We start from the raw sequence: 57,671 nt of genomic DNA on the forward strand, positions 1-57,671 counted from the left end.
GCTCACTTTGCACCGGAATTAGATGGTCACTTTAAACCAAAACAAGGTGGTCACTTTAAATTGTAATCAGGTGGTCAATATCACTGAGTTTTACATTATGGCACGAAAGAAGAAATTATTTTAGCCATAGATAATGTTGAATATTGGTTAATTCAGCAAAAACTTGGCAATGAAAATATGGTTTTAAGTCTGACTATAGATCCCGCAACCACGCCAGAAGGTTTTTTAACCGATGAATCAGACAGACAAATCGTTTTAATTCGTTGGGATGAAAACGAAAAAAAATGGGTTAATGAAGGCGGTGAAGTAGGAAATACAACAGTAAATGGCCAAAACATAAAATTTATAATGGCCGAAGTTAGTCAGTTTGGGAAATTTACTCTTGGTAAAATAAAAAAAGGAAATGGACCCAATCAGGATTTAATAATATATAATGCCCTTTCGCCAAACGGAGATGATAAAAATGAATTCTTTCATATTAAAGGAATTGATAATTATCCGGACAACGAAGTCGAAATCTACAATCGTTGGGGAATACGAGTCTACAGCACAAAATCATACAACGAAAACGACAATGTATTCAAAGGCTATTCCGAAGGACGTTCGACAATAAATCCAAACGAAAAATTACCCGACGGAACTTATTTTTATGTTTTAAGATATGTTAAAGAAAACAAGAATTATACGCAAACGGGGTATTTGTATATTTCAGAATAATTTTATTATCAAATTTTAAAACAGCTTTACAAACTAATTTAGATTGCATAAAAAAATTCTTCTCTAAAAGAAACAAACCGGTTCAACTCGCATTCTAGTCATACAAAACAAACACCTTAAGCAGAAATGTTTAAGGTTTTTTTATCGGAATTAGCTTTTTATTTTCTGATGATCTTTATTAAATTAGCATCTTTGCAGAATAAAGTAATTTGTAACATATGGATATAGTTAAATTTAAAATCACATCAAAAACGATAAAAGTAGAAGTACGCAATTCGAATAACTATGTTTTTAATTTTAATACTGCTTTAGAGATCGAAAAAGCAGACAGAGATGTTTTATTAAAACTATATAATGCATTAGATCTTCTTTTTAAGAAAGAAGCTCCCAGCGAAACAAAAAACTACATTTCACCAAACCAAACCAATATATTGGATCAAATTTCTGCTGCAGATAATATAGAACAGGAATAAAAATCATTTCGCATCTTTTATGCAGCTTTACGACATATTTTGCAGTCGGCGATAATCAGTTGGGGAAACTGAAGAATGCTTTTTGAAAAAACGCCCAAATGCTGAAACCGAATTAAATCTCAATCGGTACGCAATATCGCTAATATTAACTGACGGATTCCCTAACAGAACAACAGCTTCTTTTAATAAATAAGAATCAATAATTTCGTGAGGAGTTTTGTCTACGGCTTTCTTCACAATCTGAATCAAATATTTATTTGAGATGTGCAATTTCTGAGCATAATAATCAACTTTTTTGTGCTGACTTATGTTTTCCATAACCAAATTCAGAAACTGAAAATAAGTATTTCTCGGATTATTAGGAATTACAGCATTTTCTGATTGCTCTGTTTGCAAAAATTCAGCTGTTTCTAAAAGCAAATTAAATATTAAAGTCCGTATTATTTCATCTTTAAATTTGAGATCTAAATTAATTTTACCCTCAAGGTATTTCATTAGTTTAACTAATCTGTTAGACTCCTGTTCTTCAAGCTGAATTATTTCAAATAATCTGTCTTCAAAAAATAGCAGCTTTTCAATTGTAAATGGATCTGAGATATTTTTGAGAAGAAAGTCTTTTTCAAAAAAAAGCAGTTTCATTCTAAAATCTTCGCTTTTGTCTTGAAAAGAGATCTTTGTTGCTGGTTTTGCTGCTAATAAATTGAATTGTTTTATTTTATGTTGTTGTCCGTCAATTGAGACGGTAATTTGTCCTCGTGTGCAAATACATAGCGAATAATAATCCATCCTAAAGGATTTTTGAGGATATTCCAATTGCTTTTTGCCTGAAGAAACATAATAAGGCAAATTGCAGTCAACCTCAAAATTGGCTAATGTATCTCTTATTTTATCGTAAGTCTGATCCATTAAATAGTACTTAAATTGTCCTGAAAAACTATGGCATCTATAAAAATAAGCATTTTCAAAGTATAATGACCTATAACAATTGTTAATACAGCAAAGGCAAATAAAAAATGGAAACAAGACTTATGTCCTATTTCCATTTTTATCGAATTATCATTTTAAGTTTTTTTAATCTCTAATACTACTTATCCAACCTTTCAATTTATTTAATTGTTCGGTAAAAAACGATTCGTGTTCGTGCGTATCTTCGGCATTTTCGACAAGAAGATGTTCGTAATAGGTTCCTCTTAAAAACTTTCTCAAAAGTCCTTCACCTACAATTGGTTCATAATCATTTAAGGACTGAGCCGCTTTTAACAAATGACGAATATCATATTGTAACGGATTAATATCAGGAACCTGCTTATTCAGGTTTAGCAATTCGTAAACCGCAATTCGTGCAGTTCTAACAGAACTTTCCATTGTAAATACAATATCATTGTTCGTTTCTACAAACTGCCCAACCAAACCTAAATTTGTACAGCCTTGCGGAACAACTTGCGGGCGATCGCCTTTTGCTCTTGGCATAAACATCGACGTGATATAAGGCATAAAAGAACTACGGACAATTGTGTTCTCCACAATATTATCTAACTGATCAATAATTCCTAAATGATAAGCCAATTCGGCCAAAAGTTCATTTCCTGTACATTCCGGCATTGTTTTTTTGATATAATCTCCTTGTTTATCCATAAAAAGGGCATAAACCCAAATTACTAAAATATCATCTGGCTGATCTGGAAAATGCGGTTGTCTGTTACAAGTAAAACTCATCAACCAGCTTGAATCACTGATTGTTACAATTCCGCCTGTTGCCGTTTTCCCTGAATATGGATCATTTACACATAATTCTTTTACTTTATCAACAAAAGCTGAAGGCCTACAGGTCAATGTTGCTGACTCCCAAGAAGATTTTTCGATATTACCACAGAATTTTTCAGGTTTTCCAAAAACTGGTGATTTTGCAGCAAGATTTTTCCATAATTTCCAGCCGGCACTTTGTCCGCTGGTGCTGTTGTCTATACCAATTATTGGTGCAGTTTTATTGTCTCCATAAAAAGTATCTTCTGTCATTGAGCCTGTTGTGGCAATTACATAATTATCTTTTCCAACTGAAATTCTTTCTTCTTTACCATTTTTTTCGGTGATAATTGCTTCAACAACTTTACCTTCAGTATTACTGTGAATATCTAAATCTTTAACTAAAGTATTCAAATCGATTTGAACACCTTTGCTTTGAAGAAATTTTCTTAGAGGCGTAATAAAAGTGTCATATTGGTTGTATTTTGGAAATACTAAACACGAAAGATCTTTCATTCCGTCGATGGCGTGAAGAAATCTATGCATATATAATTTACATTCTAGTAAACTGTGCCAGTTTTCAAAAGCAAACATAGTTCGCCAAAAAAACCAAAAATTACTATCAAGAAACGATTTGCTGAAATAATCCTCAATTTTAAGATCATCTAATTCATCTTTCTTTTTGAGCAAAAGCTTAATGATAGCAAGCTGATCTTTTTTCTCCAATCCAAATTTGCTGAAATCTTTGATTTGCCCTTTATTATGAATTAATCTTGCTTTAGAATAATTTGGATCATTATCATTTACTAAACGATATTCATCTAAAACACTGTAAGGATCCGGCAATTCCAAAGCTGGAATATCCTGGAATATATCCCAAAGATTTTCATATGTCATATCCATTTCTCGCCCGCCACGAATAATGTATCCATCTTTGGCATTCCCGGCGCCATCTAATGATCCTCCATCAACATGCAACTGATCAAGAAAAATAATATTCTCGCCCGGAATATGAGCATCTCGAATAAAATAATACGCCGCAGCCATTCCTGCTATTCCGCTTCCTACAATATAAATCTTGCTGTCTTTAAACGACTTTGAAGGAATTCCTTTGTTTCGCTGATAATTTCCAATCTGGTCTGAAAAAGGCATTGTCTTTTCAGGTGTATTGATTTGAATCTCTTTACTGGAATCTGGTTGATGGCTCACGTGTCCATATTCTGAAGAACCATTTAATAATTTATCGAATTTAGAAGTGTCAGAACTCATAATTATTTGTTTTAGAATTACTCAAAGTTAAGATTACCAACAAAATAACATGCGTCCCTAAATTCATTAATACTATCCCGAATTTCCTTTTCCGTAAGAAAAACACATTCTCGGAACTATTTTGTTTAAGAAGTTCCAGATGAAAATAGAAAAGCCTAAAACATTTCTGCTTTAGGCTTTTCTATTTTGAAATGACTTTCTAAATCTTTTAATCAAATCTCTCTTTGTATTTTTTAAATAAAGTATTCATTACTAAAAGCACTACTCCAACTCCTAATAAAACTAATGCTCTAATTAAGAAATCGGCATTTGATAAATCGAAAAACATTAATCGAATGACACAAACTCCAACTAAAGAAAGCGAAACGTAACGGAAGTATTTTTCTTTTAAAATAATTCCGAGTATCAGCAAACCTAATGATTCTAAAATCCAGAAGAAAGTTAAGATTCCCTTGTCAAACGAAAGAAATAAGAACAATCCAATACTGAATGTGGCTGGGTAAATAATAATGCTATTTCTAAATTCAAAGTTTTCAATGTATTTGTAAACAATAAAAATATACAATGCCAATAAAGCAAATATGATTAAATAAACAAATTCGAATTTTGATTCGTAAAAATTGAAACTGATAAAGGCCAAATGAAAATTAGCCAGCAAATAATACACAATGCTGATTTCTTTTTTGTTTCCAATCTTTTTATAATACAGCACTAGGTTTACGATAGCCGTAGACGCCCAAAATACAGGAAGCCATTTGTGTTCTAATTGAGAGAACATTATAACGGAAAGCCAAATATTCAAAACAATTTGATAATCGATTTTCAGCGATTTTATAAACTCTTTTTTATGAATCAAGAAAACTAAACCGATCAATAAAACAATAGCTGAAAGCTGTAAAATCCAATCCAGCAACGTAAAACTATTCAGCGTTTTGATGCTGTAAAAGACAGAAGTCAGAAGAGATAAAAGCCCAATAATCAAAACCGATTCTGAAGCCAAATCTATTTTTCTGTACAAAATCAAACCAAAATTAAGAATTGCCAACAACATAAAAATTGGTGGTAAATACACTATCTCTAATTGAATAAACAATAAAGCAATTATCCATAAATTTTGATTAACAGGTAAAATTGTGCTGAACATTTTTCCCTCTTCTTTCGGGCTTTTTATTTGCAGATAACTGTAAGCGACAGAAAGCAAAATAGCAACTATTTGTGTTCCATAAAGTAGATTTTCACTAATGTTATTTGTTTTAAAAATTGCTAAATAAATACTTAAAAGTATAGAGCCTACCAACAACACAAAAGAGTAAATATTATAGCGTTTCATTTTCTCTACTCTTTGAAAGATCCAAAAAGTGATCACCGCTAAACCTCCTAAATAAACCGGAATATAATCTATTTGAATACAAGAAAACCCAAAAACTAAAGCATTAAAGAGAATAAATTCGGAATTCAGCGTATGGAAATTTCTCCAGCCAGAAATAATCTCATTTGATTTGTTTCTGATTTTATCTGCAAATAAAATATATGTTTCGATGATGGAAAGTCCAACAGCAATTAATCCAATTTCGGTATTATTTAAAAATTGGGTATTGTATAAAAAGAAGAAACTTCCGAATATCGAAAAAACAAGACAAAAAAGATACAACAAGACTTGATTGTCTACAGAAAGCGATTTTCGTTTAAACTGAATCCACAAAAATTCGTGATTTAGCAATGCAATTCCAAACAATCCAAAAATCTGAATAATATTATGATTGGCACCATATTTATATAAAATCGAAAGTAATAAAGCATTTATACCAATAATTCCAATAGTTTTTATCGTACGTTCATCTGTATAAAATAGTTTTACAAACCAGTTCGAAGTTATTACAGAAACAATTCCTAAAGCGTAAAGAATATCTACATTAGATTTAGATTCGGTGACTATCAATATTAATCCTGCAACAATACTTATGTTTAAAAAAATGAATCGGCCTAAATCAAAAGTATTGGTTTTAAATTTGAATTGTAAAAAACACCACAGTAAAGCCAAAAACAAAATCGGACAATAAAACGAAATTTCGATTGTATGATACCAGCTTATAAAAAAGAGTATTGAAAACAGAATGGAAAGAATTCCGTTTAAACTCAAATCTTTCTTGATAACAAAAAAATCAATTTCTAAAAACTCCTTTTTTACAGCACAAAAAACAGGAATTATTAACGTTATCAAAGTCATAACGATTAACGTGGCAAAAGTATTTGTAATCGTAATTTCTTGAAAAGATGGATTCGTGTTCATAGCAAAGAAACCTAAAACAAACAGGCCTAAAGCATGATTAATGCCTAGAAATATTTTATGCAATAAACTTTCCCCGCTTTTATAAACAATGAACAAACAAGTAACGACTAAAAAGTACAAACCGCAGGCAATAACATCAAAACCTACTTTCCAATCGTTAAGCATGATAATACTCAACGCAAAAAGTATAAACGAAACCATTCCGTCTAAATGATACAGCCAAAAAATCTTTTTCTTTCTGGCGAAAAGAGCCGCAAAAAGGCAAAGAATTCCCGCTGCGAACAATACGAATATTTTGATTTTACTTCCTGTTGAATGTAAAATCAATCCTAAAGCAAATAAAATCCAGTTCGTAAGATGCGTTATAAAAGCAATTCGGTCAAAACGAGTGTTGGCATAAATGCTTCGGTATTGCATGTACATACAGCTTACAGAAACCAAAATGATACCCAAAATGGCAAAAATATTTTGAGACGCACTTAAACTATGTGCACCTTGTGTAAACCAAATATCAAAAATGATAAAAGCCGAAATAACAATCAATAAATGATACTCCCATTTTTCTTTATAAGACAAAATAATTCCTGCTGTTGCAGTTAACGACGCCAACAAAAATGTGATTAACAACTTTTCCGGAATTACGCACAAAATCAAAATACTTAAAATTACGTGCAGTGATAAAAAAGTTTGCTGTCTTATGATATATCCAACATATAAATTGATTGCAATTCCAATTCCGATGAGTGAATAAGCGAGCGGAATGTTTTCTATAAAAGTTAGGGCAGGAATTTGCGAGGCACCAAAACATCCAAACAAAAACAAACTTGCTCCGGCACTGCGAAGCCAAAGCCCTGTTTTAAACCATTTTTCTTTTGTTTTCAAAAAGTAATAAGAACCAACTAAAACTCCAGCGTAAAGCCAAAGAATTAAAATCCTGAACATCGGCGAAACCTTCAAAGCTGTGTAAATGCTCAAATAACCAATTCCTAAAACCATTATGGCGGTTCCTAAAATTCCAGTCCAGTTTTCGATAAACTGTTGTTCCAGTTTTTTTATAAAAATTGAAAAAGCACTTTCTACATAAACTTCTTCTTCATAATGTTGAGGTTCTGGCTGTTTTTCTAATTCAAGAATTGGCTCTGTTTCAATATTGGCTATTGGCTCCGGAGTTTCATTAGCTTCAACAATTTTGTTTGCGTCATAAACATGAATTACTTGTGATTCCAAAGCAAGTTTTTCGAGAGCTTCTTCAGGAACGATATTTTCCTCATTTTGAATAACTTCCTCGACTTTATCGGCAAGAGGAATTACTGAAAGCGGAACCTCAACTATTGGTTCAGAAATTATTCCAACTTCATTAATTTTTTCGGGTAAAACTTCAGCAACAAAATTAGGTTGTGCTATCTGCGTTTTAATCTCTTTGATTTCATTTTTCAAAGAATTATAGTCGTCTCTGCTTTTTCTAAAAAGAGATTCAAGGTTTTCATTTTCTTCCTTTACTTTCGAAAGACTGTTAAATAAGACGACTACACATACAAATAAGGCAAATAGAATAAAGCTCTCCATAGTTTAAATTTCAGATTTCAAATGTAAGAATTTTAATATTTATTTTTTAAGCTAAATTATGATAGATTTATGAAACTAAGTGTCAAAAATGAAAATTACTCTTGAAATAAAATATTTTCACAGACTTCGATAATTATCAAAACAGAAAACATCATAATTGATGTAACATTTTTCAATAACAGCGTCAAACTTTAAAATTAAATTACAGTTCTTTGTAACTTATTACAATCACAATTTTAGATTCATCATTTTCTAAATTGCAATAATATTGAACTCATTGAGTTTAGATTAGTTAAAACTAGTCGCGATATTTTCGTTATGGACAATAAAAAGTTTATTTTAAGTTTAAAAAAAGGTAATGAAGACGCCTTCAAAGAGGTGTATTTCAATTATTATGATAAACTAATAAATATTGCCAGACGATTTTCTTCTTCGGTATTTACTCCTGAAGATTTTGTTCAGGAAACTTTCATAAGACTTTACAACAAACGCGAACTGCTTAATGAAGATGTTTTATTGGACAAACAATTGTTTACCATTTGCAAAAACATCATTCTCAATCATATTAACAGAGAAAACAAAATAATTCAGCTTGATCCTCAGGTTGACATGATACAGGAAGAAACAGATTCGTCAATTTTTGATGAAAGAAAAGAAAAATTACACACTTTCATCAATCAGCTTCCGGAACAACAGCAAAAAATATTCACTTTACACAAACTGGAAAACCTTAGCTATAAGGAGATTGCCGAAATAACGGATCTTTCTGAAAAGACTATCGCCAATCATATTTATCTCGCCAGTAAATTTATTCGAAAAAAAATCGAAAACCATTAGGAACTTTTCTGTTCTCGTTTGTTATATATAAAAAACCAGAACAGAAAATGCACATTGAAGCGTATAAAACTAATGTAAAAACAAAAAAAGACGCAAGTTTACTTGTTGCTCTTTTACAATTTGTTATATCCGATTGTATCATAAATTTCGATAAAAAAGGCCAGGAAAACATCTTAAAAATCGAAACTAACCGCGACATTAAAGAAATGGTTTATCGCGTTTGCAACAAGCAAGGTTTTCATTGTCAAATCATTTAACACGGAGAAATCATGGATAAAGAAAATTTTGACGAAGAATTCAAAAAATTATGGAATGAAACTCCAACTTCCTATTCCGAAAGCGAAAAAGAAGCTTCGTGGGAACAATTTCATTCAAGAACTTTTGCAACTCAGAAAAAGAAATCAAACCCTTGGCGTTATTATGCAGCCGCGGCGGTATTGCTTTTTGTTTTAATTGGAAGCGGAATTTACTTTAGCGGAAAACCTCAGCAAGAACAAATTGTTGCAACGGATAATGTAATTGAAAACACAACTTCAAAAATCAAATTCATCGTTTTGCCAGATTCTTCAAAAATAGAATTAAGTCCGAATTCTAAAATCACATACGGAAATAATTTTGCCCTAAACAGAAAAATTGAAATTATAGGAGAAGCTTATTTCAAAGTTAAAAAAGACAAGAAACATCCTTTTCAAGTTTTTTGTGATGAAACAACAACAACCGTTTTAGGAACTTCATTTACTGTAAAAGAATCTGATAAAAAAGAAGTTACCGTTGAACTTTATGAAGGAAGCGTCCAGATGAATGTAAAAGGCAAAGATCAAAAATGGATTCTGAAACCGGGCGAAAAATTCACATACGGAAACCAAACTGCTTCAGTAGCAGAATTTAGTCGATTTATCGATTTTGATAATGAAAAACTTTCTGCCGTAAGCCAATATATTGAAGAAAACTATAATTACAAAGTAATACTTCCGAAGGAAAATTTAGATCAGAAAATCACAATCCGAATCAACAAAAAAGAGGATTTAAAAACAATTGTGCAATTAATATCAGAAATGTATAACCTAAACTTTGAAATAAATGAAGATTTAAAACAGATTACTTTTCAATAGAAAAGAAAAAGGATGCAAGCCGCGAAACTACACATCCTTCTCATATTCAGGATAACACGAGGTTATTCCATTTAATAATATTCAAAAATACAAAATTTCATGAAGCATATAATTTCAGCATGCTTTTTTTTACTCAGTATAGGTATGTCCGCTCAAAAGGTTACCGTAACTGTAGATCAAAATGTTACTCTAAAAGAATTCTTCAAACAAGTTGAAAATCAAACCGATTTTAAATTTGCTTTTACAGATCAGATTGACACCAATCAAAAGTATTTCACAAAAAAAAGCACGTATAAGCAAGTCGAAATCGAAAAGCTTATTTCTGAATTAAACAAGATTGCCTCTGTACAATTTTCGATTGTGGGCAACAATATTTTTGTGAAACAGAAATCGCAATCTGCTAAAACAGCTAAAAAAAAAAGCAAGCTAAAAGGACAGATTATTGATGATGAAAAACAACCCGTTATTGGTGCCAATATTTTTATTAAAGAATTGAATACCGGCACCGTAACGGATGTTAATGGAAAATACAGTATCGAAATCCCAAATGGAACTTACAATCTTATCATTAGTTATGTTGGATTTAAGGATAAGGAAAAACAAATTAACGTTTCAGATGATGTCACATTTAATTTTAACATAGAATCTGACAGTCAGCAATTGGGCGAAGTGATTATAACGAGCAATAAAGCTGTTGATATTAAAACGACACAAATGAGCGTTAACCGCCTTTCGATGCAGGAAATAAAACGAATTCCTGCTGCAATGGGAGAACCTGATCCGTTAAAGTCAATTATAACATTGCCCGGAGTTACAAATTCCGGAGAATTATCCTCAGGTTTTAATGTTCGTGGAGGTGCTGCCGATCAGAATTTAATTCTTTTAGACGGTGCACCTGTTTATGCCGATTCGCATATGTTTGGTTTTTTCTCCATTTTTAATGCTGATATGGTTAGCGGTTTGGAATTGTATAAAGGTGGAATTCCATCAAAATTTGGAGGTCGTGTTTCATCTGTTTTAGATGTATCACAACAAACCGGAGATTTTGAAAATTATAAAGTAAATGGAGGAATTGGTCTTATTGCCAGCCGTCTTTTAGTTCAGGGTCCAATTAAAAAAGACAAAGGTTCGTTTGTTATTTCCGGACGTACTTCTTATGCTCATTTGTTTATGAAACTGGCTGAAATTAAAAACTCTGCATTATTTTATGATTTTAATGCAAAGCTAAATTATCGCTTAGATGCTAATAACTCTCTTGCTTTCTCGGGATATTTAGGAAATGATGTATTCGATCTTTCGGATCGTTTTACGATGAGTTTCGGAAATACCATGGGAATTTTAAGCTGGAAACATTTATTTTCTGATCGTTTGAATACAAATCTTTCTGTTTACTACAGTGATTATAAATTTAATCTCGGACTTACAACTGAAAGTTTCGAATGGAAAAATGATATAAAAAGTTACGGACTTAAATACAATTGGGCATATCAAAAATCTGAAAATCTGAAAATGAATTTCGGAGTTGATGGATTGTATTATGATTTTAATCCCGGTGTTGTACAACCAACAAATTCAAGTTCGCAATTTAATTACAATCAACTCGATAAAAAATATGCTTTAGAAGCTTCAGCTTACATTGATTTTGAAAGCAAAATTACAGAGAAACTGAATTTCCGTTACGGACTTCGCTACAGCACATTTTACCGTTTGGGTGCGGAAGAAATCAGTACTTATGAAAACGGTCAGGCAGTTGTTTATAATCCACTATACAAAATTTATCAGGAAGGAACTCCAACTGGAAGTATTCAATACGGAAGCGGTAAAACGATCAGTAATTTTGGAAATTTTGAACCTAGAGCCGCTTTGTCTTATGCATTCAATGAGAACACATCCGTAAAAGCGAGTTATAACAGAATGGCGCAATACATTCATATATTATCCAATACACAATTTCCGTTGCCTATGAGCATCTGGACACCAAGTGGTCCTTTCACAAAACCGCAGCTTTTAGACCAATATGCAGCGGGTTATTTCAAAAACTTTAATGAAGGTGATTTTTCTTTTGAAGGAGAGCTTTTTTATAAAACGGTTAAAAATCGTATCGATTATATTGACGGCGCAAGCATCTTGGCAAACAACAATATCGAGCAGGTTATTCTAAACGGAAAAGGTCGCTCATATGGTATGGAATTATCGTTTAGAAAAAACAAAGGCGATTTTACCGGATGGGTTTCTTATACTTTATCGCGAGCAGAACAAAAAACACCCGGAAGAACACCTGAAGAACCCGGAATTGCAAATGGCGACTGGTATTTATCAGGCTATGACAAACTACATAATTTAAACATTGTGGCGAATTATGAATTGAGCCGTAAATGGTCCTTAAATGGTAATTTCAGTCTTCAGTCGGGTCAGCCTGTTACCTACGCAAATGGTTATTATGAGTTTGGCGGAATGAATATCCCTAATTATTCTTTAAGAAACAGCAACAGACTTCCCGTTTTTCATCATCTTGATCTTGGTGCAACTTATACACCAAAACCGGACAAAAAGAAAGGCTGGCAAAGCTATTGGGTTTTTAGTATCTACAATATTTACAACCGAAAAAATGCCGCTTCTATGAGTTTTACAACCAACAACTCTACAGGACTTAATGAAACCAGAAAACTTTCAATTTACGGAGCTGTTCCGTCGGTTTCTTATAATTTTAAATTTTAATGCTATGAATCAATTAAAAAAGAACAACCAAATAAATAAAGTCCTGGCATCATTAAGCCTTGTTTTTCTATTGCTTTTTACTTCCTGCGACGAAGTTGTGAATCTTGATTTGGAAACCGCTGAAACGAAAATCGTAATTGACGCTGAAATTTTATGGAAAAAAGGAACTGATGGAAGTCAACAAGTCATAAAAATCAGTAAAACGGCTTCTTATTACGACCCTACTACACCAAAAGTTTCGGGAGCAAAAGTGCGAATTGAAAACAGTAACGGAGATATTTTTACTTTTAATGAAACCGAAGCCGGACAATACGTCTGTACGAATTTTGTTCCTGTAGCAAATATGGAATACAAACTATTTGTTGATATTGAAGGCGAAAGTTTTACTGCTGTTGAAAAACTAATCACCGCTGTACCAATAGACAAAACAACTCAAGAACTTGTTCCGGAACCGGATGGAAATTTTTCTGTTGAAGTAAAAATACATTTTACAGATCCTGCCGAGGAAGTTAACTATTATATGGCCGATTTTAATGTCGATTTCTACAGATCACCTCAATACACCTTAAGTGATGATGAATTTAGTAACGGAAACGAAAAAACCTTAAGCTTTTCAGATGAAAAATTACAAGCAGGAAAAACTGTAAATATAGTGTACAGAGGTGTCTCTAAAAATTTCTTCGATTATATGAATTTAATTTTGGAAGCTTCGAACTCATTTCCAATTTCGATTCCTCCAGGAAATATTCGAGGAAATATTATAAATACAACGAATCCAGATAAATTCGCTTTCGGTTATTTTAGACTTTGTGAAGCTGATACTGTTTCTTATTTAGTGAAGTAAAAAACTGTATTTTATAATAAAACAAGCCTCTTTTATGAGGCTTGTTTTATTTCTGTCAATATTAATCAACATGCGACCGTTTCAGTTTGAATACTTTTTTCTTTTTTAGCTTTTGAAATATTCAGATAAATAATAGCTCCAAGCATAATTGCGATTCCTAGAATCTGTAATAAAGTAACTTTTTCACCCAAAATAATATGGGCACAAAATACTGCCGCCGGCAATTCTAAAGTCAGTAAAACCGAACTTAATCCAGCTCCAATTTTTGGCATTCCGAAAGTAAAACAAACAGGCGGAATCACAGTTCCAAAAATAGCCAGAAACGTTCCCCATTGCAGCAAACCAAAATCCAAATGTGTACTGGTTGTAATAGCCTGAAAATTGATTATAAAAATTATCATCGCAGAGCCACTTGTCATTAAAGCACTTTTCTCGAACATTGGTGTTTCTTTCCCAATTTTACTCGTAAAAACGATATAAAGTGTGTACAACAATGCTGCTAATAAACTCAAAAGTATCCCTTTAAAGGAAACATTTCCATTATTTAAATCTAAAATATTTCCAGCCAAAATGGTTCCTAAGATTATAAAAACGGAAGATCCTATTTCTATATAACTCGGCTTTTTCTTGAAAAACAGCCATTCGATTAAAATACTAAGCCATGTAATTTGCATAAGCAAAACGATTGCTAAAGAAGCCGGAATGTAAGCCACAGAAAGATAATAAGCATAAGCGGAAGATCCCATTGAACAACCCGCCAAAAGCAGGTTCCAGTTTAATTGAAATTTCTGTCCGTTTTTAATGTTTCTAATCAATGCTAATGTCCACAAAATTAGTGTTCCCATTAGCGCCTGAGTTAAGGTAATTTCAGCAGGACTGTAACCTTGCCCGTATGCAATTTTTGCAAATGAAGACAACATTCCGAAACTCAATGCGCCCAATGCAACAATAATAATATATTTGTTCATTTTTATACTTAAAAATATGTTTTGTACATTCAAAAGTAAAAAACAGGGAACAACAAACACTATTCAAGAAATTAATATGTACTTATTCCTTAAAAATAAGTATAAAACATTATTTTGTACAAAATTGAATTATTTTTTTATAACTTAACTGGAAAAAATCCAATGCAGGAATTAAGCAAACAAGAATTAGAACTTCTTCGAATACTTCAAAAAAATGCAAGATTCGATATTACAGATTTGACAGAGAAATTAAATATGTCGAGAACTTCTGTTTATGACCGAATAAAAAAACTCGAAAACGAAGGTTACATCAAAGATTATGTCGCGATAATTGACCCGAAAAAAGTAGGCCTTAATTTTACGGTTATCATTAATGTTTCCTTAAACAGCCAGCAATTGGATATTGTAGAAGAATTTTCGCAACAAGTTGCTGCTCTGGACGAAGTAGTCGAAGGATATGTAACCGGAGGAATTTTTGACTATGTTTTAAAAGTTGTCGTTAAAGATCCTGAAGCATTTAATGGCTTTATTAGAAAACTTTCAGATATACCAAATGTCAGCAAAGTGCAGAGTTCATTTGTGATGAGTTACATTAAACAGTCTACAAACTTGCATTTCTAATAGTAATCAAATCAAAAAAACACGTTAAAATCCGAATCTCATAACAGTTTTTCAGCATAAAAAAATACTTTTGTCCAGAACCCGAATTTCAGTTTAGAAAGAAAGCTTAACAACATTAGTATGGATAACGAAAAATTTATTTTCTGCCTCGAAGGCGTGCCAGATGTAGATGATGTGACTATTACTGATGTGGTCAAAAATCTGGAAGAAATAGCGTTTGACCAAGGCATTGCGAGCATTCATAAAACCTGCGATACAATTGAAGGTCTGGAGGAAAGTCTAAATACACTTTTGTACGATGATCATAATTTTAAAGATTATGAAATCATTTATCTGGTCATGCCTGGACAGGAAAACAACATTTGCCTTCATGATTATTATTACAGTCTTGAAGAAATAGCCGAACTTTTTGAAGGAAAAATGAAAGGGAAAATCATTCATTTTGCCAATAAAAAAAGACTGGACCTCAACGACGATGAAGCGCAATATTTTCTGGATATTACCGGAGCACGCGCCATTTCGGGTTATGGTTCATCTTACAATAAAATAGCAAGTTACAGCACACTTGACAAAGCATTTTTCAGCTTGTATCAGGAAAACGATGACCTTACTGAAGTAGTCGAAGAATTATACCAAAAGCATTATGCACTTTGCAAATTGCTTGATTTCAGACTGTATTATTAAGTATGAAAACAAAATCGGCTGAAAAAATAAAAACGTACGAAGCAAAAGGATTTCGCGAGAAATTTTTGGGTGAAGACAATCCCATGCATTTGCTTTTCAAATCCGATTCTGATCATTTTTTTTGTTTGAAAACAGAAGAAATGATGCATTTGCAATATCCCGTTCCGCCTTCTAAACACAGTTGTCATACCTTAATTTTTGTTCAATCTGGCAGTCACGTCATGAATGTAGGATTTGAAGAATACAAAACGGTTCCAAATGAAATTATTGTAGTTCCGGCCGGACAGGTTTTTTCCATAAAAAACATTTACAATACTTATGATGGCTTCATTTGTCAGTTTCATCCTGATATTTTGATTGGAAAATATGGCAGCAGAGAACTGGTAAATGAGTTCGATTTCTTAAAAATCTCAGGAAATCCAAAAACGCATTTATCAGAAGAAGATATTCCTTTTGTTGTTTCCATTCTTCAACGACTGCAAAAAGAATATTCGCAAACTACGACCGCAAATCTGAATATTGTACAAACATATCTTATTGCTCTGTTTTACGAAATGAATAAAAATCCTGCTAAATCACTAAAAAGTGTTTCGGCAGCTGAAACCATTACAAGCAAATTCAAAGAGCTGATTCATTTGCATATTAAAACCCAACATCAGGTCAATCATTATGCGTCGCTTCTGAACATTACGCCAAATCATTTAAACAAATGTGTAAAGAATGTAACAGGTAAATCTGCAGCAAGATGGATTGATGAAAACATTTTACTGGAAGCCAAATACTTACTCTTTCAGACCACACTTTCTATTAGCGAAATTGCAATACAGGTAGGACACGAAGACCAATCGTACTTTAGTCGTTTTTTTAAAAAGAACGAAGGGATTTCTCCTATTCAATATCGAAAAATGATTGATAAGTCCTAATTATTGATTATAGAATCCTAGAAAACAGAAATACATTTTTTAGAAATTTGTCCGACCAAAAAAGGCAAATTATGATTTATGTTTTTAAAACTTCCGTTGACAGTCCGTCTAAACTAGAATCGGCTTCTGCTCTGCTTTATGAATTAATACCTGAAACTTTATGGAATTTTGATCTGGAAGATTGCGATAATATTTTGCGAATTGACAGCGAACAAAATATCGTGCATTTACTTGAAAAAAATACTGTTTTTGACTGTATTGAATTAGAATAAAACAAAACTCCCTTCCCAAATTAAATGGAAAATAAACTCTATCAAAACCGAACTTTTGACACAATAGATTATGCTGATCAAAGTTTGTCGCATACTGAATTTGTAAATTGTGAGTTCGTCAATTGCAACTTTTCAAAAAGCGATTTAAGTCATAATGATTTTTTAGATTCGACTTTTAAAAACTGCAATCTTTCATTGGCTACTTTAAAAAACACAGGATTAAAGAACATCACTTTTTTAGACTGCAAATTAATGGGACTTGATTTTAGTTCTTGCAACAGCTTTTTGTTTTCGATGAATTTCAAGGATTGTCTTCTCGACTATTCTACTTTTATTTATAAAAAACTAAAGAAAACCAAATTCACCGACTGCTCGATAAAAGATGTCGATTTTTCGAATACCGATTTGTCTTTGGCAATTTTTAAAAACTGTGACTTATCAAATGCCACTTTCGTGGAAAGCAATTTGGAGCAAACCGACTTCAGAACTTCCCGAAATTATACTTTTGACCCATCCGAAAACAAAATCAAAAAAACCAAAGTTTCGCACACGGCTTTGGCTGGTTTACTAGAAAAGTTTGATCTTGAAATAGAATAAATCTCTTTTCTCCTTTCGATCTATTTATAAAAAAAGCCTCAAACGTAATGTTTGAGGCTTTCTCTTTAAGATGTTAAGCACTTTGCAGCTGCAAATTTGCTTTATGTTTTTGCATTAAAGTAAAGGTGATCAACATTCCTGTCATTGCCATTCCGATGCCAATAAGATTTGGAGAAGCAAAATCGTAACCCGCCGCTAAAGGTAATCCACCTAAAAAAGCTCCCAAAGCATTCCCGATATTAAAACTTCCCTGAAGCGCTGCAGAAGCAATCATTTCAGCATCTTTAGCCGTTTTGATCATAAGCATCTGAATTGGCGCAATTACTGAAAAAGAAATCGCTCCCGTTAAAAAAGTCAGAAACAATGATGCATATTGGTTAAAAGAGAAAAAGTAAACCATCAGCAAATCGATCACCATAATAAATAATAATGCCAATACTGTTGGCGCCGGTAAATACTTATCGGCCAGTTTACCGCCTGCAAAATTCCCAACCACCATTCCAAGGCCTGCGAGAATCAGGATATACGAAACATCTTCCGGTGAAAATTTTGAGATATTTATTAATAATGGCGCTATATAACTGATCCAGGCAAACAATCCTCCAAAACCAATTGCCGTAATTCCGATAATCAACCAGGCTTCTGTTTTCTTAAAAAACTGCAATTGCGTTTTCATATTTACATCGCCGCTTTTCTCCAAATTTGGCATCCAAAGCGAAATAAATAAGAAAGTCAGCAATCCCACAAAAGCAATTAATATAAAAGTATAGCGCCAGATAAAATGGTGACCAATATAAGTTCCGATAGGCACGCCAATTAAATTTGCCAAAGTAAGTCCGGCAAACATAATAGAAATGGCTTGCGCTTCTTTTCCTTTATCAGCCAAACGGCTTGCAACTACAGCTCCAACTCCAAAGAAAGCGCCATGTGGTAATCCGGAAAGAAATCTCGAAGCAAACAGAAAATTATAATTTGGTGCAATAATCGAAAGCGCATTAAAAACAGTTAACATTAAAGCTAATATTAAAAGCATTTTTTTAGGCGGAAAATTACGTCCTAAGATTACAAGCAAAGGCGCGCCAATAACAACGCCAAGTGCATAGGATGATATTAGATATCCCGCAACCGGAATCGAAACTTTCATATCTGAAGCAATATCAGGCAATAATCCCATCATTACGAATTCGGTTATTCCTATAGTTAAGCCTCCTAAAGACAAGGCAATAAGACTTTTTTTCATTTTGATTTTGTTAGAAAGGAAATTATTTTCTACACTGCAAATTTAACACCGTTAACCTTTGAAAAAATTGTACATTTACGACATAAACTTGTAAATTTAAGCTATGCCAAAATTAAATCAGTTTAAAACACTTGTGCTTGACGAATTTGAAGAAGAGAAATTTCATCTTCCTCCGCATACTCATACGTATTACGAAATCATTTATATTAAAAAAGGAAGTGGTATTCATCATCTGAATAATAATCTCTTATCATACAAAGCTGGTGATCTGTTTGTAATTTCGCCAGACGATGAACATTATTTTGATATAAAGAAAAGTACACAGTTTACTTTTATCAAATTCACAGATAACTATTTCAACTCCAAACAAAATCTAACTTGCGATGAATTTTTAGTGAATACTCCTGAAAGTTTCATGCGCGACAAAATCCTAAAAGAAACGGTTTTGAAGTTTGATGAACCTTGCAAAACGATTTTAAAAAACACGGTCGAAAACATTGTAACGTACGGACGTTATATTGATGTTACCACTTCGCCGATTGTTTTTTATCAGATTCTTTCGATTTTTGGTCTGATTAAAGAAACAATTCGCGGCATGAATCTTCAAATGAAATCGACGCATTTGGACAATGAACAGATTGCGAATTATATTCATCAAAATATTTATCAGCCAAAATTGGTTCAGATTAAAGTGATTGCAGAACATTTTAATATTGCTCCAACTTATTTCAGTGCTTATTTCAAAAGAACATTTTCTATCAGTTATCGTGATTACATTAATAATCTTCGCACGACTTTGATTGAAAAACGAATTCATAATAATCAATTGCCTATTAAACAAATTGCTTATGAATTTGGTTTTACCGATGAAAGCCATTTGTCGAATTATTTCAAAAAAAGAAAAAACATGAAACCTACTGATTTCAAAAAGCTTTAAGTTATTGAAATCTTAAAACCTCTTTGAGCTGATTTTTTTTATCTAAATTTGTATTACTAATAGATTTATGTTGACAAAAAAAGTACACATATTGTTTCTCGTTTTAAGTTTTGGCTTCTTTTTGATGTCAAATGCGGGTCATGCTTGTGGAAAATCGGCAGAGAAAAATTCGTGTGAAAAGAAAATGAATCCAATTAAAGATTCTTGTCAAAAAGACTGCTGCAAAAAAACAAAACATTCAAAAGAAGGTCATGGATGCAGCGGAAAATGTGATCATTCAAGTTGTACTACATCGGGATTGCAATTCATTATTTTAACTTCAAATGATCTTGATTTACAAAACAATGTTTTCAATTTTTCTTTAAAAAACACTATTTCGTCTTACAGTAATTCTACTATTTCTTCTGGATTTACTTCTATTTGGCTAAAGCCGAAAATATAATTATCGCATTTGTGACAGCCCATATTGGGTCTTTTCGAAATCAAATTTTTTAATTAATTTTAAAGGAAATTAAAATCCTTTACCAAATATCATATACAATGAAAAAATCAATCATAGCTTTAGCAACAGCGCTTACCGTATTATTTAGTGCAAATACTATTCAGGCAAAAACCAATAATTCTGAATTAAAAGCAATCGAAATTGCAGATTCTCAGTTGCAATCTGTTTACGATGCTTATTTTACTGTAAAAGACGCACTCATCAAAAGTGACAGTAAGCTGACTTCGGCGAAAGCCAAAGACTTACTAACTGCCATTAGCTCAGTTAAAATGGACAAACTAAAAAGTAACGAACATACTGTTTGGATGAAAGTGGTTAAGAAACTAACTGCAGACGCCAAAAGTATTTCGTCTACTACAGATCTTAAAAAACAACGTGATACTTTTAAATCATTATCAAAAAGCACTTATGATTTAATAAAAGTTTCAAGTCCAGACCAGCCAATCTACAAACAATATTGTCCAATGGCCGATGCTGACTGGTTAAGCAAAGAAAAAGCAGTTAAGAATCCATATTACGGTTCATCAATGCTAACTTGCGGAAACGTGGTAGAAACTATCAAATAAATATGAAGCTCTACATCAAAAACATGGTGTGTGCCCGATGTAAAATGGTTGTGGAGTCTGAGTTTGAAAAACTCGGACTCCAAACTATTTCTGTAGAATTGGGTGAAGTGGAACTTAAAGATGATATTAACGATTCTCAAAAAGAAGTTTTATTAAAAAACCTGCAAGATTTAGGCTTTGATTTACTGGATGACAAAAAAACCAAAACAATAGAGAAGATAAAAAATCTAATAGTTGATTTGGTTCATCATAAAAACAATGATTTAAAAATCAATTTATCTGAATATCTGGCAGAAAACTTAAATCAGGATTATAATTCATTAAGTAATCTTTTTTCGGAAATTGAAAATACCACAATCGAAAAGTATTTCATCAGCCAAAAAATTGAAAAGGTAAAAGAATTATTGATTTACAATGAGCTTTCGCTAAGCGAAATTGCAGACATTTTAAATTATAGCAATGTGGCGCATTTAAGCAATCAATTCAAGAAAATTACGGGCTTTACTCCTACTTCGTTTAAGCAATCAAAAGATAAAATGCGTATTCAGATTGAGAATATATAATTTTCAATACGAAAAATTATTCTCTCGCAGATTCCGCAGATTGAGCAGATTTAATTTTAATAATCTAAAAAATATCTGCGGAATCTGCGGAATCTGCGAGAGATAAAACCATATTTATCCATTTCGTAAATCTTACAAATCATTCCCAAAATTCTACAAACCGAACTCATAGATACTTCGGAAATTTGCATTGTAATACTTAAAAACCAATACAATGACTCATCAATATATAATTTCAGGAATGTCTTGCAATGGATGCCGAACCAAAGTAGAAAAAACTTTGAATGAAATTGAAGGCGTTCAGGCAGAAGTAACGTTGAATCCGCCAACTGCTACGATAACAATGGATAAACATGTTGCTACTGAAAAATTTCAGGAAGTTTTATCTGCGGCAGGAAATTATACTATCGAAATGGATTCTCCAAAAAACCATTCTGAGACAGCTGAAAAATCTTGTTGTTCAGGTCATAAAAAAGAGAACCACAATCATAATAAAGCAGAAACTAAAAAAGTACATCAGCATAGTGCAAATGGCGTTTATTACTGTCCAATGCATTGCGAAGGTGACAAAACCTACAATAAACCTGGTGATTGCCCAGTTTGCGGAATGGATTTAGTGCCGCAAGTTGCCATAACTGCAACACAATTTACTTGTCCGATGCATCCTGAAATTGTATCAAACGAGCCTGGAGATTGTCCGATCTGCGGAATGGATTTAGTTCCGATGCAGGCTTCTGAAAACGAAGAAAACAAAACGTATTCTGATTTATTGAAGAAAATGAAAATCGCGATTTTGTTTACGCTTCCAATTTTCATTATTTCAATGTCAGAAATGATTCCAAATAATCCGCTTTACAATATAATGTCAATTGAAAAATGGAATTGGGTTCAGCTTTTATTTTCAATTCCAGTTTTATTTTATGCAGGCTGGATGTTTTTTGTTCGCGCTTACAAATCGATTGTGACTTGGAATTTAAACATGTTTACTTTAATCGGAATTGGAACCAGCGTTGCATTCCTTTTTAGTATTGTTGGAATGTTTTTTCCTGATATTTTTCCAGCCGAATTCAAATCACATCACGGAACCATTCATTTGTATTTTGAAGCTGCAACAGTAATTATCACTTTAGTTTTATTAGGACAATTATTGGAAGCCAAAGCCCACGGACAAACTAATGGTGCAATCAAAGAATTATTGAAATTAACACCAACAGAAGCTACTTTGGTAGAAAACGGAATAGACAAAATAATCTCCATTCACAATATTAAAAAAGGTGATTTACTTCGCGTAAAGCCCGGAGAAAAAATTCCCGTTGACGGAAAAATAATTTCTGGCGAAAGTAACATTGATGAATCGATGATTACCGGAGAACCAATTCCGGTTGATAAAAAAGTGGACGATGCCGTGATTTCCGGAACCATAAATGGTACAAAATCGCTTGTTATGATTGCCGAAAAAGTAGGCTCAGAAACAATGCTTTCGCAGATTATTCAAATGGTAAACGATGCCAGCAGATCTCGTGCTCCAATTCAGAAATTAGCCGATCGCGTTTCTAAATATTTTGTGCCGACTGTTGTAATTATTTCGATTTTAACATTCTTTCTTTGGGCAAAATTTGGTCCGGAACCCGCTTACGTTTACGGATTGATTAATGCAATTGCAGTTTTAATTATCGCTTGTCCTTGTGCGCTTGGATTAGCAACTCCAATGTCGGTTATGGTTGGTGTTGGAAAAGGAGCTCAAAACGGAATTTTAATTAAAAATGCCGAAGCCTTAGAGAACATGAATAAAATTGATGTTTTGATCACAGATAAAACAGGAACAATTACCGAAGGAAAACCATCTGTAGAAAAAATATATGCCATTAATAATAATGAAGATTTTCTGCTTCAAAACATTGCCTCGTTAAATCAGCATAGTGAGCATCCTTTGGCGCAAGCCGTAGTCAATTTCGCGAAAGCAAAAAATAGTTCATTCAAAGAAGTTCAAGGTTTTGAAACTATTGCTGGAAAAGGAGTTTTAGGAACTATCGAAAATAAAAAAGTTGCTTTAGGAAATAAAAAATTAATGGAAGAAATCGGCGTTTCTGTTTCTAGTGATTTAGAACAAAAAGTAACTGCCGAACAAAATCTTGGAAAAACTATTTCATATATCGCAATTGAAAAAGAAGTTTTAGGTTATGTTGCGATTACCGATGCTATCAAAGAAAACAGTGCAAAAGCTATTAAGGAATTAATCGCTCAAGGAGTTGAGGTTATCATGATGACGGGCGACAATCATAATACCGCAAAAGCCGTTGCAGAGCATTTACATTTGAGTTCTTTTAAAGCGGATTGTCTTCCTCAAGATAAATTAAAAGAAATTGAACGTCTTCAGGCGGAAGGAAAAATTGTTGCAATGGCGGGCGACGGTATTAACGATGCGCCTGCTTTGGCTCAATCCAACATTGGAATTGCAATGGGAACCGGGACTGATGTTGCTATCGAAAGTGCCAAAATAACTTTGGTTAAAGGCGATTTAAACGGAATTGTAAAAGCCAAAAACCTCAGCCATGCCGTAATGTCAAATATCAAACAGAATCTATTTTTTGCTTTTATCTACAATACTTTGGGCGTGCCTATTGCTGCCGGAATTTTATATCCGTTTTTAGGGATTTTGCTTTCGCCGATGTTGGCTGCAGTGGCAATGAGTTTAAGTTCTGTTTCAGTAATCGTAAATGCTTTGCGATTGAGAAATCTAAAATTGTAGGTTGGGCATAATTATTTCAACCCATAGTAACATAGCTTTGCATTGTGAGTAAAGGCGTTTCACTTGCATCAATACACATAGCTATGTGTGGAAACTAGTTTCTTTTATTCTCTTTTTTTAGACAAAATCCCGATAGCTATCGGGAATGTCTCTATGTGTTAAAAATAAATTGTGTTCAATGTAGACCAACGATTTAAAATTATAATTTATCATGAAAATCAAATACATCTTTATATTTTTCTTAATCGCTTTTCAAATGAAGGCACAGAAAGTAGTGCGTTACGATTTGCATGTTCGCGATACGATTGTCAATTTTTCGGGCAAAGAAAAACGTGCGATTGCGGTAAACGGACAAATTCCGATGCCGACTCTGACTTTTACCGAAGGTGATATTGCCGAAATTTATGTGCATAACGAATTAAAAAAAGAAACCACTTCGATGCACTGGCACGGATTATTTCTACCAAATAAAGAAGACGGAGTTCCCTATTTAACGCAAATGCCAATTGAGCCTGGAACAACTCACAAATATACTTTTCCAATTATTCAGAATGGAACGTATTGGTATCACAGTCATTCTGGTTTGCAGGAACAAATTGGTTTGTACGGACTTTTCATCATCAATAAGAAAAAAGACGATTCAACTATTCGAAAAGGAATTGATGATTTACCGACAATTCCAGTTATTTTAAGTGAATGGTCAGATCTGAAACCAGAGAATATTCAGCGAATGCTTCATAATGCCAATGATTGGTTTGCAATTAAAAAAGGAACAACGCAAAGTTATGCCGAAGCAATCAAACAAGGACATTTTTCGACCAAAGTAACCAACGAATGGAAACGAATGAATGCGATGGATGTCAGCGATGTTTATTATGAAAAGTTTTTAATCAACGGAAAAAACGAACAACAGTTTTCAGATCTTAAACCAGGCTCAAAAGTCCGATTGCGAATTGCCAACGGAGGCGCTTCCAGTTATTTCTGGCTGACTTACGGCGGAGGAAAAATCACAGTTGTAGCCAGCGATGGAAATGATGTTGAACCTGTAGAAGTAGATCGCTTGATTATTGCGGTTTCTGAAACTTATGATGTTGTGGTTACCATTCCGGAAGACCATAAATCTTTTGCTTTTTTGGCTACAGCCGAAGACCGAACGGGATCTGCATCTTTATTTTTAGGAAATGGAGAAAAACAGCCTGTTCATCATCTTTCGAAATTAAAATATTTTGAAGGTATGAAAATGATGAACGATATGATGAAAATGAACGGCGACATGAATGACATGGGTATGAATATGTCTTTGAATAAAATGGACATGAATGCCGTAATGTATCCTGAAATTTCAGGTGAAGATGAAAATTCTAAACCTGCAATGGATCATTCGAATCATAATATGGAAGAGATGAAAATGGAAAACGATAGCACCGAAACATCCGAAATTGTGACTTTGAATTACGGAATGTTGAAATCTCCATTCAAAACCAACCTTCCAAAAGATGCTCCAGTAAAAGAATTGCGTTTTACTTTATCTGGAAATATGAATCGCTACGTTTGGAGTTTGGACAATAAAGTGGTTTCTGAAACCGATAAAATTTTAATTAAAAAAGGAGAAAATGTTCGTATCGTTTTATACAATGGTTCGATGATGCGACATCCAATGCATTTGCATGGGCACGATTTTAGAATTCTGAATGAACATGGCGATTATTCTCCACTAAAAAATGTGATTGACATTATGCCAATGGAAACCGATACCATCGAGTTTCAGGCAAATGCTGATGGTGACTGGTTTTTTCACTGTCATATTTTATATCACATGATGGCTGGAATGGGAAGAATTTTTAGTTATGAAAATTCAGCTCCAAATCCGTTGATTCATCATCCTGAAATGGCTTTTAAAATGTTGAAAATGGATGATCGCATGTTTCATTTTATGGCTGAAAATGATTTTGCAACCAACGGAAATGACGGTGAAGCGATGTTTAGCAACACGCGTTGGAGCATTGGAACGGAATGGAGATTGGGTTACAATGACAAACACGGTTATGAAACGGAAACTCACATTGGCCGTTACATTGGCAAAAATCAAATGCTGATGCCTTTTATTGGTTTTGACTGGCGCTACCGAAAGATGGGAATGGACGAACAGGAACAGAATCTTTTTGGTCAAAAAAATACCAAAGACAACCGTTCCGTTTTTAGCGCGGGTCTTGAATACACTTTACCAATGCTCATAAAAGCACAAGTTGAGGTTTATACGGATGGAAATGTCAGAGTACAATTTGAACGAAAAGATATTCCGCTTTCGCAAAGACTTCGAATGAATTTAATGTGGAATACTGATAAAGAATATATGGCTGGTTTAAAATATATTGTGGCGAGAAATTTCGGAATTACGACACATTATGACAGCGATATGGGAATTGGTTTTGGAGTTAATTTGAATTATTAAAGAAGTGTAGTCCCTATGGGACATTGGAATGTTCCTTTCTTTTTCTACCGATATTATACTCCTAGCGGAGTGTCTGAAAAGGTATCTCATAGAGATAAAATATCGGTAGAAAAAATAAACCGCATTTAAATTTGTCCCTTAGGGACTGTACGAATTGCAAGCAATCACTTGAAATGATATAGGTGAATGCGTTTATCGAATTTATAATAAAAAGTAAAAACTAAAGAAGTGTAGTCCCTATGGGACATTGGAATGTTCCTTTCTTTTCTACCGATATTATACTCCTAGCGGAGTGTCTGAAAAGGTATCTCGTAGAGATAAAATATCGGTAGAAAAAAATAAACCGCATTTAAATTTGTCCCTTAGGGACTTCACGAATTACAAGGAATCGCTTGAAGTGATATAGGTGAATGCGTTTATCGAATTTATATTAAAAAGTAAAAATAAATGGGTTGTTGATAAAATACAATATGGATCTATTACTTAATTTTCAATCACATATTATTATCAAAACATTAACTAAATTGTAAGAATCAACCTTAAGAAATGTTACTATATTTGATTCACCAATTACAATTCTCTAACAAAAATAAATTAAATCAAAATGACAAAAGTAGTTACAATCCTTACTGTTGCTTTATTTACAATTGGCGTAAATGCGCAAGATACTACACCTAAAAAAGAAAAAGCAAAAAAAGAATCTTGCTGTAAAAAAACAACAGAGAAAAAAGATAAAAAATCTTGTTGCGTTAAAAAATAATTGAAATACTAATTTCAAGAAAAGGACCTCAAATTATTGAGGTCTTTTTTTTGCCACGAATTCCACGAATTTTCACAAATTTTAAATGCAGGAATAAAAAAATAATTCGTGAAAATTCGTGGAATTCGTGGCAAAAACCTATTTCACGGTGGCAACATTTCCAGTTCGTGTTAAAACTCCCCAACTTTGGCTTTCGCCTTTTATGGCTCTTCTTAACGCTCTAAATAAAATCACATACATTAATTGTCGGTACACAAATCGTTGTGGAATTAGCCATATCAATTTCGTTAGTTTTTCTTTTTCGAAAATAAAAGCGACAACACTAACCAGCATGTCTACCAACATAAAAGCAATGTAATAAATCAATATTTTATGAAGACTGTCTGGGTCATTGTGATTCCAGATTAAACTTATAATTAGAACCAAATCGGCTAAAGGCGCAAAAATTGGCAAAACAATTTGAAAGAGAAGAATATTTGGAAGCGCCACCATTCCTAAACCTTTATATCTCGGATTAAAACAGGCATCTCTGTTTTTCCAAAATGCCTGCATAATTCCGTAACTCCAACGGAAACGCTGTTTCATAAATTCTTTTAAACTTTCCGGAGCTTCTGTAATTGCTACGGCTTCAATACAGTTTATAATATGATAATCATTTCTTAAGATGCGAATCGTTAAATCACAATCTTCTGCGAGCGTGTCTGTTGTAAAACCTCCAGCTTTTTGAATTGCTTCTTTTTTAAATGCACCAATTGCTCCGGGAACCACTGTAATTCCGTTGATTAAATCAAAAGCTCTTCGATCAAAATTCTGCGCTGTTGTATATTCAATACTTTGCCATTTGGTCAACATTGTATTTTCGTTTCCTACTTTTACATTTCCTGCAATGGCTCCTACTTCTGCATTATCTTTTAATTGAATTCTAAAACCTTTCATTAACTGCGAAATAGCATCTGTTTTAAGTTGTGTATCGGCATCAATACAAACTACATATTCATTTTCTGTTAATTTAATTCCATAATTCAAGGCTGATGCTTTTCCTCCATTTGGTTTGGTATTGATTTTCACTTTCGGATTATCCGCGAAAGCGTCATTAATCATAGCAAAAGTTTTATCTTTCGATCCATCATCAACAAACACGATATCAAAATCCGGATAATCCTGACCCAGTAAATTTTCGATTGTTTTTACAGCGTTTATTTCCTCATTATAAGCTGGGACAATAATGCTCACTTTCGGAAAAATTCCTCCTGAAGATTTATAAACCAGCGGATATTTATGGTCTTTCCATTTTTTTATAAAAGCCATTATTGCCATCAACGCAATTCTTAGAAAACCTAAAAAGATTGCAACCCAAAAAGTGGCTGTAATAAAATGCCCAAACCAATATCCAAAATCAAAAATAAAATTATCCAATGAAATAAATGGTCCTTTAGCTTCGGGCATAATTTCATCTTTGGTTTTACCAAGCAAATGAGCAACGGTTGTAAACTGAATATGTCTGTCTTTAAAATATTTAATAATTCGAGGTAAAGCTTTAACTGTAGACTCTCTGTTTCCACCTGCATCGTGAAGCAAAATAATTCCTTTATCAGGATTTGCCTCATATTGTTTTATGGTTCTAATGTATACCGAATCGGCGCTTACGCCTTTTTCCCAATCATTCGGGTCGATACTTTCTCCAACTGTATAATAGTTTTGCGCTTTGCTTAAGGCAATTGGTTTCAGTTCAGCTTCCGTTGTTGGTTCGGCATCTGCATTGTAAGGCGCTCTAAAAAGAACTGTGCTTTTTCCGGTAACGGCTTCGATTAATAATCGGGTTGTTTCCATTTCTTTTGCAGCTCGATCGGGACTTACCAAAGCAATATTTGGATGCGTAAAAGTATGATTGCCTATTTCATGGCCTTCTTTGTAAATTCGTTGCAACAACGGAATATTATCTTCGGCCTGAATACCAATAACAAAAAATACCGCCGGCACTTTTTCTTTTTTTAAAATATCTAAAATCTGCGGAGTATAAGTAGGATCTGGGCCATCATCAAAAGTTAAAATGACTTGTTTGTTTACATTTCCAAATTTGCTGATAACGTATTTTGTAGGTAATTCAACATATTTCTGTTCCGTAATAATATCTTCATCTTTATCGATTTCTAAATCAATTTTTCCTGGCGCTGGATCAGCAATAACATTTAAAATTTCTCCATCGCCAATATAAGCCGGACTTTCAATTCGCGTATTGACACGTTTCATTACATTAAAATCAAAAGGCTTTTTATTGATACTTTCACTTGTTAAGCTTCGATGATAAAAACTCCACAAACGCTGATCTTCACTACCTAAACGCCATAAAGCGGTTCCGGCCAAACCATATTCGTCGCTAAATCGTATTGTATTAAAATTTGTCGCCGCATCTTCAAAATCTACTTCATGCTTTTTTCCGTTGCTATCAGTATATTTAAAAGAGTTATTATAGGTATTATTATCAAATTTTATGGTTGCATTATGCTGTTTTGCAATGGCAATTGCCTGGTCGTAGGTTATGGTTTCGCCTTCTTGTTTTTCCTGCCAATCGTAACCATAACCGGCAAAACAAAGAATAATTTTATCTGATGGAACTTCTTTTGCGGTTTTATCGACGATTCTTTCGATCCATTTTTGACCGCTGATTTCTCCCGGAATACTGCTGGCATAATGTTCATCATAAGCCATCAAGAATATATAATCATTGTATTTGGCCAATGCTTTTATATTAAAATCATCGTCTCCGGCCATAATATCCTGCGAAACCAGATATCCAAGCGGATGTAATTTTTCGTATAGTGCTTTCTGAAAAGCAATTATCGGCTCGTCGCTATTTTCTTTAAATTCCTCAAAATCAATATTTATTCCTTGTAAATCATATTTTTTTAATGTTTTTGCAATATCATTTATAAGCCTTTCTCTTTTGTTTGGATCATGAAGAATGCGGTGAATAAGATCGCCATCAAATTCGCCTTCGCCAAGAGATTCATTTATATTATTGATTAAAGGAAGGATTTTTACTTTTCCCTTTTTCATTACTTTTAGGGCTGCAGTATCAATTTCTGTACGGAGCAAATCGGTTTTTGGATCAATAAAAAACCATTCTGGAACTACCATATTGAGTTTGTCAATATTTTTCTGCAGAGAAAATAAACTTTGCGGATCCCAATCAACATAAAAAGCCGCACGAACTTCTGATGTCGTTTTGTGAATTACCGGCTGATTTTTTAATTTTTCAATTTTAGTTTTTGCTCTTAAGAAGTAATCAAATCCTTTGAACTTTTTAAGTTCTTTATCAGTCAATTGTTTGGGCGTAACTGGATTATCTAAAATCCGTCCTGCTTTACTGCTATTGGCTAAAAGTGGTAACTCTGGCTTTAGTCCTCTTTTTAACGTGATGTAAAAAACTGGAATCATTAAAATGAGTACAAATACAATTAATCGGCTAGACCATTGAAAAGTTTTCCAGCGTTTTTGAGTGGTGGTCTGAAATACTTGTTTTTTATCATCCATAAATTCTTACTTTTTTTTAGACAAATGTAAATACAAACTAAATTTCAAGTAAAACTATTACTATTAAATTAAGACAAAATGAATGTTTCTCTTACCTTCCAAATAATAATTGTTGAATAAAATTACGAAAGAAAAGTGCATAAAAAAGCAACAGTAAAAAACAAAATACCTGACAAACAAATATTTACAAACAAATCACTCAAAAAGAGGCAAAAAAAAATGACCAGTTTTGTACTGGTCATTTATATATAATAAAATGGAATAATTTATTTCAATCGAACGCTCCACTCAAAATCCATTTCAGAAACCTGAACACCTTCTTCATTTGTTCCAATTGATTTCATCCAGAATGTTTGTCCCTCGCCTGTTTCTATTGTTCTTTGAATAGCTTCAGCAATTAAATGTCCGTCATTGCAAACAAATGTTATTCTTCCTGTCGCTTTCTTTGTAAAGTTTCCTTTGTTATTGGCAACCAACATTGATATTTTTCGGCCACTTTCCTGAATTTGCGAAATTACCAAAGCTCCGGTTGTCAACTCTGCTGCCATCGCCTGAACAGCAAAATACATAGAATTAAACGGATTCTGATTTATCCAGCGGTGTTTTACACTAACTACACAACTGTCTTTGTCGATAGCTTTTACACGCACACCGCAAATGTATGCTGATGGTAATTTGAACAATACAAATTTATTGAGTTTGGAAACTGAAACTGCCATGTGATATATTTTTTTAGTAAAAATACAAAAAAACTATGCATGCACAATAAATTCATTAAACTTTCAATTGAAGCTAATAAAATCAAGCACTCCAGATGATTTTCAGCAGATTAAAGATCTAATTACAATTTTAACTTTGTTAAAATTATGTTAATATTTGGTACTATGCAAAACAAGATACTGTCTTTTAGACATATATTTGCATAAGAAAATACTATATACTTTTAATCATGGAAACAACAACACCACTCATCATGGAAACATCATCAGAAAGAAACACTGCAACGTTCACGCATTTAAGCACATTGAGTCAATATATTATTCCGTTTGGGAATTATATTTTCCCAATAATCATCTGGTCGAGCTACAAAGACAAATCAGAATTTGTAAATCACCACGGAAAACAGACATTGAATTTTCAATTGAGCTTATTGCTTTACACATTGATTTTAGCCTTAATTGCAATTCCGATTTTCATATCTGTTGTTTTACAGAATATTCCACTGGAAGCTATTATTAATGATGAAGATGTTTACATCAGAAACTTTGATTTTCAGAGTAATATCGGATTGTTAAGTGTAGGCGCAACAGCTGTTTTACTTTTTGGAGTTTTAAAATTTGTTGAATTCTTTTTAGTGATTTATGCTTCAATAAAAGCTTCAAACGGAGAATTATATAAATATCCGCTAACGATTCCTTTTATAAAGTAACACTTCGACTCCGCTCAGTGTGACACAAAAAAAGTTAAAAGTTATACGTTATACGAACTCATTCTAACAGAATAAATTCGAGATCAATCATCAATCATCATCATCAATCAAAAAACGAATTGTTCAATCTAAAAAAAACAAAATGAAATTATGAACATTGAAAACACAAAAGCACAGATGCGCAAAGGTGTTCTTGAGTTTTGCATCTTATCCGTACTAAAAGAAAAAGACGCATATACATCTGAAATATTAGACACTTTAAAAAACGCAAAATTATTAGTTGTTGAGGGCACCGTTTATCCGCTCTTAACCAGACTGAAAAACGATGGTTTACTTAATTATCGCTGGGAAGAATCGACCTCAGGGCCACCGCGAAAATATTATGGATTAACCGAGATAGGACAAACTTTTTTAAACGAACTTAGCGGCACCTGGACAGAATTATCTGACGCTGTAAAACTAATCACCAATCAAAATCAATAAGTCATGAACAAAACAGTAAATATTAACTTAGGCGGTATGTTTTTTCACATCGATGAAGATGCATATTTAAAATTGACACGCTATTTTGACGCTATAAAACGATCACTAAACAATTCGTCTGGACAAGATGAAATCATTAAAGATATCGAAATGCGCGTTTCTGAATTATTAACAGAAAAACAAAAAAGCGAAAAACATGTTGTTGGTTTAAAAGACGTTGATGAAGTGATTGCGGTGATGGGACAACCGGAAGATTACCGAATTGAAGACGAAGAAAGCCAAAATCAATCTTTCAACGAATATGGTGCAAGAAAACACAAAAAATTATACCGTGACAAAGAAAAAGGTATGATTGGTGGTGTGGCAACAGGTTTAGGACATTATTTTGGAATTGATGCTGTATGGATCAAAATTGTATTCTTAATATTTGTTTTCGCAGGTTTTGGAACTGGAATCCTAGCTTACTTCGTACTTTGGATTGTAACTCCTGAAGCGGTAACAACTTCAGAAAAACTGGAAATGACCGGAGAACCTGTTACGATCTCGAACATCGAAAAAAAAGTTCGCGAAGAAATTGATTCATTGTCTGATAAATTCAAAAATGCAGATTATGACAAAATGGGAAACCAGGTAAAGTCGGGAGCTGAGAGAATAAGTAGCTCATTTGGAGACTTTGTAATGACGGTTTTTAAAATCTTCGCTAAGTTTCTGGGTGTAATCCTGATAATGGCCGGAATCTCTACATTGATATTATTATTAATTGGTGTATTCACTTTAGGAACAAATGTGTTTATTGATTTCCCTTGGCAGAATTTTATCGAAGCCGGAAACTTTACTGATTATCCTATCTGGTCTTTTGGATTATTGATGCTTTTTGCAGTGGGAATTCCATTTTTCTTCCTGACATTATTAGGATTTAAATTGTTGTCTCCGAATTTAAAATCAATCGGAAATATTACAAAATACACCTTGTTGGCAATCTGGATTATTGCTGTTGCAATCGCTATCAGCATCGGAATCAAACAAGCAACTGAAATATCTTATGATAACAAAACTGTTGAGAAAAAAACACTTAACATTACACCAAAAGATACTCTTTTTGTAAAATTCAGATACAACGATTATTATGCTAAAGATTTAGATCATCATCATGAATTTACATTTGTACAAGATTCAGCAAACAATAATCTGATTTATTCAAATGATGTTCGCTTACATGTGTTGCGTACTGACAATGTTACTGCATATTTACAAATCGAAAAAAGTGCCAGAGGAAATTCATTTTCAAGCGCAAAACAAAGAGCAGAAAAAATCAATTACAATTTTAAGATTAACGGAAATCATTTAATTTTGGATAATTATTTTCTGACAGATGTAAAAAACAAATTCAGAGGACAAGAAGTTGACGTATATTTATATTTACCGGAAGGTCAATTATTTAAACCAGATTCTTCAGTGCAAGATTACGATGATTCTGAAAATGATTTTTTCAACCTGCACTTTAGCGGCGACTACAACTACAAAGTTGAAGGCTCAAAAATAAAATGCCTTAACTGCCCTGCAGATGAAAATGAATTTAATGATAACGACTACGAAAATGATTATGAAAATGACAACGAATATATTAATGAGAATGACACCGTAAAAGAAGTTTCGATTAAGGTAAACGGAAAAGAAATTTTAAACGGAAAAAAAACCAAAGGAAAGCTAACCACTGATAAAAACGGAGTTATAATTAAAATTAACTAAGCCATGATCAAAATAATCATACATATTACGAAATTTATAATTGCAGCTGTTACCGCATTACTAGTTGCTTCATGCGACTTTAATGTAAAAACAATTGAAGGAAGCGGAAACCTAACAACTGAAAAGAGAATTGTTCAGGGAGATTTTAAAAATGTTTCTGTCAGCAATGCGATCGATCTGGTTATTGAACAATCAGACTCAACTGAGATTACAGTCGAAGCCGATGATAATCTTCAGAAGGAAATTGTTACCAAAGTTGAGAACGGAACACTTATTATTGAATGCAAATTCAATTCTTTCCAAAACATTACAATGAAAAAAGTAACCGTAAAAATGCCGGTTATTGATAAAATATCTGCTTCGAGTGCATCATCCGTTCAGACTAAAAATACTATTGAGGGAGAAAACATAGCTTTAGAAGCTTCAAGCGCAGCATCGATGCAGGTTAATATAGAGGCAGACAATATTTCTTGCGAGTCAGGAAGCGCAAGTTCTATAAATGTTCAAGGAAAAGCATTAAAAGTAAAAACTTCTGTTTCCAGCGGAGGCTCAATAGACGCCACAAGTTTGTTAGCTAATGAAGTTGATGCAGAAGCGTCAAGCGGAGGTACTGTAAGCGTTCATCCGATCGTAAGTCTGAAAGCTCATGCAAGCAGCGGAGGAAACATCAACTACAACAATACTCCTAAAACTATTGAAAAAAACACTAGTTCTGGAGGAAGTATTTCTCAGGGATAAACCTCTTTTAAGTGTTAAATATAAAAGAAATCATTCATCAAAAGTGGATGATTTTTTTATATTTGTCAAAATCAAATCTAAAATTAATGAAAAAAAGTACTGCCCTGTTTCTATTATTGCTAGCTACGACATTAAGCTTTGCCCAAAAAAGAGAAAAGATAAAAGGAACTAAAATCGTAACTACATCTATAAAAGAAGTTGGAAGTTTTGATGGTCTTGAAGTAGATGACAACCTGGAAGTTTATCTGGAACGAGGAGAAAAAAACGAAATCAGAATTGAAGCCGATGATAATCTTCATGATATTATTGGTATGGATTTACGCGACAAAACGCTTCGTTTATATACTTCAAAAGAAAGTACAATATTCAAGAAATTAACTGTGCATGTTATCTACACAAATACTTTTAATAAAGTAATTACTAAAAATGAAGCTAAAGTATATGCTATTCAGGAATTACAATTAGACGATATTACTTTTAATAATTTAGATTTTTCCAGACTGTATTTAAATGTAAATGCTAAAAAATTTGGTTTGATTTCCGATGACAAATCAAGATCTGAAATTAATCTAAAAGCTGATGAAGCTACAATTCAGTTAAGCAAAAATTCTATTTTGAAATCATTAGTCTCGGCCATTAAATTCAACTGTGATTTATATCAAAAGTCAATTGCAGCTATAGAAGGAATTGCTGAAAAAGCAACGATTCGTCTTGATAATAATTCGGTTTTCACCGGAATAAAATTCACTTTGAAAGACGCTAATGTAACTGCAGAAAGTTCTTCCGTCGGAAGTGTCTTGGCAGAAACCACAATTTCAATCGCAGCTGGAGACAAAGCAGAACTTTCATTATATGGAAGCCCAACAATACAACTAGCACGTTTTTCTGAAGAAGCAAAATTGTTTAAGAAGCTGAAATAAAAGTTGCAGTATTCAGTCGCAGTTTTCAGTTACAGTTTTCAGTCTGAAACCTTAATGTTAAAACATAAAAAAGTCCCAATCTTTGAGATTGGGACTTTTTTGTAGTCTTGTTCGCTTTCCAGTGAAAAACTGAAAACTGTCACTGAAAACTGCGACTAACTTACTCTTTAGAAGCCAAATATCTTTCAGCATCCAATGCAGCCATACATCCAGTACCTGCGGCAGTAATTGCCTGACGGTAAACGTGATCTGCAGCATCTCCGGCAACGAAAACACCGTCAACATTAGTTTTAGATGTACCAGGAGTATTTACGATATATCCTGTTTCGTCAAGCGTAATATAATCTTTGAAGATGTCTGTATTTGGTTTGTGACCAATTGCAACGAAGAAACCAGTAGCAGGAATTTCGATAACTTCTCCAGTAGTTTTGTTTAAAGCTTTAATTGCATGAACAACGTTGTTATCGCCTAAAACTTCAACTGTATCATGATTCATAAGAATTTCGATATTTTCAGTTTTGCGAACGCGTTCTTCCATAATTTTTGAAGCTCTGAATTTTTCGCTTCTTACCAACATCGTTACTTTTTTACAAAGTTTAGATAAGTAATGTGCTTCTTCACAAGCAGAATCTCCTGCTCCAACAATTACAACTTCCTGATTTCTGTAGAAAAATCCATCGCAAACAGCGCAGGCAGAAACTCCTCCACCCATATTTAAATAATGTTGTTCTGATGGCAATCCTAAATATTTTGCAGAAGCACCAGTCGAAATAATAACAGTTTCGCAGTGCAATTCGATAGTATCGTTAATCCAAACTTTATGAATATCTCCTGAAAAATCAACTTTCGTTGCCCAACCGTCACGGATATCTGCCCCAAAACGTTTTGCTTGTTCCTGCAACTGAATCATCATTTCCGGCCCAGTAACACCATCAACATAACCAGGAAAATTCTCTACTTCATTAGTAGTCGTCAATTGACCACCTGGCTGCATTCCTTGGTACAAAACTGGATTCATATTTGCTCTGGCAGCATAGATTGCTGCTGTATAACCCGCTGGACCAGAACCGATAATAAGGCATTTAATTTTTTCTATAGTATCTGACATAATGTGTATAGTTTTTTTGTGATGCAAATGTAAACTTTATTATAAAAAATAACGCCGAAAATAAATCCGAAATAACTATCTTAAAATAAGTTTTATTTATTTTCATTTTTTCCTTTTCTAAATGAAATTAATTTATATCTTTGCATCCGCTTTCGGGCACTACAACAAAATACATCTTCGGGGTGTAGCGTAGCCCGGTTATCGCGCCTGCTTTGGGAGCAGGAGGCCGCAGGTTCGAATCCTGCCACCCCGACAAAAGTCTTTTCATTTACTTGAAAAGACTTTTTTTTTGCAATAAACTCAACTTATGCAATCGAACGATTATCTCGTCCCGATTCAGATCACGAAAACAATAGGTTCTACACAAAGTTTTCGGAACGATCATCTCCACAAAAGTCTTTTCTTATTATAAATAAAACTTAATCATTTGGATATTTTTTTAAAATAGGCGTTTTTTGCAAGCCAGTAAAAAATTTTAAAATGAAAAAAATAGCCCTCTATCTTATTTTAATTATTTCCACATTTACTTTTGCACAAGAAAAATCAGTCAATAAAGAACCTAAAGAAGAAACTGAAAAATACACCTTATATAAGATTAACGCACACGCTTCTTATTACAATGATAAATTCAACGGAAAAAGAACAGCAAGTGGCAAAAAATTCAACAACAACAAATTAACCGCTGCGCATAAAAAATTTCCGTTCGGAACGAAACTAAAAATCACCAACGAACGAAACAGTAAATCTGTTATTGTAACAGTAATCGACAGAGGACCTTTTAGTAAAAAAAGAGAAATTGATCTTACCAAAAGAGCTTTTATGAAAATTGCTTCAAATAAAGGAAGCGGTTCAATGAATGTAAAAATTGAGGTTTTAAAAAATTAATAACTTGCATTGGCCTGTAATTACTTTTTTCCGCCGTCTGGTGTTTTTGCAATAAAACAAGAATAAAACAGGACAGAATTTTGCTGTTATTTTTTATTGTAACAAAAATTAAATTCTTGTAAACACGCACCATACCGCGATTAACCGAAGTTTCTTAAATGTTAACAAAATAGATTTTCAGAAACCATAAATAATTGTATTTTTACGGTTCAAAATTCAGAAAATAAATGGGCAAAATCATTGCGATTGCTAATCAAAAAGGAGGCGTTGGAAAAACCACGACATCTGTAAATCTTGCAGCCTCACTAGGTGTTTTAGAAAAAAAAGTATTATTGATCGATGCTGATCCTCAAGCAAATGCCACTTCTGGCCTTGGGATTGACGTGGAATCGGTTGAAACTGGTACATACCAAATACTTGAACATACCAGCACCCCAAAAGAAACTGTTATTCAATGTACAGCACCAAATGTTGATGTGATCCCTGCTCACATTGATCTTGTTGCGATCGAAATCGAATTGGTCGATAAAGAAAACAGAGAATACATGCTTAAAACAGCATTAGAAAGTGTTAAAGACGAATATGATTATATCATTATCGACTGTGCACCTTCTTTAGGTCTATTAACCTTAAATGCTTTGACAGCTGCAGATTCTGTAGTTATTCCAATTCAATGTGAATATTTTGCACTTGAGGGATTAGGAAAATTATTGAACACTATTAAAAGTATTCAAAAAATTCACAACCCAGATCTTGATATTGAAGGATTATTATTAACCATGTACGATTCAAGATTACGTTTATCAAATCAGGTTGTTGAAGAAGTTCAAAAACACTTTAATGATATGGTTTTTGAAACTGTTATTCAGCGAAATGTAAAATTAAGTGAAGCGCCAAGTTTTGGAGAAAGCATCATTAATTATGACGCAACAAGCAAAGGTGCAGTAAATTACATTAACCTTGCTCAGGAAATTATAAAGAAAAACAGCAAATAGTTTTTATGACAAAAGCAATTAAAAAACAAGCCTTAGGAAGAGGATTATCAGCATTACTAAAAGATCCGGAAAACGACATTACATCAGTAGAAGACAAAAATGCTGACAAGGTTGTTGGAAATATCATAGAGCTTGAAATAAGTGCTATCGAAATAAATCCGTTTCAGCCTAGAAGCAATTTTAACGAAGAATCGTTACGCGAATTAGCCACTTCTATTAAAGAACTTGGTGTAATTCAACCTATTACTGTCCGAAAATTAGATTTCAATAAATACCAATTAATTTCGGGAGAACGTCGTTTGCGCGCTTCAACTTTAGTTGGACTAACACATGTTCCTGCATATATTCGTATAGCTAATGACAATGAATCATTAGTTATGGCGTTAGTAGAGAATATTCAGCGTCACGATTTAGACCCAATTGAGATCGCTCTTTCTTACCAACGTTTAATTGACGAAATTCAATTGACTCAGGAACAAATGAGTGAGCGCGTTGGAAAAAAACGTTCAACCATTGCCAACTATTTACGTCTTTTAAAACTTGACCCGATTATCCAGACAGGAATTCGCGACGGTTTTATCAGCATGGGACACGGTAGAGCAATTATCAATATTGAAGATTTAGACGTTCAGACAGATATTTACCAAAAAATTGTAAGTCAAAATTTATCTGTTCGTGAAACTGAAGCTTTAGTTAAGAATTATCATGAAGGTCAACAACCGAAAGCGGAAGGAAAACCTAAAGCAGAGTCTTCATTTGTGGTTAGAGAAACACAAAAAAACACTTTCAATGATTATTTTGGTTCGAAAGTTGATATAAAAGTCGCTGGCAACGGAAAAGGAAAAATTACAATACCATTTAATTCTGAAGCTGACTTTAACAGAATTATAAAATTAATTAATGGATAGTGAATAAGATTGTCCCCATAAGTTTATTGTTCTTTCTTATAGGAACCGCTTCTATTTTTGCTCAGGCAAAATCGGATGCGGTTTTAGTCGCTAAAGACACTACCAAGTTAGAAGAAATAGACCCTCTTACCCCAGCAAAAGCAGCGTTTTACTCTGCAATTCTACCCGGATTAGGTCAAGCTTACAATAAAAAATACTGGAAAATTCCATTAGTGTATGCAGGAATAGGCACCAGTCTTTATTTCTATATTGACAACAATAAAAAATATCATGATTATAGAGATGCCTACAAACGAAGGCTGGAAGGCTATAATGATGACGACTATCAGTATCTGGACGAAAGCAGACTTATTGCAGGTCAGAAATTCTACCAGCGAAACAGAGATTTATCTGCTTTATTTGTTGTCGGATTTTATGTTCTAAATATCATAGATGCCAATGTCGACGCGGCATTGATTCAATTCAACGTAAACGAAAGACTATCAATGCGTCCTGAAATTTATCCTGCCGATGTAACATTTAAACCAAACGTCGGACTAACCTTTAATTATCGTTTTTAAATAGCATCAGCTACTCAAAAACCAAATACATATTTACAAATGAAAATTGCTCTTTTAGGATACGGAAAAATGGGTAAAGTAATCGAAAGAATTGCTTTAGAAAGAGGCCATGAAATTGTTTTAAAGAAAGATGAATTCAACACATACGATGGCCTTGCAACTGCTGATGTCGCAATTGACTTTAGCATCCCTACAGCTGCCGTTGACAATATTTCAAATTGCTTTCACGCTAACGTACCTGTAGTATCAGGAACTACGGGATGGTTGGAACATTATGATGAAATGGCTAAACTTTGTAATGAAAAACAAGGTGCATTTATATCAAGTTCAAATTTCAGCTTGGGAGTAAACATTTTCTTTGAATTAAATGAATATTTAGCCAAAATCATGGCACAGTTTGATTCATACAAAGTTACAATGGAAGAAATCCACCATACTCAAAAACTTGACGCACCAAGCGGAACTGCAATTTCATTAGCAAAAGGAGTTATTGAAAACAGCAACTACGCAAATTGGACTCTGGACGAAGCAAAAAATAACGAAATTCATATTGAAGCTAAAAGAATTGGCGATGTACCTGGAAATCATACCGTTACTTACGATTCAGTTGTAGACAGCATTGAACTAAAACACACAGCTCATAATCGTGAAGGTTTTGCTCTTGGCGCTGTTATAGCAGCGGAATGGTTAGCCGGAAAAACAGGTATTTATACCATGAAAGACGTATTAAACTTAAAATAAAATTGATGAGAGGTTAAGATTCATCCATTAGCTTCAACTTCAAACATTAAATAAAAATATCATGACTCTATATCTTTGGTTTGTATTTTTCCTTGCTGTTCAGGTAATTCATTTTATTGGAACCTGGAAACTCTATGAAGCGGCAGGAAGAAAAAGTTGGGAAGCAGCAATCCCAGTATACAATGCGATTGTTTTAATGAAAATTATTGGTCGACCAACATGGTGGACATTGTTACTTTTCATACCAATTATCAACCTTATTATGTTTCCTGTTATTTGGGTTGAAACATTAAGAACATTTGGAAAAAAGAGCACACTTGATACTATTCTAGGAATTTTTACTTTTGGATTCTATATCTATTATGTAAACTATACCCAGAAATTAGAATATAACGCTAACAGAAGCCTTACTCCGGAAAACAAAACGGCAGACACAATAAGTTCGCTTCTTTTTGCCATTATTGTTGCGACTTTAGTGCACACTTATGTTGTTCAGCCTTACACAATTCCGTCATCTTCTTTGGAAAAATCATTATTAATTGGTGACTTTTTATTTGTAAGCAAAGTGAATTACGGTCCAAGAGTTCCTATGACAACGGTTGCATTACCAATGGTTCATGACACTATTCCTTTTGCAAAAGTAAAATCATATTTAAGCTGGCCACAATTGCCTTATTTCAGACTTCCGGCTTTAGAAAAGATTAAAAATAATGATATTGTTGTATTTAACTGGCCTCGCGATACTGCATACAATATGTATATTCCGGCAGATAAATTTTATTATAAACCAATAGACAAAAAAACAAATTACGTAAAACGTTGCGTTGGAATTCCAGGTGACTCATTACAAATTAAAGATGGTATTGTTTTTATCAACGGAAAAGAACTTATTCTTCCTGAAAGAGCGAAACCACAATATTCATACAAAGTTGCTTACGACGGAAAAACTCCAATTGACTTTGAAAGTTTATTACGTGAATTAGATATTACTGATGGCGCTTACTTTACCGATCAGGAAAAGAAAGACACCTTATACTTTAGAGCACTTACACAAGCAAGCGTTGAACGTTTAAAAAACACTCCCGGAATTACAGGAGTAAAAAGAGAAATTGTCAAAGGACCAGAAGATGGTATTTTCCCTGATTTTCAAGACGGTAAACCATCTACAACAAACAACTGGAGCTGTGACAATATGGGGCCAATATATATTCCACAAGCTGGAAAGACAGTGGCGCTAACAACTAAAACATTACCGTTGTATAAAGAGATTATCTCTAATTATGAAGGGAACAAATTAGAAGTTAAAGGCTCTGAAATTTTGATTAATGGAAAACCTGCAACAACTTACACGTTCAAACAAGATTACTATTGGATGATGGGAGACAACCGTCATAATTCATTAGATGCACGTTATTTTGGCTACACACCAGCCGATCATATCGTTGGAAAACCGGTTTTCATATGGATGAGCTGGGATACAAACGGAAAAGGAATCAACAAAGTTCGCTGGAACAGGGTTTTCACTACTGTAGATGGCGAAGGTCAACCACAATCGTATTTTAAATATTTTCTAATTGTCTTGGCTCTTTATTTTGTTGGAGAATTTTTCTGGAGAAAAAGAAAAGAAAACAAAGCATAATTAAAATATGTTATTTTTGTTTCAGGTTTCAAGTTTCAGGTTCGCAAAAACTTGAAACTTGAAACCTGAAACTTTTAAACAAAATACACATGAATTCCTTATTACTTCCTACTTATTTCCCATCAATTAGTCATTTTGCTGTAATTGCACAATCTGACACAATTACTTTTGAAATGGAAGATAATTTCCAGAAGCAGACTAATAGAAATCGTACATACATCTATAGTCCAAATGGAATTCAATTATTAAATATTCCTGTCAAACATTCAAAATCTGCACATCAAAAAACAAAAGATGTTTTAATTGAAAATGAATTTGACTGGCAAAAACAGCATTTCAAATCATTGGAAGCAGCATACAGAAGCTCTCCATTCTTTGAATTTTTCGAAGACGACATTACTCCTTTTTTCGAAAAAAAACACACCTATTTAATGGATTTAAATATGGAAGCTTTTGAGCTTGTAAACAAATGCATGCGTTTGAAATTAGAGTTCAGCAAAACTTCCGAATATTTTCATGAAGTTGAAAATATTTCTGATTTCAGATATCTGGCAAATGGAAAAAAAGATCAGAATTCGTTCGAGAAATACACACAGGTTTTTGATGACAAACATGGATTTATCAACAATTTAAGCGTTTTGGACTTACTTTTTAACGAAGGTAAATTTGCAATCGACTACTTAAAAACGCAAAAAATAATCTAAAATTGATCTATCGAAAGTCGGGTCATTATTGGATAATGATCTGAATTTTCGAAATCAGAAAAACTCTCAAACTGTTTTACTTTCATTTTAGTATCAGTAAAAATATAATCAATTCGAGCAGGATAATATTTAAATTTATAAGTTGCTCCAAAGCCTTCTCCGGCCTCTTCAAAAGCATCTTTAAGTTTTCCTTTAATATTTCGATAAACGTACGAGAATGGACTATTATTCATGTCGCCGCAAATAATAATAGGATATTTACACTTTTTGATGTGTTCTTTAAAAATTTCAGCTTGTTCTTGCTGCTGTGTAAACCCTTTACTGATTCTGGTATAAATACGTTGCGATTTCCTCTGGTTTACATTATCAATATTATCTGAAATTTCACTTACATCAGGAGATATTTTGATCGATTGCAAGTGCATATTATAAACGCGAATAATATCTTTTCCGCGCTTAATATCAGCATAAACCACATTGTTATCTGATTTAGGAAAAATGATATTCCCTTCATCAATAATAGGGAATTTTGAAAAAATAGCCTGACCCGTTTTAATCTGATTGCCATCAATAAAAATATAACGATGCGGATATACTTTTAAATCCAAATGTGCAGAATTTGAATATTCCTGAATACATAAAATATCAGGATCTTTTTCATCAATGAAAGTTTTTATATTCTCCGGAATATCATCTCTGTCCAGCCATTTAAAAACATTAAACAGACGAACATTATAACTCATAATAGAAAAATCCTTTTCGTCTTTCACATATTCTTTAGCCGAAAACTTATAAAACTTGCTAATAAAAGTTATTCCGGTAAGTAAAACTAAACCAGACAAAATAAGACGCTTTTTAAACTGAATTGCCCAATATATAAAGAACAACCCGTTTGCAACAAAAAAAGCTGGCATAAACAACGTAAGCACCGATAAAAGCGGAAAGCTCTTAGGTGCTAAAAAAGGTAAAATATAGACACTAAATGTAAGCACAGTCAGGACTATATTCAATAAGAACATTATTTTATTAAACCACGAAAGGTTTTTCATATTATTTGCTAAAAGGATTATTTTCCAGCTCTAAATAGAAACTCTTTTTCTTCTTTTGTGAGACAATCATAACCCGATTGGCTAATCTTATCTAAAATTTCATCAATTTGCTGTTGCGTTTTGTCTTTCGTAACAATTCTTGATGTCACTTTTTCCGTAGGTTTTTTGTAATTTTTATGAACTTTTGTAAATGGGGTCGTTGGGGATTTTCTAAAAAGATTAGCAAAAAAATCTAACACTTTAGAAACAATGATACTTAAATCGGTACCATTTTGAAGCAGTTTTATAAATATAAATCCGAAAAAAGCTCCGGCTAAATGCGAAATATGGCCTCCCATATTTCCTAAACGAAACTGCATTAAATCTAAAAGTAATATCACACCAGTAATATGCCAGAGTTTAACATTTCCAAAAAGAAATAATCTAACATTCATTAAAGGGCGATACGTTGTCGCAGCTACTAAAATTGCCATGATTGCCGCCGAAGCACCAACTATTGAAGCAGAATTTCCTAAAATATAATAGCTTAAAGCAAACACAATTCCTGAAAAAATTGCACCTAAAATATACAATCCTAAATATTGCTTTTGAGAAAAGAAGGTTAGAAACAAATTACTCGCAAAGTTTAAAACCAACATATTAAACAACAAATGCATAAATCCAAAATGAAAAAAGGCATAGGTTAAAAAAGTCCACGGTTTAAACATAAAAACCTGTGGATCCGAAGATAATGCCAACCAATTTGGATATAAAAAACTTCCGCCAGAATATTGATAGAAAAAAACTAAAGAAACCATAAAACAGGCAACATTCCAATAAATAACACGCATGGCGATGCCACCAAGTTTGTATTGCAGTTTTAAATCATCAAGAATATTCATAAAGTCTTCGTTTCGTTTTTTAAAGTTAATAAATTAAAGTTAAAAATTAATTCCAACGATTGTTATTAAACTGATTTTTTTTCCAGTACAACATCATTAAAAAACCTGCAATAGCACCACCAACATGCGCAAAGTGTGCGATTCCAGTTCCTCCACTTCCAAATAAAGAACTTCCTTTAAACCCTAAAAACAAGTCAACTGCTAAAATTCCAGGTACAAAATATTTTGCCTTAATAGGAATTGGAATAAATATTAAACCTAATTGAGCATTAGGAAACATAAAAGCAAAAGCCGTTAATAAACCATAAATTGCTCCCGAAGCTCCAATAACACTTGATTGCGTAATTGCACCTGCTTGTGCCAATGCATTAAACTGCTCTTGAGTACAATGCGCTTTATTTAAAATATTCGAAATTTCGCCTTGAATCATTTTCCCATTTGAATCAAAAAGCGATGGATAATCAGCATTCAAAATCAAATGAAGTTCAGATTTAGATAAATTTAAAGTTGAAACAGTTTCTAAAAGAGAATGTAATTGCAAATAATTAACTGCAGTATGTAATAATGCAGCTCCTAATCCACATGAAATATAAAAAAACAAGAATTTTTTACCACCCCAAAAATGTTCAAGTGCTGATCCAAAACTATATAAAGCAAACATATTAAATAAAATATGCGCAAAATTAGGCCATGGCGCATGCATAAACATATGAGTTATTAACTGCCAAATTCTGAAATTTTCACTTTCTGGATAAAAAAGCGATAAATACTCGTAAGAAACCGGCACTAACTGAGCACCAATAAAAAAGATAATATTAATTATAAGCAGTTGTTTAACAACTGGAGTCATATTCATCATAAAGCAAACTTTTTATCTATATCTTCAACACGCATGGTGATGAAAGTAGGTTTTTGAAAAGGTGAAATATTTGGATCTTTACAAGCAAATAATCCGTTTACCAGATTATCTTGTTCCTTTTCGGTTAAATAAGATCCTGTTTTAACCGCTAAACTTTTTGCCATCGACTTGGCAATGGTATCGTTCTGACTGTAACTGTTTGCCGGAATTCCGTCCTGCAAGTCACTTAACAACTGATCGATTACAATCGAAACTTCACTTTCGGTAATATTTACCGGAATTCCTGAAATTACAATATGATCTGTTTTAGCATCTTCAAAAATAAATCCTGTCGTTTCCAGTGAAGGTTTTAATTCTTCAATCAGTTTCATTTCAACGGATGAATAAAACAAATCCAACGGAAAAAGCAATTGCTGACTTGAAGCCTGATTAACGGTCATATTCAGCAAAAACTGTTCGTACAAAATACGCTGATGCGCGCGTTGCTGATCAACAATAATCATTCCTGATTTTATTGGCGATACTATATATTTTTTATGAATTTGATACGTTTTCTGACTTGCCTGTTCCACCTCATCTTCATTAAATAAAGAAGAAGTTACTTCTTCGTTTTCGAATGTAAAAGGTGAGCTTTCGATGGTTTCCGGATTTTCTAAATCTAAACCAACATACAAACTTTCCCAACTTGTTGTTGGTTCTACTCGTTTTGAATAACCAGAATACGATGATCCGGAATAGGAAGAACCTGAAGAAGATGACGAACCAGAACTATAACCCGATCCTGAACTTCCTTTTGTATAATGCTGATTTGTCTTATCATCTGTAAAAGGATTAAAAGTTCCGTCGACCTGAATGGTAGGCGTTTCAGCTTCTAAATCTTTGTAATGATATGGTGTATCTAAATTAGCATCTCTGTCAAAATCCAAAACCGGCGCTACATTAAACTGCCCTAAACTATGTTTAATTGATGCTCTTAAAATCGCATACAAAGCTTGTTCATCATCAAACTTAATTTCCGTTTTTGTTGGATGAATATTAATATCGATTGTATTTGGCGGTACTTGTAGATATAAAAAATAACTTGGCTGCGAACCATCTTTTAAAAGACCATCGTAAGCCGCCATAACTGCATGGTGTAAATAACCACTTTTTATAAAACGATCATTCACAAAAAAGAACTGTTCTCCCCTACTTTTTTTAGCAAATTCAGGTTTACAAACAAATCCTTGTATATTGATTATTTCGGTATCTTCATTTACCGGAACTAATTTTTCATTGGTTTTGCCAGACATAATTCCGACAATTCTCTGGCGATATCCTGATGACGGAAGATTATACAATTCGCTTCCGTTATGATAAAAACTAAAATGAATATTGGGATGTGCTAACGCTACACGCTGAAATTCATCCATAACATGACGAAATTCAACCGTGTCCGATTTTAGGAAATTACGACGCGCAGGAATATTAAAAAAAAGATTCTTAACCGCAAATGAAGTTCCTTTTGGCAAAACCGCCACTTCTTGCGAAACGAATTTACTTCCCTCAATTACAATGTGAGTTCCCAATTCGTCCTGATCTTGTTTGGTTTTCATTTCCATATGGGCAATCGCCGCAATTGAAGCCAAAGCTTCTCCACGAAATCCTTTTGTTCCAAGCGAAAACAAATCCTCTGCCTGACGAATTTTCGATGTGGCATGACGCGCAAAACACAAACGAGCATCGGTAACGGTCATTCCTACTCCGTTATCAATAACCTGAACTAATGATTTTCCAGCATCTTTAATAATCAATTTAATATCCGTTGCTTTTGCATCAACAGCATTTTCTAATAGTTCTTTTACTACAGAAGCAGGTCTTTGAACCACTTCTCCAGCGGCGATTTGGTTAGCAACGTGATCCGGAAGCAATTGAATAATACTCGACATTAAAAAATTTGGGTTAAGGGTTTCTCTTCGATCTTAATAATTAAAAATCTTAGATTGATATTGTTAGTTCTCTCTGATTTCAAAAATCCAAGGTGTACAAATTTAATGAATTTTGATTGTGATTTAGAATATCTACTGTCATAAAAAAAACAAAAAACCCATACTATTTTTACACAGTATGGGTTTTAGTATTTTTAAAACATTGTGTTTTATTCGTTCTCAATCTTTCTTGGTGAATCTTCGATCTGAAGCGCACCTGAAGACAATAATGGTTGGTGAAATGGATGTGACATCGAAGCCTGCTGACGAATATACGCCATTTTAATTGCTGCAATTGCAGCTTCAGTTCCTTTGTTCCCGTGAATTCCTCCACTTCTATCAATAGATTGTTGCATAGTGTTATCTGTTAAAACACAGAAAATAACCGGAATATCCGTTTGAACATTTAAATCTTTTATTCCTTGCGTAACACCTTCGCAAACAAAATCAAAATGCTTTGTTTCGCCCTGAATCACACAACCAATTACAATAACAGCGTCAACATTTTGCGTTTGAAGCATTTTTTTTGCGCCATAAATCAACTCAAAACTTCCAGGAACATTCCAACGTATAATTTGTTGCGCCGGTACATTACAATCAACAAGCGCATCAAAAGCTCCATTATAAAGACCTTCTGTTATAGTATCGTTCCATTCAGAAACAACAATCCCAAATCGAAAGTCTTTCGCATTTGGGATTGTGTTTTTATCGTATTCTGATAAATTTTTATTTTCGGTAGCCATCTTTAATATTTAAGATTTTAATTTCTTTCAGATTGTAAAAATACAAATCTAAAATCTAAAATCTGAACTCTAAAAATTAAATTATTGTGCTAATCCAATTAATACATCTACAGACGCTCCTTCTGGAGTATCAGCAAAATTTTCTTTAATATCAGTTAAGTATTTCAAAGCATCTTCTTTTTGACCTAAAGCCAAAGCAGTTTTTCCAGCTTTTAATAAGAAACGTGGAGTTGTAAAATCATTTTTATTAGACTCAGCCGCTTTTACATAATAGCTTAAAGCTTCTTTTTGATTATTTTTTTGAGAATAAGCATCTCCAATAGCACCTTTTGATAAAGCACTTAAAAACATATCTTCAGATTTGAAGTTTTCAAGATATTTAATTGCATCGTCAAATTTACCTGTATTCAAATATGCCATACCAGCATAGTAATTTGCTAAATTTCCTGCATCAGTTCCAGAATATTCTTCAGCAATTTTAACAAATCCGAATTTACCTTCAGATCCGTTTAATGCTAATTTATATAATGAATCGCTTGCTACACCGTCAACCGCTTTTTGAAAGTTTTGCTGAGCAACAAACATTTCGTTTGCAGCCTCATCTTGTTTAGGATTTTCAATGAATTTTTGGTAACCCAAATATCCAATAGTAGCAACTGCAATACCAGCAACTAAACCAATAATGATTTTTTGATTTTTAGCAACCCAATCCTCAGTTCTTGAAGCAGTTTCGTCTAATTTAGAAAAAACACCAGCTGTTGTGCTGTCTTTTTCGTCAATAATTACCTGTTGTTCTTCTGTAACTTCTTTTACTTCCTTCTCTTTTGGTGCTTTATATCCTCTTTTATTGTAAGTAGCCATTTAAAATTAATTTAGTGAACGGCAAAAATAAAATTTTTCTTGAAACTGAGACAAAAAAAATCAATTTTATCACTATTTTAAAAGAAATATTTTTAGAAAAGCTAACTCCTTTCACATCAGCACCAAAATAAATCAGTTGGAGACCGCCTTAAAGCCAATTATATCGATAATTTTCGGTAATTTGCACCCTCAAATTTTCATCGTTCAAAAACGATAAATTTTACACAAGGAATCCTTAAAAATGCATTTAAACAAAATTTCTTTATTCAATTATAAAAATTTTTCAGAAGCCAGTTTTGATTTCGACGTCAAGATCAACTGTTTTGTTGGCAAAAATGGAATCGGAAAAACCAATGTACTTGATGCTATTTTTCATCTGGCTTACGGAAAAAGCTATTTTAATCCGCTTGCCGTTCAAAATATCAAACATGGAGAAGAGTTTTTTGTAATTGATGGCGAACTGGACAAAAACGACAGAACAGAACAAATTGTCTGTAGTTTAAAAAAAGGACAAAAGAAGGTTTTAAAGAGAAATGGCAAAGCGTATGATAAATTTTCAGATCATATCGGACTCATTCCACTTGTGATCATCTCACCCGCTGATCGTGATTTAATTGTAGAAGGAAGCGAAACCCGCCGTAAATTTATGGACAGCGTAATTTCGCAATTAGATCCGACGTATCTGCATCAATTAATTCAATACCAAAAAGTAATTGTTCAGCGAAATGCGCTTTTAAAGTATTTTGCCCTCAATCATACTTTTGACAACGACACTTTATCTATATATAATGAGCAACTGAATGAATTTGGGAAATCAATTTTTGAAAAACGAAAAGATTTTCTGGAACAATTTATACCTATATTTAATACACACCATAACGCCATAACCGGATCCGAGGAAAGCGTACAGCTAGTTTATGAAAGTCATTTGTTCGAAAAAGATTTATTGACGCTTTTGAAGGAAAACATAAATAAAGACAGAGCGCTTCAATATACCAACTCTGGAATTCATAAAGATGATCTATCCTTTGAGATTGACTCACATCCGATTAAAAAATTTGGATCGCAAGGACAGCAAAAATCATTTTTGATTGCCTTGAAACTAGCACAATTTGAGTTTTTAAAAAAACAAAGTGGCGTTACACCTATTTTATTATTCGATGATATTTTTGACAAACTGGATGAAACACGAGTTGCCAAAATTGTGGAAATGGTAAATACCGAAACTTTCGGCCAGCTTTTTATTTCTGATACTCATCCGGAACGAACTGAAGCGATTGTAAAATCGACGCATCAGAGTTACAAGATCTTTAATTTATAATTTTTTTTTGCCGCGAATTACACGAATTTTCACGAATTTTTTATTGCTTGAACTTCAATAAAGTTCAAAACTTCGTCAAAGTTTTAATTCGTGAAAATTCGTGTAATTCGTGGCAAACTTTCTTTAAGTAAATCAGTAAATTAGCCCAAACATTAACTGCAATAAAAAACATAGAATATGCTAACGAAAGAATCATTGCAATTTTTAGACGATTTAAAAAAGAACAATAACAGAGATTGGTTTCAGGAAAACAAAAAACGATACGAAATCTTCAAAAAAGACTACCATCAATTAGTAAGCGATTTTCTGGATGCGATGAAACCGCTGGATCCTTCTTTAGAATTACTAGAAGTTAAAAATTGTACTTTTAGAATCAATCGTGATATTCGTTTTTCTAAAGACAAATCTCCTTACAAAGCACACTTAGGTGTTTGGATGTCTGGCGGAACTAAAGGTTTGAATCGCGCCGGATATTATGTACATATCGAAAAAGGAGCCAGTTTTATTGCCGGTGGATTTTATTCTCCAGAATCGGAGGATTTAAAAAAAGTCCGTAAAGAAATCGCTTTTTTCTATGATGATCTGGAAGAGATTTTAAAAGATAAAAACTTCAAAAAAGAATTTGGAAGTTTAGATATAAACGAAAATAATTCGCTTAAAAGCATGCCACGCGGTTACGAAAAAGACCATCCCGCAATTGAGTTTTTAAAACTGAAAAGCTTTACTGCAACTCAAGTTTATGATATTTCTGAAGTAACTCAGAAAGACTTTGTTTCTAAAATGAGTAAAAAACTTATTGCTTTAAAACCTTTAAACGAATTCATCAATCGTGCTTTAGACACTGAGGAATAAAAAAGATAAATCGCCACGAATTCACGAATTATTAAAACTAGCATATTATAATAAGGATAAAAAAACATTACGCTTATGAGATTTTTCATTTCAGCCATTACATTTTTTCTCTTTTTTCAAACATATGCTCAAAATTTCAAAGCTGTAAATTGGATTAATGAAAATGCAATTAAAATTGAAGACGCAAATCCAGACACAAACCTTACGATATTCAATAATAATATTCCACAAAAATTTGGTGATGCAAAAATATTTGGATTCGGAGAAGCTACTCATCAAGGAAAGGAATTTTTCGATTTGAAGGCTAAATTCTTCAAATACTTGGTTGAAAAACAAAATATCAAAGTATTTATAATGGAGGAATCATACCCTTCAGAAGCTGGAATAAACGAATGGATTAGCGGTGGAAAAGGAAACGCGCAAACTATTGCCAACAATTTTAGCATTGGGTTTTGGTATTGCAAAGAGATTGTCGATCTCTTGCAATGGATGAGAAATTATAATCTTGGCAAAACGAAAGAAGATCAAATTCGCTTTTATGGCATGGACATTCAAGTGGTACAAAACATCAATCTGGAAGTACGAAATATAGTAAAAAAGTATAACATTCCCGTAAGCGAAGAACTCCTTTTAGAAGTTGACAAATGTGTAGAAAAAAAAGTGGAATACGGCAAATCTACGGATTGGGCCGAAGTTCAAATTCCTAAACTAGATAAAATTGAAAGTATTTTAATTGATTTTAAACAAAACATTAAAAATGAAAATCTTGATGATTACGCTTCAGCACTTAGAGCTTTAAGTTATTTATCAAAATACACTTATTTTGTGCAAAATCATTATCCTCAGGATAGAGATTTGAAAATGTTTGAAAACGCTAAGTGGATAATAGAGAATAAAGCAAAAAATGGCAAAGCTTTTATTTGGGCTCACAACGAACATATTAATAATTTCAAAGCTGGAAATTATAGTACCCGAAAAATTTATAATTTAGGAAACCACCTGAAAGAATATTACAAAAACGATTATTACAGTATCGGATTTGATTTTGGTACCGGAACACAAGCTGGTTATTTCTCTGATAAAAATGAAAAACCTAGTTGGAAAAAAGTTGAAATAAAAGAACCATTTGCCAAAACTTACGCTGAAACACTTATTGAAGCAAAAAATGAGATTTATTTTATTGATATATTTAAAGCTTTAGAAGGCAATTCTTCAGAGTTTTTTAAAAACAAATCTAAACAGATAGTCGTAGGTGGCGGCGGATTCAATCCCTATAAAAACAATTTGTATCAAAAAAAGTTTTCAATAATGTATGATGGATTAATCTTTGTAAAAAACATTACTCTTCCAACTAATAATCTGGTTACGAAATAAACGCTTTGTAATAGCTACCACAGCTCTACTATTAGAGTCGTGGCAAAAAACATTTGAATGAAAAAAAGAAAAATACTTTTTCTTGGAGAATCATATCGCGCCGACGCCATAACCTGGATGAAAGGGCTGAAAGAATTTGGCGATTTTGAAATCATCACTTGGGAACTTCAATCGTCAAGCAATTCCAAATTCAACCGATTCAAACGTATTTTAGAATATTTCTTCGCTCCTGTTTCTATTCGAAAAATTATCCGAGAAGAAAAACCAGACATGGTAATTGCCGAAAGAACCACCAGCTACGGTTTCCTCGCTGCAATATCTGGCTCTAAAACCATCGCCATAGCACAGCAAGGCCGAACTGATTTATGGCCGGAAGAATCTAAATTATACCTTTTTAAGAAATTCATCCAAAAACAGGCTTTCAAAAAAGCGCATTTAATTCACGCTTGGGGGCCTGTGATGACAATTCACATGAAAGAAATCGGTGTTGACATGAATAAAGTTTTGGTTCTTCCAAAAGGAATTGATTTATCACTTTTTACTCCTTCAACAAATAATTCAAACAAAATTGAAGCTATTGTAACGCGTTCGCTTCAGCCGGAATATCGTCATGACTCAATTTTAAAAGCATTCGGAATTCTAAATCAAAAAGGAATTGACTTTTCATTGACAATTGTGGGAGACGGAACTCGATTGCAATTTTTAAAAGATTTAGCCAAGGAACTTCAAATCGAAAACAAAGTCATTTTTACAGGAAGAATTCCAAACACAGAACTTCCCAAGTTATTACAACAATCCAATATTTATGTCAGCATGCCAATTACCGAAGGCGTTTCGGCGTCTTTGTTTGAAGCAATGGCTTGCAATTGTTATCCTGTAGTTTCAGATATTCCGGGAAATCAAAGTTGGATTAAACATCGTGAAAATGGGCAATTAATCACAATAGACGATACTGAAATGCTTGCAGAAGAATTGATTTGGTCTTTTGAAAATTCTGAATCTCGAAACGAAGCCATTATTCGAAATAGAAAATTTATTGAAGAAAATGCCAATTATGATAGTAACATGAAGGTTATTTCGGAGAAATATCATGAGTTACTGAACCTACAATTGAACAAATAATTTCAATCTTTACTTGAAATCAATCTAATTTTATCATCTCCTTCTTTTTCGATATAAAAAACTCCCAAGTCTTTTATAATATCTTCCTTATTTCTTTTTTCCATACTGCAAGTTAAACCGTAAAAACAAGCATCATCCACAATCATATGTACACGATCATTGTCGATTAACGTATAATTCCTGAGATAGAAACAAAACAATCACTAAGACATTGTGCTATTTCATTACATAAAAATGTACCATCTAAATTAAATGTCACGTAAAGACCATATTTAAATTCGTTTTCTTTCACCAAAGAATAGGCTGCCTTATCTCTATACCCAATAATCTCTTTGGTTTTCCACTTTCCTACAATAGCATTTTGCGCTAAAGACATGGATGAAACAAGAAACAAAAACAGAATTACAATATGCTTTTTCAAACCTATATCTCTACTATTTTTAAGAATCATAATTGTTTAATTTTAGAATTATTAATCTTTATAATTCAATTTCACACCATCAAATATAAAGCTTAATCTTTAATCCATCTTTACAATCGCAAACAGAAATCCAGTCCGTAACTTTTTCCCAATTCTCACGACTTACTATTTGTAGTATTATTAAATTTAATCTTAAAAAAGTATGAACAATAGAAGAAATTGGTTAAAACAAATTGGTTTAGGCACAATAGGATTAGGAATTATTCCATTTGAAACTTTTGCAAATTCACAAACAGAAGAATATTTTTTTCCGAAAACAGACAATTCACCCATACTATTACGATCTAATGAAAATCCGTATGGTCCTTCTCCACTCGCTCGCACTGCCATGCAAAAAAGCGTTAACAGCAGCAATCGATATGGCTGGGATCTTTCCGGAGAATTAATTTCTGCTATTGCTAAAAAGAATACTGTTTCTGATGCCAATATATTATTAGGTGCCGGCTCAACAGAAATTTTAGATTTAGTTCTTCAGTATACGGCATTACAAAAAGGAAATTTTATTATAGCCGAAACCACTTTCAATTATTGGACTTTTCCTGCTGAAAAACTCGGAATAAAAAAAATCACCGTTCCTTTAACAGTCGACAAAAAACATGATTTAACAGCAATGTTACAAGCAATTGATTCGGACACGAAAATGATTTACATCTGCAATCCAAACAATCCGACCGGAACAATTTGCGAAAGAGAAAAACTAATTTCTTTTATTAATGAAGCAACTAAAAAGACAATAGTTTTTGTTGACGAAGCTTATATCGATTTTACAAATGAACAATCTCTAAGTGGACTTGTTACAGAAAACAAAAATCTAATTATCACAAAAACTTTTTCAAAAATGTACGGTTTAGCCGGCGCACGTGTAGGTTATGCAATTGCAGCTTCATCAACAATTGAAGAACTAAGCGCTCTAAAATCGTCTCCAAATTTATCAGTGAGTGTAGTATCAGCAGTCGCTGCTATGGCATCTTTAAATGATGATAAATTTATTGCCCAAGTAAATACTGCAAACGAAGAAGTAAAAAAATATACTATTGAGCAGCTCAACAAACTAAATCTTACCTGTATTCCTTCTCATTCTAATTTTATTTATTTTTCTCTGGATAATTATAAAAAAGATTATTTCAAACAATTAGAAAGCCACAATATTCAAGGAACCAAAATTTACGAAGAAAACGGAAAATGGACCCGGATTACAATTGGCACAATGAAAGAAATGCAACAATTTATAGCTGCGATAAAGTAAAGAATCACAAAAGTCTTTTTACAGAAAATCCACTCAAATAAATTATAATCATTACTTTTGACCAAGATTAAAAAGCCTTTTATATATGGAAATCCAATCCAATTTTTCTTTAAAAAACTACAATACTTTTGGCATTGAGGCCAGCGCGAAACAATTCGTTGCAGTACATTCTATTACTGAATTGAAAACCATTTTAGAAGAAAACAAAAACGAGAAAAAATTTGTTTTGGGAGGCGGAAGCAATATGCTTTTGACTAAAGATATTGAAGCTTTAGTTATCCATATTGATTTAAAAGGAAAAAAAATATTAAAGGAAGATGACGATTTTGTTTGGGTCGAAAGTCAGGCCGGCGAAGTATGGCACGATTTCGTTCTTTGGACAATCGATAATAATTTGGGCGGTTTAGAAAACATGTCGCTGATTCCTGGAAATGTGGGAACAACTCCGGTTCAGAATATTGGCGCTTATGGAACCGAGATTAAAGACACTTTTGTTTCTTGCGAAGCCATGAATATTGAAACTCAGGAAATGAGAACTTTTACGAATCCTGAATGTAACTTTGGTTATCGCGAAAGTATTTTTAAACACGAAGTTAAAGACCAATTTATTATAACTTCAGTAATCTTCAAACTGACAAAACGCAATCACAAAATCAATACTTCTTATGGCGATATTTTGGCTGAATTGGCCAAAAACAATATTTCTGAACCAACATTGAAAGATGTAAGCAATGCTGTAATCGCAATCAGAAAAAGCAAATTGCCAGATCCGAAAGAATTAGGAAATAGCGGTAGTTTTTTTAAAAACCCGATTTTACTGAAATCTGACTTCGAGAAAATTCATCAAAAATTCCCAGAAATGAAATTTTACGAAGTTTCAGAAACCGAAGTAAAAGTTCCGGCCGGCTGGCTAATTGAACAAGCCGGTTTTAAAGGTAAACGTTTTGGCGATGCAGGAGTTCATAAAAATCAGGCTTTGGTTTTAGTAAATTATGGAAATGCTACCGGACAGGAAATTTTGGCGGTTTCAAAAGAAGTTCAAAAAACGGTTTTCGAAACTTTCGGCATTCATATTGAAGCAGAAGTGAATGTAATCTAAAATAGTAAATGAAAAAATTA

Annotated in this window: 53 protein-coding genes and 1 tRNA gene (1 of these 54 running past the window's edge); 39 read left to right on the forward strand and 15 right to left on the reverse strand. The window is 33.1% G+C overall.

Annotated elements, in window-relative coordinates; translation table 11 throughout:
* The first annotated feature begins 177 nt into the window (after positions 1-177).
* On the forward strand, positions 178-717 hold the full coding sequence (locus BD847_RS18120) for a gliding motility-associated C-terminal domain-containing protein (protein WP_115889685.1): 540 nt from the start codon (positions 178-180) through the stop codon (positions 715-717).
* 218 nt (positions 718-935) lie between these two features.
* Entirely contained in the window at positions 936-1,190 is a 255-nt protein-coding gene (locus BD847_RS18125; RefSeq protein WP_115889686.1) for a hypothetical protein, read from the forward strand.
* A 27-nt stretch (positions 1,191-1,217) separates the two neighbouring features.
* Here BD847_RS18125 and BD847_RS18130 read toward each other — a convergent pair whose 3' ends face one another.
* The 3 genes from BD847_RS18130 to BD847_RS18140 form a co-directional block, all read right to left on the reverse strand.
* Positions 1,218-2,096: an AraC family transcriptional regulator gene (locus tag BD847_RS18130; protein WP_115889687.1), complete on the reverse strand. Its 879-nt coding sequence runs from the start codon at positions 2,094-2,096 to the stop codon at positions 1,218-1,220.
* 165 nt (positions 2,097-2,261) lie between these two features.
* A complete protein-coding gene (locus tag BD847_RS18135; RefSeq protein WP_115889688.1) occupies positions 2,262-4,202 on the reverse strand; it encodes an oleate hydratase in 1,941 nt (646 codons plus the stop codon).
* Positions 4,203-4,410: 208 nt separating this feature from the next.
* A complete protein-coding gene (locus tag BD847_RS18140) occupies positions 4,411-8,058 on the reverse strand; it encodes a DUF2339 domain-containing protein (RefSeq protein WP_115889689.1) in 3,648 nt (1,215 codons plus the stop codon).
* 318 nt (positions 8,059-8,376) lie between these two features.
* On the opposite strand from BD847_RS18140, the gene BD847_RS18145 reads away from it, so the two are divergent.
* The 5 genes from BD847_RS18145 to BD847_RS18165 all read left to right on the forward strand — a co-directional run bounded on the left by BD847_RS18145 (position 8,377) and on the right by BD847_RS18165 (position 13,569).
* Positions 8,377-8,895 (forward strand): RNA polymerase sigma factor, encoded by a 519-nt coding sequence (locus BD847_RS18145; protein ID WP_115889690.1) that lies wholly within the window; start codon positions 8,377-8,379, stop codon positions 8,893-8,895.
* Positions 8,896-8,942: 47 nt separating this feature from the next.
* Entirely contained in the window at positions 8,943-9,152 is a 210-nt protein-coding gene (locus BD847_RS20910; protein WP_115889691.1) for a hypothetical protein, read from the forward strand.
* Positions 9,153-9,164: 12 nt separating this feature from the next.
* A complete protein-coding gene (locus BD847_RS18155; RefSeq protein ID WP_115889692.1) occupies positions 9,165-10,007 on the forward strand; it encodes a FecR family protein in 843 nt (280 codons plus the stop codon).
* Between the two features lie 99 nt (positions 10,008-10,106).
* Positions 10,107-12,725 (forward strand): TonB-dependent receptor, encoded by a 2,619-nt coding sequence (locus BD847_RS18160; RefSeq protein ID WP_115889693.1) that lies wholly within the window; start codon positions 10,107-10,109, stop codon positions 12,723-12,725.
* A gap of 4 nt (positions 12,726-12,729) precedes the next feature.
* Positions 12,730-13,569, forward strand: coding sequence for a DUF4249 domain-containing protein (locus tag BD847_RS18165; protein ID WP_244201634.1), 840 nt, complete (start codon positions 12,730-12,732; stop codon positions 13,567-13,569).
* A gap of 65 nt (positions 13,570-13,634) precedes the next feature.
* Here BD847_RS18165 and BD847_RS18170 read toward each other — a convergent pair whose 3' ends face one another.
* The gene (locus tag BD847_RS18170) at positions 13,635-14,537 is read right to left on the reverse strand and encodes an EamA family transporter (RefSeq protein WP_115889695.1); all 903 of its coding nucleotides are present in this window, start codon (positions 14,535-14,537) and stop codon (positions 13,635-13,637) included.
* Between the two features lie 114 nt (positions 14,538-14,651).
* Here BD847_RS18170 and BD847_RS18175 point away from each other — a divergent pair, with 114 nt between their 5' ends.
* The 5 genes from BD847_RS18175 (at position 14,652) to BD847_RS18195 (ending at position 17,634) form a co-directional block, all read left to right on the forward strand.
* Entirely contained in the window at positions 14,652-15,158 is a 507-nt protein-coding gene (locus tag BD847_RS18175; RefSeq protein ID WP_115889696.1) for an Lrp/AsnC family transcriptional regulator, read from the forward strand.
* A gap of 120 nt (positions 15,159-15,278) precedes the next feature.
* Complete coding sequence (locus tag BD847_RS18180) at positions 15,279-15,842, forward strand: DUF6642 family protein (protein ID WP_115889697.1); 564 nt, start codon at positions 15,279-15,281, stop codon at positions 15,840-15,842.
* A gap of 2 nt (positions 15,843-15,844) precedes the next feature.
* The gene (locus BD847_RS18185) at positions 15,845-16,765 is read left to right on the forward strand and encodes a helix-turn-helix domain-containing protein (protein WP_115889698.1); all 921 of its coding nucleotides are present in this window, start codon (positions 15,845-15,847) and stop codon (positions 16,763-16,765) included.
* A gap of 71 nt (positions 16,766-16,836) precedes the next feature.
* Positions 16,837-17,037, forward strand: coding sequence for a hypothetical protein (locus tag BD847_RS18190; RefSeq protein WP_115889699.1), 201 nt, complete (start codon positions 16,837-16,839; stop codon positions 17,035-17,037).
* A 24-nt stretch (positions 17,038-17,061) separates the two neighbouring features.
* Positions 17,062-17,634, forward strand: coding sequence for a pentapeptide repeat-containing protein (locus BD847_RS18195; protein ID WP_115889700.1), 573 nt, complete (start codon positions 17,062-17,064; stop codon positions 17,632-17,634).
* A gap of 73 nt (positions 17,635-17,707) precedes the next feature.
* Here the strand turns inward: BD847_RS18195 and BD847_RS18200 are convergent, their stop codons facing one another.
* Positions 17,708-18,874, reverse strand: a complete 1,167-nt coding sequence (locus tag BD847_RS18200) for an MFS transporter (protein ID WP_115889701.1) — start codon at positions 18,872-18,874, stop codon at positions 17,708-17,710.
* Between the two features lie 103 nt (positions 18,875-18,977).
* Between BD847_RS18200 and BD847_RS18205 the strand changes: the two genes are divergently transcribed.
* The 7 genes from BD847_RS18205 to BD847_RS20875 all read left to right on the forward strand — a co-directional run bounded on the left by BD847_RS18205 (position 18,978) and on the right by BD847_RS20875 (position 27,403).
* Positions 18,978-19,811, forward strand: coding sequence for an AraC family transcriptional regulator (locus BD847_RS18205; RefSeq protein ID WP_115889702.1), 834 nt, complete (start codon positions 18,978-18,980; stop codon positions 19,809-19,811).
* A gap of 67 nt (positions 19,812-19,878) precedes the next feature.
* Positions 19,879-20,253, forward strand: a complete 375-nt coding sequence (locus BD847_RS18210) for a hypothetical protein (RefSeq protein WP_167443886.1) — start codon at positions 19,879-19,881, stop codon at positions 20,251-20,253.
* A 98-nt stretch (positions 20,254-20,351) separates the two neighbouring features.
* Positions 20,352-20,879 (forward strand): DUF3347 domain-containing protein, encoded by a 528-nt coding sequence (locus BD847_RS18215; RefSeq protein WP_115889703.1) that lies wholly within the window; start codon positions 20,352-20,354, stop codon positions 20,877-20,879.
* A 2-nt stretch (positions 20,880-20,881) separates the two neighbouring features.
* Positions 20,882-21,442, forward strand: coding sequence for an AraC family transcriptional regulator (locus BD847_RS18220; protein WP_115889704.1), 561 nt, complete (start codon positions 20,882-20,884; stop codon positions 21,440-21,442).
* Positions 21,443-21,656: 214 nt separating this feature from the next.
* Positions 21,657-24,191: a heavy metal translocating P-type ATPase gene (locus tag BD847_RS18225; RefSeq protein ID WP_115889705.1), complete on the forward strand. Its 2,535-nt coding sequence runs from the start codon at positions 21,657-21,659 to the stop codon at positions 24,189-24,191.
* 211 nt (positions 24,192-24,402) lie between these two features.
* Complete coding sequence (locus tag BD847_RS18230; RefSeq protein WP_115889706.1) at positions 24,403-26,643, forward strand: multicopper oxidase family protein; 2,241 nt, start codon at positions 24,403-24,405, stop codon at positions 26,641-26,643.
* Positions 26,644-27,247: 604 nt separating this feature from the next.
* On the forward strand, positions 27,248-27,403 hold the full coding sequence (locus BD847_RS20875; protein ID WP_167443887.1) for a hypothetical protein: 156 nt from the start codon (positions 27,248-27,250) through the stop codon (positions 27,401-27,403).
* Between the two features lie 138 nt (positions 27,404-27,541).
* Here the strand turns inward: BD847_RS20875 and BD847_RS18235 are convergent, their stop codons facing one another.
* Positions 27,542-30,937 carry a polysaccharide deacetylase family protein gene (locus BD847_RS18235; RefSeq protein WP_115889707.1) on the reverse strand — a complete coding sequence of 1,132 codons (3,396 nt, stop codon included), beginning with the start codon at positions 30,935-30,937 and terminating at the stop codon, positions 27,542-27,544.
* 266 nt (positions 30,938-31,203) lie between these two features.
* The gene (locus BD847_RS18240; RefSeq protein WP_115889708.1) at positions 31,204-31,656 is read right to left on the reverse strand and encodes a DUF4442 domain-containing protein; all 453 of its coding nucleotides are present in this window, start codon (positions 31,654-31,656) and stop codon (positions 31,204-31,206) included.
* A gap of 230 nt (positions 31,657-31,886) precedes the next feature.
* Between BD847_RS18240 and BD847_RS18245 the strand changes: the two genes are divergently transcribed.
* From BD847_RS18245 to BD847_RS18265, 5 genes are all read left to right on the forward strand, one after another.
* Positions 31,887-32,366: a DUF4870 domain-containing protein gene (locus BD847_RS18245; RefSeq protein WP_115889709.1), complete on the forward strand. Its 480-nt coding sequence runs from the start codon at positions 31,887-31,889 to the stop codon at positions 32,364-32,366.
* A 150-nt stretch (positions 32,367-32,516) separates the two neighbouring features.
* Positions 32,517-32,849, forward strand: a complete 333-nt coding sequence (locus BD847_RS18250; RefSeq protein WP_017498072.1) for a PadR family transcriptional regulator — start codon at positions 32,517-32,519, stop codon at positions 32,847-32,849.
* Between the two features lie 3 nt (positions 32,850-32,852).
* The gene (locus BD847_RS18255; protein WP_115889710.1) at positions 32,853-34,598 is read left to right on the forward strand and encodes a PspC domain-containing protein; all 1,746 of its coding nucleotides are present in this window, start codon (positions 32,853-32,855) and stop codon (positions 34,596-34,598) included.
* Between the two features lie 3 nt (positions 34,599-34,601).
* Positions 34,602-35,336: a head GIN domain-containing protein gene (locus BD847_RS18260; protein ID WP_115889711.1), complete on the forward strand. Its 735-nt coding sequence runs from the start codon at positions 34,602-34,604 to the stop codon at positions 35,334-35,336.
* Between the two features lie 86 nt (positions 35,337-35,422).
* Positions 35,423-36,256 carry a GIN domain-containing protein gene (locus tag BD847_RS18265; protein ID WP_244201635.1) on the forward strand — a complete coding sequence of 278 codons (834 nt, stop codon included), beginning with the start codon at positions 35,423-35,425 and terminating at the stop codon, positions 36,254-36,256.
* A gap of 160 nt (positions 36,257-36,416) precedes the next feature.
* On the opposite strand, the gene trxB is transcribed toward BD847_RS18265, so the two are convergent.
* Positions 36,417-37,364, reverse strand: a complete 948-nt coding sequence (gene trxB / locus BD847_RS18270) for a thioredoxin-disulfide reductase (protein ID WP_115889712.1) — start codon at positions 37,362-37,364, stop codon at positions 36,417-36,419.
* 178 nt (positions 37,365-37,542) lie between these two features.
* Here trxB and BD847_RS18275 point away from each other — a divergent pair.
* The 8 genes from BD847_RS18275 to BD847_RS18310 all read left to right on the forward strand — a co-directional run bounded on the left by BD847_RS18275 (position 37,543) and on the right by BD847_RS18310 (position 43,796).
* Positions 37,543-37,617: transfer RNA gene (locus tag BD847_RS18275), tRNA-Pro, on the forward strand.
* Between the two features lie 227 nt (positions 37,618-37,844).
* Positions 37,845-38,249, forward strand: a complete 405-nt coding sequence (locus tag BD847_RS18280; protein WP_115889713.1) for a septal ring lytic transglycosylase RlpA family protein — start codon at positions 37,845-37,847, stop codon at positions 38,247-38,249.
* A gap of 227 nt (positions 38,250-38,476) precedes the next feature.
* Positions 38,477-39,244, forward strand: coding sequence for a ParA family protein (locus tag BD847_RS18285; RefSeq protein WP_115889714.1), 768 nt, complete (start codon positions 38,477-38,479; stop codon positions 39,242-39,244).
* Positions 39,245-39,249: 5 nt separating this feature from the next.
* Positions 39,250-40,152: a ParB/RepB/Spo0J family partition protein gene (locus BD847_RS18290; protein ID WP_053472386.1), complete on the forward strand. Its 903-nt coding sequence runs from the start codon at positions 39,250-39,252 to the stop codon at positions 40,150-40,152.
* Complete coding sequence (locus BD847_RS18295) at positions 40,152-40,712, forward strand: DUF5683 domain-containing protein (protein WP_115889715.1); 561 nt, start codon at positions 40,152-40,154, stop codon at positions 40,710-40,712. Before BD847_RS18290 ends, BD847_RS18295 begins: the two co-directional genes overlap by 1 nt.
* A gap of 39 nt (positions 40,713-40,751) precedes the next feature.
* Positions 40,752-41,453, forward strand: coding sequence for a 4-hydroxy-tetrahydrodipicolinate reductase (gene dapB / locus BD847_RS18300; protein WP_115889716.1), 702 nt, complete (start codon positions 40,752-40,754; stop codon positions 41,451-41,453).
* 61 nt (positions 41,454-41,514) lie between these two features.
* Positions 41,515-43,092, forward strand: a complete 1,578-nt coding sequence (gene lepB, locus BD847_RS18305; RefSeq protein ID WP_115889717.1) for a signal peptidase I — start codon at positions 41,515-41,517, stop codon at positions 43,090-43,092.
* An 89-nt stretch (positions 43,093-43,181) separates the two neighbouring features.
* Complete coding sequence (locus BD847_RS18310) at positions 43,182-43,796, forward strand: WbqC family protein (RefSeq protein WP_115889718.1); 615 nt, start codon at positions 43,182-43,184, stop codon at positions 43,794-43,796.
* Here the strand turns inward: BD847_RS18310 and BD847_RS18315 are convergent.
* The 6 genes from BD847_RS18315 to BD847_RS18340 form a co-directional block, all read right to left on the reverse strand.
* Positions 43,793-44,845 (reverse strand): endonuclease/exonuclease/phosphatase family protein, encoded by a 1,053-nt coding sequence (locus BD847_RS18315; RefSeq protein ID WP_167443888.1) that lies wholly within the window; start codon positions 44,843-44,845, stop codon positions 43,793-43,795. The two genes, BD847_RS18310 and BD847_RS18315, sit on opposite strands and share 4 nt — an antisense overlap.
* A gap of 17 nt (positions 44,846-44,862) precedes the next feature.
* The gene (locus BD847_RS18320) at positions 44,863-45,726 is read right to left on the reverse strand and encodes a rhomboid family protein (RefSeq protein WP_115889719.1); all 864 of its coding nucleotides are present in this window, start codon (positions 45,724-45,726) and stop codon (positions 44,863-44,865) included.
* A gap of 46 nt (positions 45,727-45,772) precedes the next feature.
* Positions 45,773-46,585, reverse strand: coding sequence for a rhomboid family intramembrane serine protease (locus BD847_RS18325; RefSeq protein WP_167443889.1), 813 nt, complete (start codon positions 46,583-46,585; stop codon positions 45,773-45,775).
* A complete protein-coding gene (gene mutL, locus BD847_RS18330) occupies positions 46,582-48,513 on the reverse strand; it encodes a DNA mismatch repair endonuclease MutL (RefSeq protein ID WP_115889720.1) in 1,932 nt (643 codons plus the stop codon). The genes BD847_RS18325 and mutL overlap by 4 nt, the downstream gene beginning before the upstream one ends.
* Before the next feature lie 209 nt (positions 48,514-48,722).
* On the reverse strand, positions 48,723-49,295 hold the full coding sequence (ribH, locus tag BD847_RS18335; RefSeq protein ID WP_115889721.1) for a 6,7-dimethyl-8-ribityllumazine synthase: 573 nt from the start codon (positions 49,293-49,295) through the stop codon (positions 48,723-48,725).
* A gap of 81 nt (positions 49,296-49,376) precedes the next feature.
* Positions 49,377-50,156, reverse strand: coding sequence for a tetratricopeptide repeat protein (locus BD847_RS18340; protein ID WP_115889722.1), 780 nt, complete (start codon positions 50,154-50,156; stop codon positions 49,377-49,379).
* A gap of 241 nt (positions 50,157-50,397) precedes the next feature.
* Here BD847_RS18340 and recF point away from each other — a divergent pair, with 241 nt between their 5' ends.
* From recF to BD847_RS18360, 4 genes are all read left to right on the forward strand, one after another.
* Positions 50,398-51,477 (forward strand): DNA replication/repair protein RecF, encoded by a 1,080-nt coding sequence (gene recF / locus BD847_RS18345; RefSeq protein WP_115889723.1) that lies wholly within the window; start codon positions 50,398-50,400, stop codon positions 51,475-51,477.
* Between the two features lie 177 nt (positions 51,478-51,654).
* Positions 51,655-52,329, forward strand: coding sequence for a DUF2461 domain-containing protein (locus BD847_RS18350; protein WP_115889724.1), 675 nt, complete (start codon positions 51,655-51,657; stop codon positions 52,327-52,329).
* A gap of 75 nt (positions 52,330-52,404) precedes the next feature.
* A complete protein-coding gene (locus BD847_RS18355; RefSeq protein WP_115889725.1) occupies positions 52,405-53,703 on the forward strand; it encodes an erythromycin esterase family protein in 1,299 nt (432 codons plus the stop codon).
* 57 nt (positions 53,704-53,760) lie between these two features.
* On the forward strand, positions 53,761-54,825 hold the full coding sequence (locus BD847_RS18360) for a glycosyltransferase (RefSeq protein ID WP_115889726.1): 1,065 nt from the start codon (positions 53,761-53,763) through the stop codon (positions 54,823-54,825).
* A 166-nt stretch (positions 54,826-54,991) separates the two neighbouring features.
* Here BD847_RS18360 and BD847_RS18365 read toward each other — a convergent pair whose 3' ends face one another.
* Entirely contained in the window at positions 54,992-55,276 is a 285-nt protein-coding gene (locus tag BD847_RS18365; RefSeq protein ID WP_115889727.1) for a hypothetical protein, read from the reverse strand.
* Between the two features lie 172 nt (positions 55,277-55,448).
* Here BD847_RS18365 and hisC point away from each other — a divergent pair, with 172 nt between their 5' ends.
* The 3 genes from hisC to BD847_RS18380 form a co-directional block, all read left to right on the forward strand.
* Entirely contained in the window at positions 55,449-56,552 is a 1,104-nt protein-coding gene (gene hisC / locus BD847_RS18370; protein WP_115889728.1) for a histidinol-phosphate transaminase, read from the forward strand.
* 85 nt (positions 56,553-56,637) lie between these two features.
* The gene (gene murB, locus BD847_RS18375; protein ID WP_115889729.1) at positions 56,638-57,651 is read left to right on the forward strand and encodes a UDP-N-acetylmuramate dehydrogenase; all 1,014 of its coding nucleotides are present in this window, start codon (positions 56,638-56,640) and stop codon (positions 57,649-57,651) included.
* An 8-nt stretch (positions 57,652-57,659) separates the two neighbouring features.
* Positions 57,660-57,671: the 5' end (the start) of a hypothetical protein gene (locus tag BD847_RS18380; RefSeq protein WP_115889730.1), read on the forward strand. It continues 498 nt past the right edge of the window; 12 of the gene's 510 nt are visible here — the first part of the coding sequence; the start codon lies at positions 57,660-57,662; its stop codon lies beyond the right edge, outside the window.

Source organism: Flavobacterium cutihirudinis (genome assembly GCF_003385895.1).
GTDB lineage: Bacteria > Bacteroidota > Bacteroidia > Flavobacteriales > Flavobacteriaceae > Flavobacterium > Flavobacterium cutihirudinis.

Excerpts from the sequence above, each read along its gene's own strand:
- BD847_RS18215 (WP_115889703.1), top strand. The coding sequence starts at position 20,352 with ATGAAAAAATCAATCATAGCTTTAGCAACAGCGCTTACCGTATTATTT.
- BD847_RS18130 (WP_115889687.1), bottom strand. The coding sequence starts at position 2,096 with ATGGATCAGACTTACGATAAAATAAGAGATACATTAGCCAATTTTGAG.
- BD847_RS18195 (WP_115889700.1), top strand. The coding sequence starts at position 17,062 with ATGGAAAATAAACTCTATCAAAACCGAACTTTTGACACAATAGATTAT.
- BD847_RS18350 (WP_115889724.1), top strand. The coding sequence starts at position 51,655 with ATGCTAACGAAAGAATCATTGCAATTTTTAGACGATTTAAAAAAGAAC.
- dapB (WP_115889716.1), top strand. The coding sequence starts at position 40,752 with ATGAAAATTGCTCTTTTAGGATACGGAAAAATGGGTAAAGTAATCGAA.
- BD847_RS18155 (WP_115889692.1), top strand. The coding sequence starts at position 9,165 with ATGGATAAAGAAAATTTTGACGAAGAATTCAAAAAATTATGGAATGAA.
- BD847_RS18245 (WP_115889709.1), top strand. The coding sequence starts at position 31,887 with ATGGAAACAACAACACCACTCATCATGGAAACATCATCAGAAAGAAAC.
- BD847_RS18320 (WP_115889719.1), bottom strand. The coding sequence starts at position 45,726 with ATGAATATTCTTGATGATTTAAAACTGCAATACAAACTTGGTGGCATC.
- BD847_RS18255 (WP_115889710.1), top strand. The coding sequence starts at position 32,853 with ATGAACAAAACAGTAAATATTAACTTAGGCGGTATGTTTTTTCACATC.
- BD847_RS18190 (WP_115889699.1), top strand. The coding sequence starts at position 16,837 with ATGATTTATGTTTTTAAAACTTCCGTTGACAGTCCGTCTAAACTAGAA.
- BD847_RS18285 (WP_115889714.1), top strand. The coding sequence starts at position 38,477 with ATGGGCAAAATCATTGCGATTGCTAATCAAAAAGGAGGCGTTGGAAAA.
- BD847_RS18265 (WP_244201635.1), top strand. The coding sequence starts at position 35,423 with ATGAAAAAAAGTACTGCCCTGTTTCTATTATTGCTAGCTACGACATTA.
- BD847_RS18240 (WP_115889708.1), bottom strand. The coding sequence starts at position 31,656 with ATGGCAGTTTCAGTTTCCAAACTCAATAAATTTGTATTGTTCAAATTA.
- BD847_RS18290 (WP_053472386.1), top strand. The coding sequence starts at position 39,250 with ATGACAAAAGCAATTAAAAAACAAGCCTTAGGAAGAGGATTATCAGCA.
- BD847_RS18120 (WP_115889685.1), top strand. The coding sequence starts at position 178 with ATGGTTTTAAGTCTGACTATAGATCCCGCAACCACGCCAGAAGGTTTT.
- BD847_RS18225 (WP_115889705.1), top strand. The coding sequence starts at position 21,657 with ATGACTCATCAATATATAATTTCAGGAATGTCTTGCAATGGATGCCGA.
- BD847_RS18140 (WP_115889689.1), bottom strand. The coding sequence starts at position 8,058 with ATGGAGAGCTTTATTCTATTTGCCTTATTTGTATGTGTAGTCGTCTTA.
- BD847_RS18230 (WP_115889706.1), top strand. The coding sequence starts at position 24,403 with ATGAAAATCAAATACATCTTTATATTTTTCTTAATCGCTTTTCAAATG.
- ribH (WP_115889721.1), bottom strand. The coding sequence starts at position 49,295 with ATGGCTACCGAAAATAAAAATTTATCAGAATACGATAAAAACACAATC.
- BD847_RS18160 (WP_115889693.1), top strand. The coding sequence starts at position 10,107 with ATGAAGCATATAATTTCAGCATGCTTTTTTTTACTCAGTATAGGTATG.
- BD847_RS18310 (WP_115889718.1), top strand. The coding sequence starts at position 43,182 with ATGAATTCCTTATTACTTCCTACTTATTTCCCATCAATTAGTCATTTT.
- BD847_RS18210 (WP_167443886.1), top strand. The coding sequence starts at position 19,879 with ATGTTGACAAAAAAAGTACACATATTGTTTCTCGTTTTAAGTTTTGGC.
- BD847_RS18220 (WP_115889704.1), top strand. The coding sequence starts at position 20,882 with ATGAAGCTCTACATCAAAAACATGGTGTGTGCCCGATGTAAAATGGTT.
- BD847_RS20875 (WP_167443887.1), top strand. The coding sequence starts at position 27,248 with ATGACAAAAGTAGTTACAATCCTTACTGTTGCTTTATTTACAATTGGC.
- BD847_RS18125 (WP_115889686.1), top strand. The coding sequence starts at position 936 with ATGGATATAGTTAAATTTAAAATCACATCAAAAACGATAAAAGTAGAA.
- BD847_RS18180 (WP_115889697.1), top strand. The coding sequence starts at position 15,279 with ATGGATAACGAAAAATTTATTTTCTGCCTCGAAGGCGTGCCAGATGTA.
- BD847_RS18170 (WP_115889695.1), bottom strand. The coding sequence starts at position 14,537 with ATGAACAAATATATTATTATTGTTGCATTGGGCGCATTGAGTTTCGGA.
- BD847_RS18340 (WP_115889722.1), bottom strand. The coding sequence starts at position 50,156 with ATGGCTACTTACAATAAAAGAGGATATAAAGCACCAAAAGAGAAGGAA.
- mutL (WP_115889720.1), bottom strand. The coding sequence starts at position 48,513 with ATGTCGAGTATTATTCAATTGCTTCCGGATCACGTTGCTAACCAAATC.
- BD847_RS18200 (WP_115889701.1), bottom strand. The coding sequence starts at position 18,874 with ATGAAAAAAAGTCTTATTGCCTTGTCTTTAGGAGGCTTAACTATAGGA.
- hisC (WP_115889728.1), top strand. The coding sequence starts at position 55,449 with ATGAACAATAGAAGAAATTGGTTAAAACAAATTGGTTTAGGCACAATA.
- BD847_RS18185 (WP_115889698.1), top strand. The coding sequence starts at position 15,845 with ATGAAAACAAAATCGGCTGAAAAAATAAAAACGTACGAAGCAAAAGGA.
- BD847_RS18235 (WP_115889707.1), bottom strand. The coding sequence starts at position 30,937 with ATGGATGATAAAAAACAAGTATTTCAGACCACCACTCAAAAACGCTGG.
- BD847_RS18365 (WP_115889727.1), bottom strand. The coding sequence starts at position 55,276 with ATGATTCTTAAAAATAGTAGAGATATAGGTTTGAAAAAGCATATTGTA.
- BD847_RS18205 (WP_115889702.1), top strand. The coding sequence starts at position 18,978 with ATGCCAAAATTAAATCAGTTTAAAACACTTGTGCTTGACGAATTTGAA.
- BD847_RS18280 (WP_115889713.1), top strand. The coding sequence starts at position 37,845 with ATGAAAAAAATAGCCCTCTATCTTATTTTAATTATTTCCACATTTACT.
- BD847_RS18325 (WP_167443889.1), bottom strand. The coding sequence starts at position 46,585 with ATGATGAATATGACTCCAGTTGTTAAACAACTGCTTATAATTAATATT.
- trxB (WP_115889712.1), bottom strand. The coding sequence starts at position 37,364 with ATGTCAGATACTATAGAAAAAATTAAATGCCTTATTATCGGTTCTGGT.
- BD847_RS18250 (WP_017498072.1), top strand. The coding sequence starts at position 32,517 with ATGAACATTGAAAACACAAAAGCACAGATGCGCAAAGGTGTTCTTGAG.
- BD847_RS18360 (WP_115889726.1), top strand. The coding sequence starts at position 53,761 with ATGAAAAAAAGAAAAATACTTTTTCTTGGAGAATCATATCGCGCCGAC.
- murB (WP_115889729.1), top strand. The coding sequence starts at position 56,638 with ATGGAAATCCAATCCAATTTTTCTTTAAAAAACTACAATACTTTTGGC.
- BD847_RS18260 (WP_115889711.1), top strand. The coding sequence starts at position 34,602 with ATGATCAAAATAATCATACATATTACGAAATTTATAATTGCAGCTGTT.
- BD847_RS18145 (WP_115889690.1), top strand. The coding sequence starts at position 8,377 with ATGGACAATAAAAAGTTTATTTTAAGTTTAAAAAAAGGTAATGAAGAC.
- BD847_RS18165 (WP_244201634.1), top strand. The coding sequence starts at position 12,730 with ATGAATCAATTAAAAAAGAACAACCAAATAAATAAAGTCCTGGCATCA.
- BD847_RS18355 (WP_115889725.1), top strand. The coding sequence starts at position 52,405 with ATGAGATTTTTCATTTCAGCCATTACATTTTTTCTCTTTTTTCAAACA.
- BD847_RS18135 (WP_115889688.1), bottom strand. The coding sequence starts at position 4,202 with ATGAGTTCTGACACTTCTAAATTCGATAAATTATTAAATGGTTCTTCA.
- recF (WP_115889723.1), top strand. The coding sequence starts at position 50,398 with ATGCATTTAAACAAAATTTCTTTATTCAATTATAAAAATTTTTCAGAA.
- BD847_RS18315 (WP_167443888.1), bottom strand. The coding sequence starts at position 44,845 with ATGAAAAACCTTTCGTGGTTTAATAAAATAATGTTCTTATTGAATATA.
- BD847_RS20910 (WP_115889691.1), top strand. The coding sequence starts at position 8,943 with ATGCACATTGAAGCGTATAAAACTAATGTAAAAACAAAAAAAGACGCA.
- lepB (WP_115889717.1), top strand. The coding sequence starts at position 41,515 with ATGACTCTATATCTTTGGTTTGTATTTTTCCTTGCTGTTCAGGTAATT.